The organism is Streptomyces sp. NPDC086519 (assembly GCF_040686075.1).
In the GTDB taxonomy this organism is placed as follows: Bacteria; Actinomycetota; Actinomycetes; order Streptomycetales; family Streptomycetaceae; genus Streptomyces; species Streptomyces shenzhenensis.
This window is the reverse complement of record NZ_JBFBJL010000032.1, coordinates 55860-107614: the sequence shown is the minus strand read 5'-3', so window position 1 is coordinate 107614 and position 51755 is coordinate 55860. Positions and strand designations below refer to the sequence as shown.

At 71.5% G+C, this 51755-nt stretch carries 42 protein-coding genes and 2 pseudogenes (1 of these 44 only partly in view); 12 read left to right on the top strand and 32 right to left on the bottom strand.

Going from position 1 to position 51755, the window contains the following annotated elements:
* Nucleotides 1-125: 125 nt before the first annotated feature.
* On the bottom strand, nucleotides 126-2858 hold the full coding sequence (ppc, locus tag AB0P24_RS28180) for a phosphoenolpyruvate carboxylase (RefSeq protein WP_365798714.1): 2733 nt from the start codon (nucleotides 2856-2858) through the stop codon (nucleotides 126-128).
* Nucleotides 2859-3165: 307 nt separating this feature from the next.
* Here ppc and AB0P24_RS28175 point away from each other — a divergent pair, with 307 nt between their 5' ends.
* Both AB0P24_RS28175 and AB0P24_RS28170 read left to right on the top strand, forming a co-directional pair.
* Nucleotides 3166-4176, top strand: a complete 1011-nt coding sequence (locus AB0P24_RS28175) for a fatty acid desaturase (RefSeq protein WP_365798712.1) — start codon at nucleotides 3166-3168, stop codon at nucleotides 4174-4176.
* Nucleotides 4173-4847, top strand: coding sequence for a TetR/AcrR family transcriptional regulator (locus AB0P24_RS28170; protein WP_365798710.1), 675 nt, complete (start codon nucleotides 4173-4175; stop codon nucleotides 4845-4847). Before AB0P24_RS28175 ends, AB0P24_RS28170 begins: the two co-directional genes overlap by 4 nt.
* 31 nt (nucleotides 4848-4878) lie before the next feature.
* On the opposite strand, the gene AB0P24_RS28165 is transcribed toward AB0P24_RS28170, so the two are convergent.
* The 3 genes from AB0P24_RS28165 to AB0P24_RS28155 all read right to left on the bottom strand — a co-directional run bounded on the left by AB0P24_RS28165 (nucleotide 4879) and on the right by AB0P24_RS28155 (nucleotide 6305).
* Nucleotides 4879-5052, bottom strand: coding sequence for a CsbD family protein (locus AB0P24_RS28165; RefSeq protein WP_365798708.1), 174 nt, complete (start codon nucleotides 5050-5052; stop codon nucleotides 4879-4881).
* 78 nt (nucleotides 5053-5130) lie between these two features.
* On the bottom strand, nucleotides 5131-5493 hold the full coding sequence (locus AB0P24_RS28160; protein WP_365798706.1) for a VOC family protein: 363 nt from the start codon (nucleotides 5491-5493) through the stop codon (nucleotides 5131-5133).
* Nucleotides 5493-6305, bottom strand: coding sequence for a trans-aconitate 2-methyltransferase (locus AB0P24_RS28155; RefSeq protein ID WP_365798704.1), 813 nt, complete (start codon nucleotides 6303-6305; stop codon nucleotides 5493-5495). The genes AB0P24_RS28160 and AB0P24_RS28155 overlap by 1 nt, the downstream gene beginning before the upstream one ends.
* Before the next feature lie 89 nt (nucleotides 6306-6394).
* Between AB0P24_RS28155 and AB0P24_RS28150 the strand changes: the two genes are divergently transcribed.
* A complete protein-coding gene (locus AB0P24_RS28150; protein ID WP_365798702.1) occupies nucleotides 6395-6892 on the top strand; it encodes a MarR family transcriptional regulator in 498 nt (165 codons plus the stop codon).
* On the opposite strand, the gene AB0P24_RS28145 is transcribed toward AB0P24_RS28150, so the two are convergent.
* On the bottom strand, nucleotides 6851-7618 hold the full coding sequence (locus AB0P24_RS28145) for a response regulator transcription factor (protein ID WP_365798700.1): 768 nt from the start codon (nucleotides 7616-7618) through the stop codon (nucleotides 6851-6853). The genes AB0P24_RS28150 and AB0P24_RS28145 overlap by 42 nt on opposite strands.
* 259 nt (nucleotides 7619-7877) lie before the next feature.
* Between AB0P24_RS28145 and AB0P24_RS28140 the strand changes: the two genes are divergently transcribed.
* A complete protein-coding gene (locus tag AB0P24_RS28140) occupies nucleotides 7878-8336 on the top strand; it encodes an N-acetyltransferase (RefSeq protein WP_365798698.1) in 459 nt (152 codons plus the stop codon).
* Between the two features lie 3 nt (nucleotides 8337-8339).
* On the opposite strand, the gene galK is transcribed toward AB0P24_RS28140, so the two are convergent.
* Genes galK through galT form a run of 3 tightly spaced genes read right to left on the bottom strand, consistent with a single transcriptional unit; the run spans nucleotide 8340 to nucleotide 11523 of the window.
* Entirely contained in the window at nucleotides 8340-9497 is a 1158-nt protein-coding gene (gene galK / locus AB0P24_RS28135; protein WP_365798696.1) for a galactokinase, read from the bottom strand.
* On the bottom strand, nucleotides 9497-10465 hold the full coding sequence (gene galE / locus AB0P24_RS28130; RefSeq protein ID WP_365798694.1) for a UDP-glucose 4-epimerase GalE: 969 nt from the start codon (nucleotides 10463-10465) through the stop codon (nucleotides 9497-9499). Before galE ends, galK begins: the two co-directional genes overlap by 1 nt.
* Nucleotides 10465-11523 carry a galactose-1-phosphate uridylyltransferase gene (galT, locus tag AB0P24_RS28125; protein WP_365798692.1) on the bottom strand — a complete coding sequence of 353 codons (1059 nt, stop codon included), beginning with the start codon at nucleotides 11521-11523 and terminating at the stop codon, nucleotides 10465-10467. The genes galE and galT overlap by 1 nt, the downstream gene beginning before the upstream one ends.
* A 200-nt stretch (nucleotides 11524-11723) precedes the next feature.
* Between galT and AB0P24_RS28120 the strand changes: the two genes are divergently transcribed.
* Both AB0P24_RS28120 and AB0P24_RS28115 read left to right on the top strand, forming a co-directional pair.
* Nucleotides 11724-13373: a sodium:solute symporter family protein gene (locus tag AB0P24_RS28120; protein WP_365798741.1), complete on the top strand. Its 1650-nt coding sequence runs from the start codon at nucleotides 11724-11726 to the stop codon at nucleotides 13371-13373.
* Between the two features lie 27 nt (nucleotides 13374-13400).
* Nucleotides 13401-13727: a hypothetical protein gene (locus AB0P24_RS28115; protein ID WP_365798690.1), complete on the top strand. Its 327-nt coding sequence runs from the start codon at nucleotides 13401-13403 to the stop codon at nucleotides 13725-13727.
* A 107-nt stretch (nucleotides 13728-13834) separates the two neighbouring features.
* Here the strand turns inward: AB0P24_RS28115 and AB0P24_RS28110 are convergent, their stop codons facing one another.
* The 10 genes from AB0P24_RS28110 to rsmI all read right to left on the bottom strand — a co-directional run bounded on the left by AB0P24_RS28110 (nucleotide 13835) and on the right by rsmI (nucleotide 26545).
* Nucleotides 13835-14527 carry a LuxR C-terminal-related transcriptional regulator gene (locus AB0P24_RS28110; protein ID WP_365798688.1) on the bottom strand — a complete coding sequence of 231 codons (693 nt, stop codon included), beginning with the start codon at nucleotides 14525-14527 and terminating at the stop codon, nucleotides 13835-13837.
* A 203-nt stretch (nucleotides 14528-14730) separates the two neighbouring features.
* A complete protein-coding gene (locus AB0P24_RS28105) occupies nucleotides 14731-16419 on the bottom strand; it encodes a PQQ-binding-like beta-propeller repeat protein (RefSeq protein ID WP_365798686.1) in 1689 nt (562 codons plus the stop codon).
* An 81-nt stretch (nucleotides 16420-16500) separates the two neighbouring features.
* Nucleotides 16501-18252 carry a PQQ-binding-like beta-propeller repeat protein gene (locus tag AB0P24_RS28100; protein WP_365798684.1) on the bottom strand — a complete coding sequence of 584 codons (1752 nt, stop codon included), beginning with the start codon at nucleotides 18250-18252 and terminating at the stop codon, nucleotides 16501-16503.
* Between the two features lie 255 nt (nucleotides 18253-18507).
* Complete coding sequence (locus tag AB0P24_RS28095; protein ID WP_365798682.1) at nucleotides 18508-20316, bottom strand: ABC-F family ATP-binding cassette domain-containing protein; 1809 nt, start codon at nucleotides 20314-20316, stop codon at nucleotides 18508-18510.
* Nucleotides 20317-20476: 160 nt separating this feature from the next.
* Nucleotides 20477-21406 (bottom strand): 4-(cytidine 5'-diphospho)-2-C-methyl-D-erythritol kinase, encoded by a 930-nt coding sequence (locus AB0P24_RS28090; protein WP_365798680.1) that lies wholly within the window; start codon nucleotides 21404-21406, stop codon nucleotides 20477-20479.
* Nucleotides 21403-22272 (bottom strand): 16S rRNA (adenine(1518)-N(6)/adenine(1519)-N(6))-dimethyltransferase RsmA, encoded by an 870-nt coding sequence (gene rsmA / locus AB0P24_RS28085; RefSeq protein WP_365798678.1) that lies wholly within the window; start codon nucleotides 22270-22272, stop codon nucleotides 21403-21405. Before rsmA ends, AB0P24_RS28090 begins: the two co-directional genes overlap by 4 nt.
* A 39-nt stretch (nucleotides 22273-22311) precedes the next feature.
* A complete protein-coding gene (locus tag AB0P24_RS28080; protein WP_365798676.1) occupies nucleotides 22312-23703 on the bottom strand; it encodes a ubiquitin-like domain-containing protein in 1392 nt (463 codons plus the stop codon).
* A 157-nt stretch (nucleotides 23704-23860) separates the two neighbouring features.
* Nucleotides 23861-24763, bottom strand: a complete 903-nt coding sequence (locus AB0P24_RS28075; protein ID WP_365798674.1) for a TatD family hydrolase — start codon at nucleotides 24761-24763, stop codon at nucleotides 23861-23863.
* 46 nt (nucleotides 24764-24809) lie between these two features.
* The gene (locus AB0P24_RS28070; protein WP_365798672.1) at nucleotides 24810-25238 is read right to left on the bottom strand and encodes a hypothetical protein; all 429 of its coding nucleotides are present in this window, start codon (nucleotides 25236-25238) and stop codon (nucleotides 24810-24812) included.
* A gap of 458 nt (nucleotides 25239-25696) precedes the next feature.
* Nucleotides 25697-26545, bottom strand: a complete 849-nt coding sequence (gene rsmI / locus AB0P24_RS28065) for a 16S rRNA (cytidine(1402)-2'-O)-methyltransferase (RefSeq protein ID WP_365798670.1) — start codon at nucleotides 26543-26545, stop codon at nucleotides 25697-25699.
* A gap of 120 nt (nucleotides 26546-26665) precedes the next feature.
* Here rsmI and AB0P24_RS28060 point away from each other — a divergent pair, with 120 nt between their 5' ends.
* From AB0P24_RS28060 to AB0P24_RS28050, 3 genes are all read left to right on the top strand, one after another.
* The gene (locus AB0P24_RS28060; protein ID WP_365798668.1) at nucleotides 26666-28456 is read left to right on the top strand and encodes a phospholipid carrier-dependent glycosyltransferase; all 1791 of its coding nucleotides are present in this window, start codon (nucleotides 26666-26668) and stop codon (nucleotides 28454-28456) included.
* Nucleotides 28457-28612: 156 nt separating this feature from the next.
* The gene (locus AB0P24_RS28055; protein WP_365798666.1) at nucleotides 28613-30223 is read left to right on the top strand and encodes a penicillin-binding transpeptidase domain-containing protein; all 1611 of its coding nucleotides are present in this window, start codon (nucleotides 28613-28615) and stop codon (nucleotides 30221-30223) included.
* Nucleotides 30224-30327: 104 nt separating this feature from the next.
* The gene (locus AB0P24_RS28050) at nucleotides 30328-31992 is read left to right on the top strand and encodes a penicillin-binding transpeptidase domain-containing protein (protein WP_365798664.1); all 1665 of its coding nucleotides are present in this window, start codon (nucleotides 30328-30330) and stop codon (nucleotides 31990-31992) included.
* A 28-nt stretch (nucleotides 31993-32020) separates the two neighbouring features.
* Here AB0P24_RS28050 and AB0P24_RS28045 read toward each other — a convergent pair whose 3' ends face one another.
* On the bottom strand, nucleotides 32021-32368 hold the full coding sequence (locus tag AB0P24_RS28045; RefSeq protein ID WP_365798662.1) for an SsgA family sporulation/cell division regulator: 348 nt from the start codon (nucleotides 32366-32368) through the stop codon (nucleotides 32021-32023).
* A 93-nt stretch (nucleotides 32369-32461) separates the two neighbouring features.
* Here AB0P24_RS28045 and AB0P24_RS28040 point away from each other — a divergent pair.
* Nucleotides 32462-32728, top strand: a pseudogene (locus tag AB0P24_RS28040) (CbiQ family ECF transporter T component); the annotation flags it as partial.
* A gap of 408 nt (nucleotides 32729-33136) precedes the next feature.
* The gene (locus tag AB0P24_RS28035) at nucleotides 33137-34306 is read left to right on the top strand and encodes a serine hydrolase domain-containing protein (RefSeq protein WP_365798739.1); all 1170 of its coding nucleotides are present in this window, start codon (nucleotides 33137-33139) and stop codon (nucleotides 34304-34306) included.
* Nucleotides 34307-34342: 36 nt separating this feature from the next.
* Here AB0P24_RS28035 and AB0P24_RS28030 read toward each other — a convergent pair whose 3' ends face one another.
* From AB0P24_RS28030 to AB0P24_RS27990, 9 genes and pseudogenes are all read right to left on the bottom strand, one after another.
* Nucleotides 34343-34618: a DUF1876 domain-containing protein gene (locus AB0P24_RS28030; RefSeq protein WP_365798660.1), complete on the bottom strand. Its 276-nt coding sequence runs from the start codon at nucleotides 34616-34618 to the stop codon at nucleotides 34343-34345.
* Between the two features lie 111 nt (nucleotides 34619-34729).
* Nucleotides 34730-35611, bottom strand: a complete 882-nt coding sequence (locus tag AB0P24_RS28025; RefSeq protein WP_365798658.1) for an NAD(P)-dependent oxidoreductase — start codon at nucleotides 35609-35611, stop codon at nucleotides 34730-34732.
* 233 nt (nucleotides 35612-35844) lie between these two features.
* Nucleotides 35845-38598, bottom strand: coding sequence for an alkaline phosphatase family protein (locus tag AB0P24_RS28020; RefSeq protein WP_365798656.1), 2754 nt, complete (start codon nucleotides 38596-38598; stop codon nucleotides 35845-35847).
* Nucleotides 38599-38612: 14 nt separating this feature from the next.
* On the bottom strand, nucleotides 38613-39977 hold the full coding sequence (locus tag AB0P24_RS28015; RefSeq protein ID WP_365798654.1) for an ABC transporter permease: 1365 nt from the start codon (nucleotides 39975-39977) through the stop codon (nucleotides 38613-38615).
* Nucleotides 39974-40921: an ABC transporter ATP-binding protein gene (locus AB0P24_RS28010; RefSeq protein WP_365798737.1), complete on the bottom strand. Its 948-nt coding sequence runs from the start codon at nucleotides 40919-40921 to the stop codon at nucleotides 39974-39976. The genes AB0P24_RS28015 and AB0P24_RS28010 overlap by 4 nt, the downstream gene beginning before the upstream one ends.
* A 194-nt stretch (nucleotides 40922-41115) precedes the next feature.
* A pseudogene (locus AB0P24_RS28005) lies at nucleotides 41116-41708 on the bottom strand (EamA family transporter).
* Nucleotides 41705-42226, bottom strand: a complete 522-nt coding sequence (locus AB0P24_RS28000; protein ID WP_365798652.1) for a YbaK/EbsC family protein — start codon at nucleotides 42224-42226, stop codon at nucleotides 41705-41707. Before AB0P24_RS28000 ends, AB0P24_RS28005 begins: the two are co-directional and overlap by 4 nt.
* Before the next feature lie 123 nt (nucleotides 42227-42349).
* A complete protein-coding gene (locus AB0P24_RS27995) occupies nucleotides 42350-44560 on the bottom strand; it encodes an MMPL family transporter (protein WP_365798650.1) in 2211 nt (736 codons plus the stop codon).
* A 123-nt stretch (nucleotides 44561-44683) separates the two neighbouring features.
* Complete coding sequence (locus AB0P24_RS27990; RefSeq protein ID WP_365798648.1) at nucleotides 44684-45283, bottom strand: TetR/AcrR family transcriptional regulator; 600 nt, start codon at nucleotides 45281-45283, stop codon at nucleotides 44684-44686.
* 193 nt (nucleotides 45284-45476) lie between these two features.
* On the opposite strand from AB0P24_RS27990, the gene AB0P24_RS27985 reads away from it, so the two are divergent.
* Nucleotides 45477-48905 carry a S41 family peptidase gene (locus AB0P24_RS27985; RefSeq protein ID WP_365798646.1) on the top strand — a complete coding sequence of 1143 codons (3429 nt, stop codon included), beginning with the start codon at nucleotides 45477-45479 and terminating at the stop codon, nucleotides 48903-48905.
* Between the two features lie 198 nt (nucleotides 48906-49103).
* Here the strand turns inward: AB0P24_RS27985 and AB0P24_RS27980 are convergent, their stop codons facing one another.
* The 4 genes from AB0P24_RS27980 to AB0P24_RS27965 form a co-directional block, all read right to left on the bottom strand.
* Nucleotides 49104-49319, bottom strand: coding sequence for a hypothetical protein (locus AB0P24_RS27980; protein WP_365798644.1), 216 nt, complete (start codon nucleotides 49317-49319; stop codon nucleotides 49104-49106).
* Between the two features lie 89 nt (nucleotides 49320-49408).
* Nucleotides 49409-50293 carry an SDR family oxidoreductase gene (locus tag AB0P24_RS27975; protein WP_365798642.1) on the bottom strand — a complete coding sequence of 295 codons (885 nt, stop codon included), beginning with the start codon at nucleotides 50291-50293 and terminating at the stop codon, nucleotides 49409-49411.
* Complete coding sequence (locus AB0P24_RS27970; RefSeq protein ID WP_365798640.1) at nucleotides 50290-51246, bottom strand: alpha/beta hydrolase; 957 nt, start codon at nucleotides 51244-51246, stop codon at nucleotides 50290-50292. The genes AB0P24_RS27975 and AB0P24_RS27970 overlap by 4 nt, the downstream gene beginning before the upstream one ends.
* Nucleotides 51243-51755 carry the 3' portion of an NAD(P)/FAD-dependent oxidoreductase gene (locus AB0P24_RS27965; protein WP_365798638.1) on the bottom strand. The gene runs 1029 nt beyond the window's last position, so the window shows 513 of its 1542 coding nt (coding positions 1030-1542); its start codon lies off the right edge, out of view; the stop codon is at nucleotides 51243-51245. Before AB0P24_RS27965 ends, AB0P24_RS27970 begins: the two co-directional genes overlap by 4 nt.

The window sequence follows — 51755 nt, the reverse complement described above, 5'->3', positions numbered from 1 at the left end:
TGTGTTGGGGGGCGCGGCGGGGTTCGGGGGGGGGGCGGGGGTGTTGTGTTTTTCTTTTGGGGCGTTGCTGGTGGGGGCCCCGGGGGGTTCTCCCCCCGGGCGCCCACCGCTGTGTCCGGTGGCGGTCAGCCGGTGTTGCGCAGGCCTGCCGCCACGCCGTTGACGGTGAGCAGCAGGGCGCGGGCGAGCAGCGGGTCGGCCTGCTCTCCGGCCGCCGCCGCGTCGCGCTGGCGCTTGAGCAGGGCGACCTGGAGGTAGGAGATCGGGTCCAGGTAGGCGTCGCGGATGGTGAAGGTCTGCTTGAGGACCGGGGTGGCGTCGAGGAGTTCGGCCTCTCCGGTGATCTTCAGGACTTCGGCGACGGTCAGTTCGTGTTCTTCACGGATGGTGTCGAACACGTGCTTGAGTTCGTCGGGGACGAGCGTGTCCACGTAGTGCTGGGCGATCCGCAGGTCGGTCTTGGCGAGGGTCATCTCGACGTTGGAGATGAAGTTGCGGAAGAAGTGCCACTGTTCGTGCATCTCGTCGAGGACGGTGTCCAGGCCCGCTTCGCGCAGCGCCTTCAGGCCGGAGCCGACGCCGAACCAGCCGGGGACGATCTGCCGGGACTGGGTCCAGCCGAACACCCACGGGATGGCGCGCAGGCCGTCGAGCGAGACGCCGGAGCCGGGGCGGCGGGAGGGCCGGGAGCCCAGGTGCAGGTCGGCGAGCTGGTCCACCGGCGTCGACGCGAGGAAGTACGTCGGCAGGTCCGGGTCTTCCACCAGGCGGCGGTAGGCGGCGTGGGCGGCGTCGGAGACGACGTCCATGGCGGCGTCCCAGCGGGCGAGCGCCTCCACGGACTGGCGGGGGGCGGTGTGCAGGGCGGAGGCCTGCAGGGTGGCCGCGACCGTGAGTTCCAGGTTCTCCCTGGCCAGGGACGGGATCAGGTACTTGTCGGAGATGACCTCGCCCTGTTCGGTGACCTTGATCTCGCCCTCCAGGGTGCCCCAGGGCTGGGCGAGGATGGCGTCGTGGGAGGGGCCGCCGCCGCGGCCGACGGTGCCGCCGCGGCCGTGGAAGAGGCGCAGGCGTACGCCGTAGCGGTGGGCGACGTCGCGCAGTCGGCGCTGGGCGCGGTGGATCTCCCACTGGGAGGTGGTGATGCCGCCGAACTTGGAGGAGTCGGAGTAGCCGAGCATGACTTCCTGGACGTCTCCGCGCAGTGCCACCAGCCGGCGGTACGAGGGGTCGGAGAGCATGTCCTCCAGGATGGTGTCGGCGGCCTTGAGCTCGTCGGTGGTCTCCAGGAGCGGCACGATGCCGATCTTCGCCCAGCCGGCGTGCAGGTCGACGAGGCCTGCCTCGCGGGCGAGGACGGCGGCGGCGAAGACGTCGTCGGCGCCCTGGCACATGGAGATGATGTAGGACTCGACGACCTCGGGGCCGAAGATCTCCAGGGCCTTCTTCACGGTCTCGAAGACGCCGAGGGTCTTGGCGCCGGCCGCGTCGACGGGCGCCGGGGTGGGGGCGAGCGGCCTTCTGGACCTGAGTTCCTTGGCGAGCAGCTTGGCGCGGTACTCGCGGGGCATGTCGGCGTAGCGCCAGGACTCCTCGCCGAGGCGGTCGAAGAGCTGGCCGAGGGCGTGGTGGTGGGCGTCGGCGTGTTCGCGGACGTCCATGGTGGCGAGCTGGAGGCCGAACGCGGCGAGGGTGCGGATCGTACGGGCCAGGCGGCCGTCGGCGAACAGGCCGCCGCGGTGTCCGCGCAGGGAGGCCTGGATCAGGCGCAGGTCGCTGAGGAGTTCGGCGGTGCCGAGGTAGTCGCGGCCGGGTTCGTGGGGGGTGCCGGTGGCCAGGCGCTGCTTGGTGTTGGTCAGCTTCTGCCGGATGCAGGTGGCCTTGAGGCGGTAGGGCTCCTCGGCGTTGAGGCGCTTGTAGCGGGGGCTGATTTCGGGCAGGCGTTCGAGATCGCTGCGGAGGGACTCCAGCAGTTCCTCTGTGGCGCCCGTGTAGCGGATGGAGTTGGAGAGGAAGCCGCGGAGCTCGTCGATCGTCTCCAGGGCGTCGTTGATGCCGTGCTCGTGCTGGAGGATGAGGACGTCCCAGGTGACCTGGGGGGTGACGTTGGGGTTGCCGTCGCGGTCGCCGCCGATCCAGGTGCCGAACGTGAGGGGCCGGGTGTCGTCGGGGAGCCTGACGCCGACCCGCTCCAGTTCCGCGGTCAGGTCCTCCAGGACGTCTCCGACGGCGTCGGCGTGCAGCTCGTCCAGGTAGTAGATGGCGTTGCGGGCCTCGTCGGCGGGCTCCGGGCGGACGACGCGCAGTTCGTCCGTCTGCCACACGAGGTCGATGTTCTCGGCGAGGCGGATGTCGGTGCGGCGGCGGTCGGACTCGATGACCGGTGTGTCCAGGAGCGCGGCGATGCGCCGGAGCTTGTTGAGGACGGAGCGGCGCGCGGCCTCGGTGGGGTGCGCCGTGAACACGGGACGGACGTTGAGGTTGTGCACGCTCTGGCGCAGGTGTTCGGGGTCGGCGTCCTTGAGCAGGTCGGCGGTGCGGGCGAGGGCGCCGCCCTCGGCGGCACGGCGGGCGCGCAGCTCGCGGCCGCGGTGCACCTGCTCGGTGACGTTGGCGAGGTGGAAGTAGGTGGAGAAGGCTCGGACCAGCTTGGCGGCGGTCTCCAGTTCGGTCCCGCGCAGCAGTTCGGCGGCGGCCTCGCCGTCCTCGCGGGTGAGGCGGCGGACTCTCTCGACGAGTTCCAGCAGCTCGGGGCCCTCCTGGCGGACGAGAGTCTCGCCGAGAAGGTCACCCAGCCGGCGGATGTCGGCGCGCAGCTCGCTGCCGGTCGTGGTGGTCTGGTCGTCGGCACTGCTCACAGGTGCGGCTCCTTGCAGTGTTGAAGCTCGTCTGGAGGGAACCCGTCAGGCGGCCGGGCGGCAGGCGGGACCTGTCCGCATACGGGCCGGACATCCGGGAAGGAAACACAGCGGACCGCGCTGTCCGACCGACTCCAAGGATAGGTGTCCATGAGGACGCGCAGGCTCTGGGGCTCTTGCTGCGAGACGCCTCGCTGCCATACTTACGTTGCCGTAGGTTACGGAACCGTAGGGAAGTACCTCTATCGTCCCGTTCGGTCGCCGCGGATCGGCACCTCTCAAACCCTCGACCCCACAGGGGACGCGCATGACCTCCTCTAGTTCCAATGTGATCGAAGACGCCCACAAGCCGGCTGGTTCGACTGGTCCGTCGGCCACTCTGGGCGGCGAGCAGAAGGGTTCGATCGAGCAGCTCACTCTGCTGCTGTTCATCGTCGTACCGTTCCTCGCGCTGCTGGCGGCGGTGCCGTTGGCGTGGGGCTGGGGCGTGAGCTGGCTCGACCTGGGCCTGCTGGTGTTCTTCTACTACCTGGGCTGTCACGGCGTGACCATCGGTTACCACCGTTATTTCACCCACGGCTCGTTCAAGGCGAAGCGGCCGCTCAGGATCGCGCTGGCGGTCGCGGGCTCGATGGCGGTGGAGGGCCCGCTGGTGCGCTGGGTGGCCGACCACCGCAAGCATCACAAGTTCTCCGACGCCGAGGGAGACCCGCACTCGCCGTGGCGGTACGGGGAGACCGTGCCGGCACTCATCAAGGGCCTGTGGTGGGCGCACATCGCCTGGATGTTCGACGAGGAGCAGACCTCGCAGGAGAAGTACGCGCCGGATCTGATCAAGGACCCGGCGATCCGGACGATCTCCCGGCAGTTCGTCTACTGGACCATCCTGTCGCTGGCGCTGCCGCCGCTGATCGGCGGTCTGGTGACGATGTCCTGGTGGGGTGCGTTCACCGCGTTCTTCTGGGGTTCACTCGTCCGGGTGGCGCTGCTTCACCATGTGACGTGGTCGATCAACTCGATCTGCCACGCGGTGGGCAAGCGGCCGTTCAAGTCGCGGGACCGCTCGGGCAACGTGTGGTGGCTGGCGGTGCTGTCCTGCGGCGAGTCCTGGCACAACCTGCACCACGCCGACCCGACCTCGGCGCGGCACGGTGTGGAGCGCGGTCAGCTGGACTCCTCGGCGCGGATCATCCGCTGGTGCGAGCAGCTGGGCTGGGCGTACGACGTGCGCTGGCCGTCACGCTCACGTATCGATTCGCGCCGTAACACCGGGGAAGGCGGCTCCCGGCAGGGGGCCGAGAGCGCGAAGGCGGCATGATTGACGCCGTGGCGACCGACTCCAGCACCCCCAGTCCCGACAAGCAGCGGCGGGCGCGTCGTACCCGCATGACCGGTGCGGAGCGCCGCCAGCAGTTGTTGGAGATCGGTCGCACCCTCTTCGCCGCGAAGGGTTTCGAGGGCACCTCGGTGGAGGAGATCGCGGCGAAGGCCGGGGTCTCCAAGCCGGTGGTGTACGAGCATTTCGGCGGCAAGGAGGGGCTGTACGCGGTGGTGGTGGACCGGGAGATGCGGCGCCTGCTGGACATGGTGACCGGCTCGCTGACCGCCGGTCACCCTCGCGAGCTGTGCGAGCAGGCCGCGTTCGCGCTGCTCGACTACATCGAGGAGTACACCGACGGCTTCCGGATCCTGGTCCGGGACTCCCCCATCCCGCAGTCCACGGGTACCTTCGCCTCGCTCATCTCGGACATCGCGACCCAGGTGGAGGACATCCTGGGCCGCGAGTTCAAGAGCCGTGGCTTCGACCCCAAGCTGGCCCCGCTGTACGCGCAGGCGCTGGTGGGCATGGTCGCGCTGACCGGCCAGTGGTGGCTGGACGTGCGCCGGCCGAAGAAGGCGGAGGTCGCCGCCCACCTGGTGAACCTGGCCTGGCACGGTCTGGACGGCCTGGAGCAGAGGCCGCGGCTGATAGGCCACCGCAAGGCCTGAGCCGTGCGCGCGCTCGGGGCGCTCGGGTCGCTCAGTGCTTGAAGATGTCCTTCATCTTCTCCTTGGCCTGGCGCGCGTCGCCCTTCGACTGCTCCAGGCGGCCTTCGGCCTCCAGCGGCACATCGTGCGTCGCGCGCCCGCCGATCTCCTTGGCCTTGCCCTTGATCTGTTCCTTCTTGCCTTTGGCCTTCTGATGTCCTGACACCGTCGGTCCCTCCTGACACGGATAGGTGCGTGGGGTCATTGCTCCGGGTAACCAGGAGCGCGCCGGGGCAAACGGTGCTCAGCGCACCGGCTCCAGGAACTCCAGCCGGTTGCCGACGGGGTCCTCGGAGTAGAAGCGGCGGTGGCCGGGGAGGTCGTCGTCCCAGGTGACGGGCGCGCCGTGGGCGGTCAGCCGGGCGGCGTAGGCGTCGATGCCCGTGACCCGCAGACCGGGGTGGGCCTTGCGAGCGGGTCGGAAGTCCTCCGTCACGCCCAGGTGGAGCCGGACGGTACCGGCCTCGAACCAGCAGCCGCCGCGCGCCGCGAGCACGGGCGGCTTGGGCACCTCCGTCATGCCGAGGGTGTCCCCGTAGTAGGCCCGCAGCGCGTCCTCCGAGCCGGGCGGGGCGGCGAGCTGGACGTGGTCGACGGCGGTGAGCATCAGCCCTCCCTGCGGGCGACGGCGAACAGGCGGCGAAAGGGCAGGAGCGTCCCGTAGGGGACGCTCGGGTAGGCCTGCCGCAGCAGGTCGCGGTAGTCGGCGACGAAGGCGTCCCGGGCCTGGGGGTCGTCGCCGAGGGCGGTGAGGGCGGGGCGCAGACCGGTGCCCTTGGCCCAGTCCAGGACGGGGTCCTCGCCGTTGAGGACGTGCAGGTAGGTGGTCTCCCAGACGTCGGTGGCGCAGCCGAGGCGGGCGAGCCGGTCGAGGTAGACGGCCGGCGGGTGGACGGAGTCCTCGTGGCGCAGCACGTCGGCGAGCCGGGCCTTCCAGCGGGGCGTGGCGGCGAGCTCGCGCATCAGGGCGTGCAGGGGTGCGTCGATGTTGTTCGGCACCTGGAAGGCGAAGCTGCCGCCGGGAGCGAGCGCGGCGAGCCAGTCGGCGAAGCGGTCGAGGTGGCCGGGGACCCACTGGAGCGCCGCGTTGGACACGATCAGGTCGTAGGGCCCTTCGGGCGTCCAGGTGCGCAGGTCGGCGTGGGTGAAGTCGAGGCGGCCGCCGCCGGGGGTGGGTCCGGCGTGGTCGGCCTCGGCCCTGTCGAGCATCGCGGCCGAGTTGTCGTAGCCGGTGATGTGCGCGGTGGGCCAGCGTTCGGCGAGGACGGCGGTGACGTTGCCGGGGCCGCAGCCGAGGTCGGCGATGGCCGGGGGGTCGCCGGGCAGGGCGGGGACGTGGGCGAGGAGGTCGGTGAAGGCGCGGGCGCGGTGGCCGGAGTGACGGAGGTACTGGGCGGGGTCCCAGGCAGGAGTCGTCATGTCCTCCACCTTCCCCGCCCGATTATCTCGATGTCAAGAGACTCGACATCAAGAGACTTCACGTCGACACAACCACTACACTGATCGCCATGGAGGACGAGGTCGATCGGCTGGTGGCTGCGTGGCGCCGGGAGCGCCCGGACCTCGACGTGGAACCGCTCGAGGTGCTCAGCCGGGTGAGCCGGCTGGCACGGCACCTGGACCGGGCACGTCGACTGGCCTTCGCCGAGCACAGCCTGGAGCCGTGGGAGTTCGACGTGCTCACCGCGCTCAGGCGCGCCGGCACGCCGTATCAGCTCTCCCCCGGGCAGCTGCTGACGCAGACCCTGGTCACTTCGGGGACGATGACCAACCGCATTGACCGGCTGACCAAGAAGGGCCTGGTGGAGCGGCTGCCGGACCCCAGCGACCGGCGGGGCGTGCTGGTCCGGCTGACCACCGAGGGCCAGGACCGCGCGGACCAGGCCCTGGCAGGTCTCCTCGCCCAGGAAAGGGCGATCCTCGGCGAACTCTCCCCCACCCAGCGAGCCGACCTCGCCGGACTGCTACGCCAGCTGACCGCCCCGTTCGACAACATCCCCGGTTAGGTCGACGGGCCCGACCCCGGCCCGGCGCGCCAGCGCGACCGCGGCCAGGGTGGAGTGGACGCCCAGCTTGCCCAGCACGTTCTGCATATGGGTGCGGACGGTGTGCGGGGACAGGAAGAGGCGCTCGGCGACGGCCTTGCGCCCCAGGCCCGCCACCATGCACCGAAGCACTTCCCGCTCCCTCGGGGTGAGGGACTCCACCAGGCGTTCGCTCTCGGTGCGGTGCTTGCGGGCCGCCGTCAGCTCCCGCAGCACGCCCGTGAGCAGGGCGGGCGGCAGATGCGTCTCGTCCCGCAGTACCCCCCGGATGACGTTCAGCAGCCGGGACAGCGAGCAGTCCTTGGCGACCCAGCCACAGGCGCCGGCCTGCAGGGCCAGGGCCGCACGCCGCGCGTCGTCCTTCTCGGCGAGGACGACCACCCGGACCGAGGGCTGGGCCGAGCGGACGCCGGCGACCAGCGATATGCCGTCGACCAGCCCCTCCTCGTTGGCCTCCCGCACCGGCACGGCCGCCCGGCCGCCGGGCAGTCGACCGCCCAGGTCGGCGTCGACGAGCAGCACGTCGTAGCGGCGGCCCTCGGCGGCCGCGCGCTCCAGGCAGCGCAGCGCGGCCGGACCGCTGCCGGCCGCGGAGACGTCGACGTCGGGCTCGGCCGCCAGCGCGGCGGCCAGCGACTCGGCGAAGATGCGATGGTCGTCGACGACCAGGACTCGGATACGAACCACGAAACCCCCTTCCCCGATGCTCTTCACGAGCAGGGGATACCCCAGGTCCGGAGAACGACGAACCATGCGGACACGACACCCGCGGGAGGACGGAACCGCACGGCCGCCGCCGTGCCTGAACTGCTACCCCGCCGCGGGCGTCGTATCCGACTTGTCTCGCCCCCTGATCAGCACCGGCCCCCACCGGTACTGCTCATCAGAGTACGGCCGGTCGTCGGGAGCGGAAGGCAATTTGCAGAACTGCCCGGCCGGCGCGTTTATGGTGTGCCGCATGTTTCGTATTGAGGCGGAAGTCGACAAGGAACGACGCGATCTGCTGCGCGCGCGGCTGCTGGCCACCAACACGGCGGCCTCTCCGGTCCTGGCCGCCCTGCGCGGCACCCCGGACGAACGCGAAGTGCCGCTGCACCTCTGGGCGATGGACGAGGGTTCGGGCGACCTGGCCGGCGGGCTGGTCGGGCACAGCTGGGCGTCCTGGCTGCACGTCACCTACCTCTGGGTGGACGCCCGCCACCGCGGCACCGGCCTCGGCGGCAGCCTGCTCGCCGAGGCCGAGCGGATCGCCCGCGAGGACCGCGCCTGCACCGCGGCCCGCCTGGAGACCTGGGACTTCCAGGCCCCGGGGTTCTACAAGAAGCAGGGCTACGACGTGGTGTGCGTGATCCCCGACTATCCGCCGGGGATCACGGAGTACACGCTGACGAAGCGGCTGGGCTGAGCCTCAGCTCTCCCGCCGGGCACCCGCGGACGGCACCGCCTCGAAGACCCGCGGGGCCTTGAAACCGGCCGCCGCGAACGCCTCCTCGACCGCCTTGGTGATCGTGTCGACGTCGGGTGCCTCGACAAGGACGATCGCCGAGCCGCCGAAGCCGCCGCCGGTCATCCGGGCCCCCAGCGCACCGGCCGCGTTCGCCGCCTCCACGACCAGGTCCAGCTCGGGGCAGGAGACCTGGAAGTCGTCGCGCAGCGAGGCGTGGCCCTCGGTGAGGACCGGGCCGATGGCGCGGGTGTCGCCCGCTTCGAGAAGGGCGACGACGCGCTCGACGCGGTGGTCCTCGGTGACGACGTGGCGGACCAGGCGCCGTACCTCCTCCTCGTCGCCGAGGCGGGCGAGCGAGGTGTCGAGGTCCTCGTAGGCGATGTCCCGCAGCGCGTCCACGCCCAGCAGGGCCGCGCCCTTCTCACAGCCCGCGCGGCGCTTGCCGTACTCGCCGCCGCTGTGGGCGTGCTTGACCCGGGTGTCGACGACCAGCAGGCGCATGCCCTCGGCCGCGAGGTCGAAGGGGATCTGCTTCTGCGAGAGGTCGCGGGTGTCCAGGAACAGGGCGTGGCCCCGCTCGCAGCACGCCGACGCCGTCTGGTCCATGATGCCGGTCGGCGCCCCGACGTAGACGTTCTCCGCGCGCTGGCACAGGCGGGCCAGCTGCCAGCGCTGAAGGCCCAGTCCGAAGAGGTCGTTGAGGGCGAGGGCGATCACCACCTCCAGGGCCGCGGAGGAGGACAGGCCGGCGCCGGTCGGGACGGTGGAGGCCAGGTGCACGTCGGCACCGGTGACCGGGTGGCCGGCCTCCCGCAGCGCCCAGACCACGCCCGCCGGGTACGCGGTCCACTCCTGGTCGGTGCCCGGTTCCAGGGCGTCGAGGGGGAGCTCGACGATCCCGCCCTCGACGTCGGAGGAGTGCAGCCGCAGGACGCCGTCGGTGCGGCGGGCGACGGCGGCCGTCGCCGCATGCGGCAGTGCGAACGGCATCACGAAGCCGTCGTTGTAGTCGGTGTGCTCGCCGATCAGGTTGACCCGGCCCGGCGCCGCCCAGACGCCGTCGGGAGCCGTGCCGTACAGCTCCTCGAAGGCGGCTTCGACCTGTGTTGCTGCCCCCACTACTGCTCCCTTGCCGTGCTGATGCGCTGCGCGAACTCCCAGGCGTCCGCGACGATCCCCGCGAGGTCCGCGCGGGTCGGGTTCCAGCCCAGCTTCTCGCGGGCGGTGGCCGCCGAGGCGACCAGGACGGCCGGGTCGCCGCCCCGGCGCGGGGCCACGACCTCGGGGATCGGGTGGCCCGTGACCTGCCGGACGGTCTCGATGACCTCGCGGACCGAGAAGCCCTCGCCGTTGCCGAGGTTGCAGATCAGGTGCTCGCCGGGCCGCGCGGCCGTCAGGGCCAGCAGGTGGGCGTCGGCCAGGTCGGCGACGTGGATGTAGTCGCGGATGCAGGTGCCGTCGGGCGTCGGGTAGTCGTCGCCGAAGACGGAGATGGCCTCGCGCCTGCCCTGGGCGACCTGGAGGACCAGCGGGATCAGGTGCGACTCGGGGTCGTGCCGCTCGCCCTGCGCGCCGTACGCCCCGGCCACGTTGAAGTAGCGCAGGGAGACCGCGCCCAGGCCGTGGGCGGCCGCCTCACCGGTGATCATGTGGTCGACGGCCAGCTTGGTGGCGCCGTAGGGGGAGGTGGGGGCGGTCGGGTCGGTCTCGGTGATCGGGGTGTGGACGGGCTCGCCGTAGGTGGCCGCCGTGGAGGAGAAGACGAGCTTGCGGACGCCGGCCTCGCGCATCGCGGCGAGCAGCGCCATGGTGCCGCCGACGTTGTTGTCCCAGTACTTCTCGGGCTTCACGACCGACTCGCCGACCTGGGAGAACGCGGCGAAGTGCAGCACCGCGTCGTAGGAGGGGTCCAGCCACTTGTCGGCGTCGCGGATGTCGCCCTCCACGAAGGCGGCGCCCGCGGGGACGCCCTCACGGAAGCCCGTGGACAGGTTGTCGAGGACGGTGACCTCGTGGCCCGCCTCCAGCAGATGCTGGGCGACCACGCTGCCGACGTAACCTGCCCCGCCCGTCACCAGGTACTTCATCAACTCGCTACCTCTCGCAGTCGCTCGGCCGCGCGCTCCGGCGGCACGTCGTTGATGAACACGCTCATGCCTGACTCGGAACCCGCGAGAAACTTCAGCTTGCCGGACGTTCGGCGGATGGTGAAAAGCTCCAGATGCAGCGCGAAGTCGTCGCGCGTGACACCGTCGAACTCCTCCAGCGTCCCGAACGGCGCCTGGTGCCAGGCGGCGATGTAGGGCGTGGGAGGCTCACCCTCACCGAAGATACGGTCGAAGCGCCTCAAGAGTTCCAGATAAACCTGGGGGAACTCTGAGCGTGCCGCCTCGTCGAGCCCGAGCAGGTCGGGGACGCGGCGCTTCGGGTACAGGTGGACCTCGTAGGGCCAGTGTGCCGCGTACGGCACGAACGCGACCCAGTGTTCACCCTCAAGGACGACCCGCTCGTCGGCGAGTTCACGCGCCAGGACGGCGTCGAAGAGGTTCTCCCCGCCGGTCGCTTCCTTGTGCGTCGCGAGCGAACGCAACATCAGGGCGGTGCGCGGGGTGGTGAAGGGGTAGGCGTAGATCTGGCCGTGCGGGTGACCGAGCGTCACGCCGATCTCCTCGCCGCGGTTCTCGAAGCAGAACACCTGCTCGACGGAGGGGAGATGCGAGAGCTCCGAGGTCCGGTCGGTCCACGCGTCGAGGACCAGGCGGGCCTGCTCCTCGGTGAGGCTCGCGAAGGACGCGTCGTGGTCCGAGGTGAAGCAGACCACCTCGCAGCGTCCGGAGTCGCCGGCCAGCGAGGGGAAACGATTCTCGAAGACCACGACGTCGTACGACGAGTCCGGGATCTCGCTCAGCCGGTCGCCCTCGGTCGGGCACAGCGGGCACTGGTCGGCCGGCGGGTGGTAGGTGCGGCCCTGCCGGTGCGAGGCGATCGCGACCTGGTCGCCGAGCAACGGATCACGGCGGATCTCGGAGGTGGTGTGCGTCCGCTCCAGCGGACGGCGGTCCACCGCGTCCCGCACGGTGTCGTCGCGCAGGTCGTAGTAGATGAGTTCGCGACCGTCGGCCAGCCGGGTCGAGGTCTTCTTCACTGCGGACTCCCATTGATCGAGCCGGCCAACCATCAAACAGAACCGAACACACCAAAACACAACTCACCACGCCAGTCAACATCGCAATCAATCAAGGTGAGACAACAAAAGTGTTGAATTACTGGGTGCAGAACCCCACGAATGCCCCCGAATCCCCCACATCCCTCGCGGCGAACCTCACCACGGACCTCGCCGCGGGGCTGCGGCTCCCGACCGACGGCCTGGACTACACGATCCTGGCGATCTACTTCGTCGTCGTGCTGGGCATCGGCTTCGCGGCCCGCCGGTCGGTGAAGACCAGCCTCGACTTCTTCCTCTCCGGGCGGTCGCTGCCCGCCTGGATCACCGGTCTCGCCTTCATCTCGGCGAACCTGGCCGCGACCGAGATCCTCGGCATGGCCGCCAACAGCGCGCAGTACGGCGCGTACACCGTGCACTGGTACTGGATCGGCGCCATCCCGGCCATGGTCTTCCTGGGCCTGGTGATGATGCCCTTCTACTACGGCAGCAAGGTCCGCTCGGTCCCCGAGATGCTGCTGCTCCGCTTCGACAGAGCCGCACACCTGCTCAGTTCGATCCTGTTCGCCTTCGCGGCCATTCTGATCGCCGGTGTGAACCTGTACGCCCTGGCGATCGTGGTGGAGGCGCTGCTGGGCTGGCCGCAGTGGGTGGCGATCGTCGTCGCCGGCGCGTTCGTGCTGGCGTACATCACCCTCGGCGGTCTCTCCTCGGCCATCTACAACGAGGTGCTGCAGTTCTTCGTGATCCTTGCCGCCCTGATCCCGCTCTCCGTGCTCGGCCTGAAGAAGGTCGGCGGCTGGGGCGGCCTGGTCGACAGGCTCACCGCCATCCACGGCCACAACTTCACCACCGCCTGGGGCGGCACCGGCATCGGCTCCGCCAACCCGCTCGGCGCGAACTGGCTGACCATCGTCCTCGGTCTCGGCTTCGTGCTCTCCTTCGGCTACTGGACGACCAACTTCGCCGAGGTGCAGCGCGCCCTGTCGGCGAAGAACCTCTCCGCCGCCCAGCGCACCCCGCTGATCGCCGCCTACCCGAAGGTCTTCATCGTCTTCCTGGTGATGATCCCGGGCCTGGTCGCCGCCGCGCTGGTGCCGGACATCGGCACGTCCGGCTCGGACCTCCAGTACAACGACGCGATCCCCTACCTGATGTCACAACTGCTGCCCAACGGTGTCCTCGGGATCGCCGTCACCGGGCTGCTGGCCGCGTTCATGGCCGGCATGGCCGCCAACGTGTCGTCCTTCAACACCGTGTTCACGAACGACATCTGGGCGAAGTACGTGGTCCGGGGCCGTGAGGACGGCTACTACGTGCGCTTCGGACGGCTCATCACCGCGATCGGCGTCTGCGCGTCCATCGGCACCGCGTTCCTGGCGTCGTCCTTCTCGAACATCATGAGCTACCTCCAGACGCTGTTCTCCTTCTTCAACGTGCCGATGTTCGTCGTCTTCGTCGTCGGCATGTTCTGGAAGCGCGCCTCGGCGAAATCCGGCTTCTGGGGGCTGCTCGCGGGCACCGTGACCGCGATGGTCAACTACTTCGTCCTCTACAAGCGGCACGTCATCTCCATCCCCTCCGACCAGGGCGCCAACTTCGTCTCCGCGATCGCCGGGTTCGTCGCCGGCGCGGTCGTGATGGTGATCGTGTCCCTGTTCACCGCGCCCAAGCCCGCGGAGGAGCTGGAGGGCCTGGTCTACGGCACCCGGTCCCCGGGGATGGCCGAGCCGCCCGCGCCCGGCGACGAGGCCTGGTACCGGCGGCCGGCGCTGCTGGGCTGGGGTGCGGTGGTCCTCGCGGCCCTCTGCTACATCCCCTTCTCGTTCTGATCGCCGTCGCTGGAGAATGGAGACACCATGACCGACGACTCCGGGCACTCCGGGTTCCACTACTCCGAGCGGGACGTCCAGCGGGAGGTCACCGACCTGGAGGGGCGCTCCGCGACCGCCGCGCGGATCTTCGACCTGCGGCGGATCATCGGCGGGCTGTTCATCCTGTACGGGATCATCGTCACGATCACCGGGATCACGGACACGCAGGCCGAGATCGACAAGGCACAGGGGATCAACATCAACCTGTGGACCGGGATCGGGATGCTGCTGCTGGGGGTGTTCTTTCTGGTGTGGCTGTGGCTGCGGCCCACTCCGCCACCGCTTCCTCCGGTGGAGGACGCCGATGACTGATGCCGGTTGTGCTCTGGCTGCGGGTGCGCGGGGGCTGTCGCGCCCGCGCGGCAAAGCCGCACATTGACACAGTCCCGCGCCCCCTGGGTGGGTGGGGCGGCCGTCGGCTAGAGGTCCGGCCCTGCTGAATTGCTCAGTGGGCCGGCCCTGTCCAGGAGCCCTGTCCTCGCCGCCAGCGCCGCCGCTTCCAGGCGCGACCCCACCCCCAGCTTCATCAGGACCCTCTGCACATGGGTGCGGGCCGTGCTCGGGGCGATGCCCATGCCGACGGCGATCAGGCGGGTGTCCTCCCCGTCGGCGACGCGGACCAGGACCTCCAGCTCCCTCGGGGTGAGCATCTGGAGCAGGCGCTGGCCCTCGTCGTCGGGCTGGGCGGCCGGGTTGAGGAGTTCGCCGAAGGCGCCCTGCAGCAGGGCGGGTGCCACGGCGGCCTCCCCGGCCCGTGCCTTCATGATCGCCCGCTCGACGCCCTCTATCCGCTCGTCGTGCCGTACGTACCCGGAGGCGCCCGCGGCGAAGGCCGCCGCGATGCCCCGCGGGGACGGCACCGGGCCCAGCACCAGCACGGCGACCTGCGGCCGCTCCTTCTTGATCCGTACCACCGGGTCGAAGATCCCCGGCTCGGCCGGGGCCGCCGTGCCGAGCAGGCACACCTCGGGTGCCCGTGCGATCACCAGCTCGGCCGCGCCCGCCGCCGGTGCCGCCGCGGCCAGCACCCGGTGGCCGCGCAGTTTCAGCGCCGAGGCCAGCGCCTCCGCGAGCAACCGGTGGTCGTCGACCACCATGAGCCGCACTCCCATAGAGCAACCCCCCAGTCCCCCCAATGGATGCCCCACTATGGATGCCCACTGGTCCGCATGGACAGAGGGCCCCCCGGCACCCCGTCCTTCATGCCCCCGGAAGCTACACGCTTGTTCGACGTTGCGCTGCCCCTACTGATGAGAAGTGCCCCGGATCGGAGGAATCTCTGGGTTTTCTCTTGTTCGAGGGTGAGCAGCGCGTATCAGCCACCGGCGCCGAAGGCGGTGACCAGGTACTCCTTCGCCGACGCGGACGAGCCGGGGGCATGGGCGTACACGGCGGACAGGTAGAGGCGCCCCTGGGAGTAGCGGACCTCCGCGTACTCCGGTGACATGCCGGTCTCGACCGCCTTGACCGCCGTGGTCGCCGGGTTCTCCAGCAGCTTGGTCTCCTTGAACGACCCGCCGTCGATACTGACGATCTGAGCGCCCTTGTCGTACGGCGCGTTCTTGTACGCGATCACATCGGGGCCGTCCATGCGCAGCGGCGTGATCGTGTAGTTGTTCCCGGCGTCGGCGCGCTGGCCGGTCTGCTCGCCGGTGGCCAGGTCGAAGGCGACGATCTCGTTGGTCCTCGTGCCGTCCCCGGCGCCGTCGTGCTCCTCGGTCGCCAGGTACATCCGGTCGCCTCCGACCACCACGCCCGTGCACTTCTCCAGTTCGTAGACGCCGTCGCAGCGGGCCGCGTAGGAGCTGCCCGGCGTGGAGATGCGGGTGCGCAGGGCGCCGGTCCTGTTGTCGATGGAGAAGACGTCCGAGAAGCCGCTGCCGTCGCCGGCGCTGTCATTGACGTCGGCGGCCACCACCAGCGGGTCGGTCGACACGACGCTCGCGTAGTCGATGCCCGAGGTCATCTTGTACTCGGAGAGCACCTTGCCGGAGACCGGGTCTAGGGTCTGGATGTGCAGCTGGCCGGTGTCGCCGCTGCCGCACCTGCGGACCGCGACCAGCTTGGCACCGCCGCCGTAGCCGGCGTCGTAGCAGCTGTCGTCCGGCTTCGGCTGCCAGCGGACGGTGCCGGAGGCGAGGTCGAAGGCGGCGCCACCACTGCTGCCGCCGACCGCGACCGTCTGCTGAGCGACCGTCACATTGTCGAAGTTGACCGGGACGTCACCGGACTTGATCGTCCTGGTCCACAGTTTCCTGCCGGCGTTCAGGTCGATCGCGGCGATCTGGGTGCAGCCGGCCGTGGTGCCCTTGGCGGGGGTCCTCGGCTGGAAGACGACCGCGGTCCGGCCGTCGGCGCTGACGTGCCCGGTGGCGCGGCAGACCGGGCCGGACAGCGGGATCGTCCACAGCTTGGCGCCCGAGTCGGGGGCGTAGCCGGTGATCTGGGCGATGCCGCTCTTCGCGTACACCTTGTCGGTGAGCCAGGAACCGGCGGTGACGGTGGTGTCCTTCGCCGTGGGCAGCGGGACCTGGAAGAGGACCTTGGAGGTGGTGTCCGCGGGCACCTTCTCGGTGCCCTTGCCGTTCTTGCCGCCGTTCGCCTCCTGACCGCCGGTGCTGCCGCCGCTGGAGTTCGCGGTGTCGTCCTTCTTGCCGCCGCCGCCATGGGACTTGGCGTACCAGATGCCGCCGCCGACGATCAGCGCGATGGCGACCACCGCGGCGACGACGATGAGCAGCGCGGCGTTGTTGCGGCCACCGGGGGCGGGGGCGGGGCCGCCTGGATAGCCGGGTTTGCCCGGCCGGCCAGGTTGGCCGCCCGGATAGCCGTAACCGGGCGGCTGGGCGTACGGGTTCGGGGCCGGGGGCTGCTGCGGGTAGCCGTAGCCGGACGGTTGGGCATACGGGTTCGGGGCCGGCGGCTGCTGCGGGTAGCCGTAGCCGGGCTGCTGGGCGTACGGGTTCGGGGGCTGGTCGGGCGGGGGCGGGGGCGGCTGGGTCATGGCGGGGACACCTCGAAGGACGGCGCGGGAGACGGCTGGGGACGGCGCGGGGCGGACGGCACGGGACGGGACGGGTCCCGCTCAGTTGCCGAAGGCCATCATCAGCTTCTCCTTCGCGTCGTCGCTGCCGGTCAGCCGCGTGGAGGAGAGGTAGAAGCGCCCGTCGGCCCAGTCGAGGGCGCCGTCGTAGAAGCCGTCCTCGATGCCGGCGGTGTGCTGCGGGTTCTGCAGCAGTCTGGTGGTGGGGTGGGTGGCGCCGGTGGTCGGGATCGACACGACCTGGCCGCCCGCGTCGTACGACGGCCGTACGTACGCGACGAGTCTGCCGCCCTCGACCTTGACCGGGTACATCGACTCGTCCGTCGGGGACTTCGTACGCCACTTCGCCGTGCCGTCGGTGAGACTGATCGCGACGATCTCGTTGCCGCCGCCGGTCACGTCGGTCGGCAGGTAGAGGGTGTCGGCGTCGACGGCCACGCCCTGGCAGCCCTGCAGGTCACGGTCGAGGCCCGCGAAGCCGCACTGGGGCGCGAACTTCTCGTTCACCTTCACCTCGGAGCGGAACGCGCCCTTGTCGTCCAGGACCGAGATGTTCCAGGCCTTCTTCTCCTCGTTGGTCATGTAGACCACGAGCGGGTCGACGGAATACGTCCGTTCGACCGTCCAGCCCTTCTTCACCGCCCTCGTCCACTGGACCCTGCCGGTGGCCGGGTCGAGCCGCGAGATCTCGTCGTGCTCGTTGCCGCCGCCGGCGCCGCAGGACGCCACCTCGACCAGTCGGCCGGTGCCGCCGGCGAACGCCGTCGGGAAGCAGGCCGCACCGTACTTCTTCTTGTCGTACAGCTTGGCGCCGCTGCCGAGGTCGTACGCCGTGCCCGACTCGGAACGGCCCACCATCAGCGTCTTTCCACTGATCGTCAGCTCGATGCTGAGCGCGCTGTCGAACAGGCCGCCGTCGGCGACGGTGGCGGTCCAGCCCTTCCTGCCGGTGTCCAGGTCTATCTCTTGCAGCTGGTTGCACTTGGCGCGGTCGCTGGTGCCGTTCATGTAGGCCACGACGACCTTGTCGTCCGCCGACTTCTGCGAGGTGACCGCGCAGATCTTCTGCGGGAACGTGATCGGGGCCCAGGCCGGGTCGCCGTTGCCCACCCGGTAGGCGAAGACCTGCTTGTACGCCGCCTTGACCGCCGTCTTCCCGGTGATCCACATGCCGGGTGCGTCGGCGCCGGAGGCGGGCGCGTCGGGTGCCGACTTGTACCAGAGCACCTTGGCCTCGCCGGACTTGCGGCCCGCGTTGAGGTTCTCCGGGTCCGCGCCGCCGTCGCCGCTGCCGTCGCCGGGGTTGACCGGCGTGCCCGAGGTCTTCGGGTCGGCGGACTGCCGGGCGACCGGCTTCTTGCCGCCGTCCCCGCCGCCGGTGACCGCGTACACCGTGCCGCCGACGACCAGCAGCCCCGCCACCGCCGCCGCGACGATCAGCGCGGGCTTCCCCTTGAACTGCCCGCCGCCGCCTCCGCCACCGGGGGGCGGGGTCATCCCCGGTCCGCCGGGGCCGCCGAAATACTGCGGCTGCTGCGGGGGGTGGCCGTAACCGGGCTGCGGGCCGTACGGGCCCGGTGTGCCGTAGGGGCCGGGGGCGGGCTGCTGCGGGTAGCCGTAACCGGCCTGCGGCGGGGGTGCGCCGAAACCTCCCTGCGCGGGCGGCTGTCGCGGGGCGCCGAAACCTCCCTGGGCGGGGGGCTGTTGCGGGGCGCCGAAGCCGCCGCTCGGTGGCGGCTGGTCCTGCGGTGCTCCGAAAGCGCCCTGCGGCGGCTGGCCGGGCGGCTGTGTCATCAGCGTTCTTCCCCCTCGTTCACTGATTTTGAGCCACGCCTGAGGCTGGTGACGGACCGTTGGTCGCGCTCAGGCAGTTCTCAGACTGACCTTTCTACCACCCGGCACCGACAGCCCACGGGCCCGCGTCTGCCGCTGTTCCCAAGGGAGAACCGGCCCGTGATGCCGCCGTTACGCGCCTTCACGCCCCTTTCACCGGGCCCCCGCAAGGGGGTTGTCACGGGGACCGGAGAGGGCTGATTCACGCCGGTGGGGTTACGCGTCCTCCGCCAACTCCAGCCAGCGCATCTCCAGCTCCTCCCGCTCGCCGGCCAAGTCGCGGAGCTGCGTGTCGAGTTCGGCGACCTTCGTGAAGTCCGTGGCGTTCGCGGCGATCTGGTCGTGCAGCTTGGTCTCCTTCTCGGAGACGCGGTCCAGCTGGCGCTCGATCTTCTGGAGTTCCTTCTTGGCGGCGCGCTGGTCGGCGGCGCTCCGCTCGGCCGTGGCGGCCTTGGGGGCCGCGGCGGTGGCGGTGGCGGCGGCCGCCTCCTCCATGCGCTGCCGCCGTTCCAGGTACTCGTCGATGCCGCGCGGCAGCATCCGCAGGGTGGCGTCGCCGAGGAGAGCGAAGACGCGGTCGGTGGTGCGCTCGACGAAGAACCGGTCGTGGGAGATGACGACCATCGAGCCGGGCCAGCCGTCGAGGACGTCCTCCAGCTGGGTGAGGGTCTCGATGTCGAGGTCGTTGGTGGGCTCGTCGAGGAAGAGCACGTTCGGCTCGTCCATGAGCAGGCGCAGCAGCTGGAGGCGGCGGCGCTCACCGCCGGACAGGTCGCCGACCGGTGTCCACTGCTTCTCCTTGTTGAAGCCGAACGTCTCGCACAGCTGTCCGGCGGTCATCTCGCGCCCCTTGCCGAGGTCGACGCGCTCGCGGACCTGCTGGACCGCCTCCAGGACCCGCGTGTTCGGGTTCAGCTCGGCGACCTCCTGGGAGAGGTAGGCGAGCTTGACGGTCCTGCCGACGGCGATCCGCCCGCCCGTCGGCTGCGTCTCGCCCTCGGTGCGCGCGGCCTCGGCCATGGCGCGCAGCAGGGAGGTCTTGCCGGCGCCGTTGACGCCGACCAGGCCGATGCGGTCGCCGGGCCCGAGCTGCCAGGTGACGTGCTTGAGCAGCACCTTGGGGCCGGCCTGGACGGTCACGTCCTCCAGGTCGAAGACGGTCTTGCCGAGCCGCGAGGACGCGAACTTCATCAGCTCGGAGGTGTCCCTTGGCGGCGGTACGTCCTTGATCAGCTCGTTGGCGGCCTCGACCCGGAAGCGCGGCTTGGAGGTGCGGGCGGGGGCGCCGCGGCGCAGCCAGGCGAGTTCCTTGCGGACCAGGTTCTGCCGCTTGGTCTCCTCGGTGGCCGCGATCCGCTCGCGCTCCGCGCGGGCGAAGACGTAGTCGGAGTAGCCGCCCTCGTACTCGTAGACGGCGCCGCGCTGCACGTCCCACATGCGGGTGCAGACCTGGTCGAGGAACCACCGGTCGTGGGTGACGCACACCAGCGCCGAGCGGCGCTCGCGCAGGTGCCTGGCCAGCCAGGCGATGCCCTCGACGTCGAGGTGGTTGGTGGGCTCGTCGAGGACCAGCAGGTCCTGCTCCTCGATGAGCAGCTTGGCGAGCGCGATGCGGCGGCGCTCACCGCCGGAGAGCGGTCCGATGACGGTGTCCAGGCCCTTGGGGAAGCCCGGCAGGTCGAGCCCGCCGAAGAGACCGGTCAGGACGTCCCTGACCTTGGCGTTGCCGGCCCACTCGTGGTCGGCCATGTCGCCGATGACCTCGTGCCGGACGGTGGCGGCCGGGTCGAGGGAGTCGTGCTGGGTGAGGACGCCGATGCGCAGTCCGCCGGAGTGCGTGACGCGGCCGGTGTCGGCCTCCTCCAGCTTGGCGAGCATCCGGATGAGGGTGGTCTTGCCGTCGCCGTTGCGGCCCACCACGCCGATGCGGTCGCCCTCCGACACGCCGAGCGAGACGCCGTCCAGCAGGGCACGGGTGCCGTAGACCTTGCTGACGTTCTCGACATTGACCAGGTTGACGGCCATTTCACTCCTGCGCACGGGGACGGTCAGCCTCCCAGCGTAATGCGCGCCGGGAGGCCGTCCGGCCGGGAGCCGCTTTCCGCCTGCCCGCTTCGTGCCCGGTACGGCTTCAGGGGCCCCTCACTCCGGCGCACACCGGCGCACACCTGCGTGAGCGCCGGGGTCACGCCCCGGCGGGTGCGCCGGCTTCGTGCGCCGGGGCGATCACCCGTGCGCCCGGCGCGGGAGCCGTCGCCGTGCGGACCGTGCGGCAGGTGCCGGAGGTGAGCAGGGCCTCGGAGACCTTCTGCGCCGACGCGGTGTCGCGGACCAGGAACGCCGTGGTGGGACCCGAACCGGAGACCAGCGCGGTGAGGGCGCCGGCCGCGCGTCCCGCGTCGAGGGTGTCCGCGAGGTCCGGGAAGAGGGAGAGCGCGGCGGGCTGGAGGTCGTTGGAGACGGCGGCGGCGAGCGCGTCGGCGTCGCCCTTGGCGAGGGCGTCGAGGAGGTCGCGGGAAGCGACCGGCTCCGGGATGTCGTGCCCCTCGGCGAGCCGGTCGAACTCGCGGAAGACGGCCGGGGTGGACAGCCCGCGCCCGGCCATCGCGAACACCCAGTGGAAGGTGGAGCCGACGTCGAGGGCGGTGAGGCGCTCGCCGCGCCCGGTGCCGAGGGCGGCGCCGCCGACCAGGCTGAAGGGCACGTCGCTGCCCAGGTCGGCGCAGATGGCGAGGAGTTCGGCGCGGGAGGCGCCGGCGCGCCAGAGCTCGTTGCACGCGAGCAGCGCGCCCGCCCCGTCGGCGCTGCCCCCGGCCATGCCGCCGGCGACCGGGATGTCCTTGGCGATGTGGATGTGCACGGCCGCCTCGATGCCCCGGCGCCCGGCGAGCGCGAGCGCGGCGCGCGCCGCGAGGTTGGTGCGGTCGAGGGGGACCTGGTCGGCGTCCGGGCCCTCGCAGGTGACGGTCAGCTCGTCGGCGGGCGTGACGGTGACCTCGTCGTAGAGGCCGACGGCGAGGAAGACGTTGGCGAGGTCGTGGAAGCCGTCGGGGCGCGCGGCACCCACGGCGAGCTGGACGTTGACCTTGGCGGGGACGCGTACCGTGACGCTCACTTACCGGACTCCTTGTGTTCGGCGATCCTCGCGAACTCCTCGACCGTCAGCGCCTCGCCGCGGGCCTGCGGGGAGACCCCGGCCGCGACCAGCGCCGCCTCGGCGGCCGCCGCCGACCCGGCCCAGCCCGCGAGCGCGGCCCGCAGGGTCTTGCGGCGCTGCGCGAACGCCGCGTCGACCACCGCGAAGACCTCCCGCTTCGAGGCCGTCGTCTTCAGCGGTTCCGCGCGCCGGACGAGGGAGACGAGTCCGCTGTCGACGTTCGGGGCGGGCCAGAAGACGTTGCGCCCGATGGCGCCGGCGCGCTTCACCTCGGCGTACCAGTTGGCCTTGACGGACGGCACGCCGTACACCTTGTTGCCGGGTGCGGCGGCGAGCCGGTCGGCGACCTCGGCCTGCACCATCACCAGCGTCCGCTCGATGCTCGGGAAGGTGTCGAGCATGTGGAGGAGGACGGGGACGGCGACGTTGTAGGGCAGGTTCGCGACGAGTGCGGTCGGCGGCGGGCCGGGCAGCTCGGTGACGTGCATCGCGTCGGAGTGGACCAGCGCGAACCGGTCCGCGCGCGCCGGCATGCGCGCCGTGATCGTCGCGGGCAGGGCACCGGCCAGGACGTCGTCGATCTCGACGGCGGTGACCCGGTCGGCGACCTCCAGGAGCGCGAGCGTGAGGGACCCGAGTCCCGGGCCGACCTCCACGACGACGTCGTCCGGGCGGACCTCGGCGGTGCGGACGATACGGCGGACCGTGTTGGCGTCGATCACGAAGTTCTGGCCGCGCTGCTTGGTGGGGCGTACACCGAGCGCTGCCGCGAGTTCACGGATGTCGGCCGGGCCGAGGAGGGCGTCGGGGGTGGGGCTGCTCACGGGACAAGGGTACGGGCCGCCGGGGACGCCTCCCGCCGGTCACCCGTGCAGCCGTGCCCCGCAGTGCGGCCAGGGCGTGGAGCCGCGGCTCACGTAGAGCTTCTTCGCGCGGAACGTCTGCTCCTCGGCCGAGGCGTCCTGCGGGCGCCCGCTGCCGCCGAGGCTGTGCCAGGTGTGGCTGTCGAACTGGTACAGCCCGCCGTACGTCCCGGAGGGGTCCACCGCGTGCGGGCGGCCGCCGGACTCGCAGGCGGCGAGAGCGTGCCAGTTCAGGTCGTCGGCGCCCTGTACGGAGTCCGGGTGCGGCCTGGTCCCGACCCGGACGAGCTGGGTGCGCGGCTGCCGGACCACCTCGGAGGTCTCGCGGCGCGGCTTCTGCCGGACTCCGTTGACGGTCCGCAGGTAATACGTCGCACGGCGCAGCCCCGGCCGCCCGGCCCGCTCGATCACCTCGGTGCCCGTGAACAGCGTCGGATCCGCGGTCCGCCGCACGTCGAACGGGATGATCTCCTCACGCACCTCCCTGCTGCCCGTGACGCGCAGCACGGTCACCGTCTGCCCGTCGCGCGGGAAGGCGGGCTGCGGCACGGAGGTGGTGTCCTGGCCGTGCAGGGTGATCCCGGCCTCCTCGACGGCCTCGCGGACGGTCGCCGCGTTGGTGCGGATGGTCCGGGTCCGGCCGTCCGCCAGGATCGTGACCGTACGCTCGGTGCGCACGTCGAGCGCGACCCCGGCGCGACCGATGTTCTGGGAGCGCGAGGCCGACAGGTACGCGCCCTCGGCACGCACTCCCAGCTGCCTGAGCGCCCCGTCCACCGTGCGCGCCGTCGTCCACACCTCGCGCCGTTCGCCGTCCAGCGTGAGCCGTACCGGGCGGCCGTAGCGCACCGCGACCTCGTCGCCGCTGGCCAGTGGCGTGCCCGGGGCGGGCGCCACCACGTCGTGCGCCCCGACCGGCACGCCCTCTTCGGTCAGCAGGCCGGTCACGTCGTCCGCGAACGTGTGCAGGGTGCGCGGCCTGCCGTCCACGGTCAGCTCGATCGCCTTGTCCTTGGCGAGGAACGCGGTGGTGCCGCCCGCGAGGAACGCGACGACGAGCGCCTGCGGCAGCAGACGGCGCACCGCGGAGTCCGGGCGCCCGGAGTACCGCGCCTTCCGCCGGCGCGCGGCGCGTCGCCCCGCCATGGCGTGGGCGCCCCCCGCACGCGGCTCCTTCTCCACACCGCGCGCGTCCTGCCGCGGCAGCACCGGCTCACTCCCGTACGCCCGCGCGGCGACCTCGTACGCCGGGCGGTACGTGTCACCTCCGTACGCCGGGCCGTAGCCCGGCGTACGGGCGTCGTGCGCGCCGTACCTTCCCTGCACGCCGTGCGCTCCGGGCGCACCGTAGGGGTCGTGCGCCCCAGACGTCTCGTACTGCGATGTGCTCACGCCGACACGCTCCAGAGGGCCAGACGGGTCCGGATCGGGCCCCCAGAACCTAGCGGAGCACCCATCACTCTCCAAAGCGGCACGACTACGCACGGTCGCGTGCGGACCAGAGGTGAACCCCCGTGAACGTTATGCGTCAGTTACGATCGATACACCCTCAGTAATCGAAGGCCCGGGCCGTGTTCGCGCCCAGGGCCGTCGCCAGCGCGTCCTCGTCGATGCCGCGTACGGCGGCCATCGCACGCACCGTGACCGGAATGAGATACGGGGCGTTGGGCCGTCCGCGGTACGGCGCCGGGGTCAGGAAGGGCGCGTCGGTCTCCACCAGGAGCAGCTCGAGCGGCGCCACCGCCACGGCGTCCCGCAGGTTCTGGGCGTTCTTGAAGGTGACGTTGCCGGCGAAGGACATGAAGTAGCCCTCGCGGGCGCACTCCTCGGCCATCGCGGCGTCCCCGGAGTAGCAGTGGAAGACCGTCCGCTCGGGGGCGCCCTCCTCCTTGAGGACGCGCAGCACGTCGGCGTGGGCGTCGCGGTCGTGGATGACGAGGGCCTTGCCGTGCCGCTTGGCGATCTCGATGTGGGCGCGGAAGGAGCGCTCCTGGGCGGCCTTGCCCTCGGGCCCGGTGCGGAAGTAGTCGAGACCGGTCTCACCGACGCCCTTGACGTGGGGCAGCCCGGCCAGCCGGTCGATCTCGGCGAGCGCCTCGTCCAGCGCGGCGTCGCCGCCCGGCACCCGCGCCCCCTGCCGCGACCAACCGTCGGGGTCACCGTGCACGATGCGCGGCGCCTCGTTCGGGTGCAGGGCGACGGTCGCGTGGACGTTCCCGTGCACGGCGGCGGTGTCGGCCGCCCACCGCGAGCCCTTGATGTCGCAGCCGACCTGGACGACGGTCGTCACGCCCACCGACGCGGCCTTCGCGAGGCCCTCCTCGACCGTGCCGGACTGCATGTCGAGATGGGTGTGCGAGTCGGCGACGGGCACCCGGAGGGGTTCCGGGAGCGGCGGTGCCGTGTTCTTGCCGGCCGTACGGGAGGCCGGACCGGAGGCGTTCGAAGGCATGCCCCGATCCTACGAAAGGGGCATGCCCGCCGGATCCGGGACCGGGTCAGCTCGCCTTGCGCTGGAAGGGATGCAGGAGATCCGACAGGTGCCAGTGGTGTGGCTCCCCGACCTGTGCGGAGGCCTCCGCGGCCGTCCCGGTCCCGACACCGGCCTGCCCGGCGGAACGGTCCTGCACCGACGGCCGGTGCGACCGCCGGGCCGCGTTCCGCACCGACGAGACCTGCCCCGCGCGCATGATCCGCAGCACCTGGCCGTCGCAGTTCTGGCACGAGGGCCGGCTCAGCGGCGAGGGGACGATCCGGCCGTTCGCCACGTACCTGACGAACTCGTGGTTGTCGGCGTCGGTGTGGTGCTCTATCTCGTACGACTGCTCCCAGCCGTGCCCGCATCGCATGCAGGCGAAGGAATACGACTCGTGGACGACTGCGGAGGCCGCACCGTAAAGGCCGGTCTGCCCTGCGATCTCACTCATGCCAGCTCCTCTTGTCCGCGTGGACAAGCACGCACCCCCGGCGCGGGGATTCCCCCCGGAATCCCATGGGGGTGAGGGACGGATGGGTCCCTGCTGACCAGTGGACGCCTTCACCGACGCGAATGCGACCGGCCTGCCGAGTGTTGGAGGCGATTTGGACTTCGCTTGCCGAATCGCCCTTTCGGCAGGGGGATTGGCTTTGCCTTTCCCGCCCCCGCTTTACCGTGCCGTGGGGCGCGCGCTCAGAGGAGACGCACCCCGCTCAGAGGACACATCACTGCAGGTCAGGGGCGCGCGCTCAAGAGAGACGCGACGCGCTCAAGGATCAAGGAGCGCCCCCATGAAACGCCGGGACCTGGGCGCCCCCTTAAGGGGCGCGGGGCTGCATTCGATATGCGGCTACCGCCGCGTGGGCGCGGCCGGCCCCCACCGAACCGCGGCCCGCACACGAGCAACCGTCACCCCTCCGCCCGCTTCGAGGCCACCACGGCGTCGAACACCACCCGCTTCGGAATCCCCGCCTCCACCGCCACCGCCGCGATCGCCTCCTTGCGGCGCTCCCCGGCCTCCTCCCGCACCCGCACCCGCCGCACGAGCTCCGCCGCGTCGAGTTCCTCGGCCCCGCGCTCCGGGGCGCCCTCGACGACCACGGTGATCTCGCCGCGCACCCCGTCGGCGGCCCACGCCGCGAGCTCGGCCAGCGGACCGCGCCGTACCTCCTCGTACGTCTTGGTCAGCTCCCGGCAGACGGCGGCCCGCCGCTCGGCGCCGAAGACCTGGGCCATGGCGGCGAGGGTGTCGTCGAGGCGGTGCGGGGCCTCGAAGTAGACGAGGGTGCGGCGCTCCTCGGCCACCTCCGCCAGCCGCGAGCGGCGCTCGCCCGCCTTGCGCGGCAGGAAGCCCTCGAAGCAGAACCGGTCGACGGGCAGCCCGGACAGCGCGAGCGCGGTGAGCACGGCGGACGGCCCCGGGACGGCCGTGACCCGGATCTCCTTCGCCACGGCGGCCGCCACCAGCCGGTAGCCGGGGTCCGAGACCGACGGCATCCCGGCGTCGGTCACCAGCAGCACGCGCGCGCCGCCGACGAGTTCCTCGACCAGCTCCGGGGTGCGGGCGGCCTCGTTGCCCTCGAAGTACGACACCACGCGCCCCTTGGGGGTCACGCCCAGCGCCTGGGTGAGCCAGCGCAGCCGCCGGGTGTCCTCCGCCGCGATCACGTCGGCGCCGGTCAGCTCCGCGGCGAGCCGGGGCGGGGCGTCCGCGACGTCGCCGATGGGGGTACCTGCGAGGACAAGGGTTCCAGTCACGGTTCCATCCTCGCAGCCCCCGCTGACAGGCAAGAGGGGCATCGGCGCGGAACGCAAAGGAACCGGCTGTGAAGCCGCATTGCACGGGACTCACACAGAACGGTTCCCTACGATGGCGCGGTGACCAGTACCGCGTCCTCCACGGACACCCGGCAGGGCCAGGCGGCGCTCGACGAGCGGCCGGCGTGGCAGCAGCGGCTGCGCCGGTTCGGCTACCCGGCCAGCCCGGCGCACACGGCGCACACCCCCGGCGAAAGAGGCGCCGTGGGCTCCGGCGCGCCCGCCGATGTCGTCGGCCGTCTGGTGCCGCCGTACACCGAGCCCAGCTCCCGGCTGTGGCTCGCCCTGGGGGTGTCTCCGGGGCTCGCCGAGCGGATCACGCGCTGGTCGGGCTGGGGCGGGCCGCTGCTGGTGACGCTGGTGGCGGGCCTGCTGCGGTTCTGGAACCTGGGCAGCCCCAAGGCGGTGATATTCGACGAGACGTACTACGCGAAGGACGCGTGGGCGCTCGTCCACCGCGGTTTCGAGGTCAACTGGGACAAGAACGCCAACGACCTGATCCTTCAGAAGGCGGGCCATGTCGGCATCCCGGTGGACGCGGCGTACGTCGTGCACCCGCCGGTCGGCAAGTACGTCATCGGCCTCGGGGAACTGGTCTTCGGCTTCAACCCGTTCGGCTGGCGGTTCATGACGGCGCTGCTGGGCACGCTGAGCGTGCTGCTGCTCTGCCGGATCGGGCGCCGGATCTTCCGCTCCACCTTCCTGGGCTGCCTGGCGGGCGCCCTGATGGCCGTGGACGGTCTGCACTTCGTGATGAGCCGCACCTCGCTGCTCGACGGGGTGCTGATGTTCTTCGTGCTGGCCGCGTTCGGCTGCCTGGTCATCGACCGGGACCGAGCCCGGGAGAAGCTCGCGGCCGCGCTGCCGCCGGACGCGTCCGGGCGGATCCGCCCGGACGCGCGCGTGGCCGACGGTTTCCGCTTCGGGTGGCGTCCCTGGCGCTGGGCCGCGGGGGTGCTGCTGGGCCTCGCGATCGGCACCAAGTGGAACGGCCTGTACATCCTGGCCGCGTTCTGCCTGATGGCGGTGTTGTGGGACGTCGGCGCCCGCAAGGTGGCCGGTGCCCGGCATCCGTACCAGGCGGTCCTGAAGTACGACACGGGGATCACGTTCCTGGCGACGGTCCCGGTGGCGATCGCCGTCTACCTGACCTCCTGGATCGGCTGGATCCTGTCCCCCACCGACGGCACCGGCGGCTACTTCCGCAACTGGGCGGCCACCGACGGCAAGGGCGGCCACTGGACGTTCCTGCCGGACTGGCTGCGCAGCCTGTGGCACTACGAGCACGAGGTGTACCTGTTCCACGTCGGCCTGTCGACGCCGCACACGTACATGTCGAACCCGTGGTCCTGGCTGGTGCTGGGCCGCCCGGTGTCGTACTACTACGAGTCGCCGTCCCCGGGTGTGGACGGCTGCCCGTCCGACGCCGGCGAGAAGTGCGCCCGTGAGGTGCTCGCCATCGGCACCCCGCTGCTGTGGTGGGCGGCCTGCTTCGCGGTCGTCTACGTCCTGTGGCGGTGGGCGTTCCGCCGCGACTGGCGGGCCGGCGCCATCGCCTGCGGCATCGCGGCCGGCTATCTGCCCTGGTTCATGTACCAGGAGCGCACGATCTTCCTCTTCTACGCCGTCGTCTTCGTGCCGTTCCTGTGTCTCGCGGTGGCGATGATGATCGGCGCGATCATCGGCCCGCCGGGCTCCAGCGACACCCGCCGGCTGGTCGGCGCGTCGAGCGCGGGGGTCCTGGTGCTGCTGATCGTCTGGAACTTCATCTACTTCTGGCCGCTGTACACGGGCACGGCGATTCCGATCGATTCCTGGCGTTCACGTATGTGGCTCGACACCTGGGTCTGAGTCACATCACTGATCTCCGTTCGGCCAACAGTTCGGCCAACAATGGGTCAACACCTGTCACAGGGGCCCCACAACGACCTACAGTGCGACTCACGACCAGCTTTTGAACGCGTTCACAAAATGCGGCAAAAGCTCACGGGGAGGGATTTTCGCACTATGCGCAAGGGGGTCAAGGGTGCCCTGATCGGCGGCGTCTGCGCGGCCGTGCTGGGCGGGGGCGGATACGGCGCCTACAACGTCCTGTCGGCGCTGCACGGCGACGGCACGCCGACCGTGCGGACCGGTCCGCCGACGAAGGACGAGATCAAGGACACCACGCAGAAGTTCTTCGCGGCCTGGGAGAAGGGCCAGTCGGTGACCGCGGCGTCGTACACGAACGACTCCGCCGACGCCGAACCGGTGCTGACGTCCTTCAGCGCCGTGGCGCACATCAAGGACGTGCGCATCACGCCCGGAAAGGCGACCGGCGCCACCGTGCCGTACAGCGTGAAGGCGACCGTGTCCTACGGCGGGAAGTCGAAACCGCTCGCCTACCGGAGCCGGCTCAGGATCGTGCGCGGCGAGACCACGCACCGCGCGCTCGTCGACTGGGATCCGTCCGTGGTCCACCCGGAGCTCCGGCGCGGCGACACCCTGTCCACCGGCGAGGCGGCGAGCCCGCCGATCGATGCCGTGGACCGCAACGGCAAGGTGCTCACGAAGGGCGAGTACCCGTCCCTGGGCCCGATCCTGGACGAGCTGCGCAGCCGGTACGGCGACAAGGCGGGCGGCACCCCCGGTGTGGAGCTGGTCATCCGGCACGCGTCCGCGGAGTCCGCCGACACCACGCTGCTGACCCTCGCCGAGGGCAGGGCGGGCAAGCTGCGCACGACGCTGGACGCGCGCGTGCAGGCCGCCGCCGAGACCGCGGTGACGAAGTACGCCGAGTCGTCGGTGGTGGCCGTCAAGCCCAGCACCGGCGAGGTGCTGGCGGTCGCCAACCACCGCGAGGACGGCTTCAACGCGGCCTTCCTGGGCGAGCTGGCGCCCGGCTCCACCATGAAGATCATCAGTGCGGCCACTCTCATCGACACCGGCCTGACGACGGCGAACGGCCCGGCGCCCTGCCCGCCGACCGCGACCTGGCAGAGCCAGACCTTCAGCAACCTCAAGGGGCTTCAGCCCGACGAGAAGGCCACTCTCTCGGACAGCTTCGCGCGCTCCTGCAACACGGCGTTCGTGAAGTACGCGGACTCGGTCCAGGTCGACTCGCTCACCAAGGAGGCCGAGGACGGCTTCGGGCTCGGGCGCAACGACTGGAAGGTGGGCGTCCCGAGTTTCGACGGGCGGGTCCCCGCCTCCGGTGGCCCGGACACCGCGGCCAACCTGATCGGCCAGGGCCAGGTGCAGATGTCCCCGCTGAACATGGCCTCCGTGGCGGCGACCGCGATGACCGGAACCTTCCGGCAGCCGGTGCTCGTCTCGCCGAAGCTGGACGGCCGGAAACTGGCCACCGCCAAGGGCCTGTCGGCCACCACGGTCGCCCAGCTGCGCGCCATGATGAACCGCACCGCCACCAGCGGCACCGCGGCCGGTGTGATGCGCGGGCTGAGCGGCAGCATCGGCGCCAAGACGGGTTCGGCGGAGGTCGACGGCCAGTCCAAGTCGAACAGCTGGTTCGCCGGCTACCGCAACGACGTCGCGGCCGCGGCCATGACCCAGGACGGCGGCCACGGCATCGACGCGGCCGGTCCGATTGTCGCGAGTGTGCTACGGATCGGTGGCTGACGTCACTCTCACAGACCGGGACTCTAGGCTGGTGCCGTCGTTGGGGAGCGTGAGGGCTGCGGGGCGACGGGGACCCCGGGGGAAGTGCGCGGAGGAAGTGAGCTGTGGGCAAGAGAAGGCGCGTCGCCGAGCGACGGAAGAACAGACCCGCCGTCATCGGCGGGATGATCGCCGTCGTCGTCGGGGGCGCGGGCTTCGGCCTCTACGCCCTCTACGGCGGCGGGGCGGCCGACGCGGCGTCGACGGCCGACCACAAGCCCGTCAAGACCGGCCCGCTCTCCGCCACCGAGGTGCAGACGACGGCGCGCACCTTCCTGTCGTCCTGGCAGCAGGGCGAGGTCACCCGGGCCGCCTCCGTCACCGACGACAGCAAGGCCTGCGTCAGACTCCTCACCGGCTATGCCAAGGACGCCCACGTCAAGGACGTCACCCTCACCGAAGGCACCCGCAGCGGTGACAAGGTCCCGTTCTCCGTGAAGGCGACGGTGTCGTACAAGGGCGTCAGCAAGCCGCTGTCGTACGACTCCGCGTTCACCGTGATCCGGCGGACCAGCGACGGCAGGCCGGTGGTCAACTGGCACGCCGCGGTCGTCCACCCGGACCTCTCGGACGGCGACACCCTGGTCACCGGCGAGTCCGGCACCCCGCCGATCAAGGCCCTGGACCGCGACGGCGGGGAGATCACCACCGCCAGGTACCCGTCGCTGGGCACGGTCCTGGACGGACTGCGGGAGAAGTTCGGCAAGAAGGCCGGCGGCAAGGCGGGCGTCGAACTGCGCGTGGTGCGCGGCACCGCGTCCGAGAAGGCGAAGCTGTCCGACAAGACGCTCCTGGAGCTCAGCAAGGGCACGCCGGGCACCGTGAAGACCACGCTCAGCCCGACCCTGCAGGCGGCCGCCGAGAAGCAGGTCACCACGCAGAAGAACGCCTCGGTCGTGGTGGTGCGCCCCTCGACCGGTGAGGTCCTCGCCGTCGCCAACTCCAGCCACGGCTTCAACGTGGCCTTCCAGGGCTCTCTCGCACCCGGCTCCACGATGAAGATCATCACGTCGACGATGCTGTTCGAGAAGAGGCTCATCACCCCGGACGCGTCGCACCCCTGCCCGAAGACGTACAAGCTCGCCGGGTGGACGTTCCACAACGACGACGACTCCGAGATCAAGCGGGGCTCGTTCAAGCTCAGCTTCGGCGCCTCCTGCAACAACGCCTTCATCGACTTCGCGCCGAAGCTGTCCGACAGCGACCTGACCACCGAGGCCCAGCAGGTCTACGGCCTCGGCATGAACAACTGGGCCATCGGCGTCCCGACCTTCGACGGCTCCGTCCCGGTGCAGAGCGGCGCGCAGATGGGCGCCTCGCTGATCGGGCAGGGCGGGGTGCGCATGAACCCGCTGAACATGGCGTCGGTGTCGGCCACCGTGGACACCGGCTCCTTCCACCAGCCGTACCTGGTCGCCCCGAGCGTCGACAACCGGACGATCGCGAAGGCCTCGCGCACGATGTCGTCGAAGACGCAGTCGCAGCTCAAGGAGGTCATGCAGTACACGGCGGCGTACGGCACGGCGGCCAAGGCGATGTCGGGCCTGAGTTCGAGCTGCGGCGCCAAGACGGGGTCGGCCGAGGTCGACGGCCAGAAGAAGCCCAACGGCTGGTTCACCGCGTACTGCGGCGACTTCGCGGCCGCGGGCGTGGTCCAGGCGGGCGGCCACGGCGGCGACACGGCCGGGCCGATCGTGGCGGCACTGCTGAAGCTCGGGTCGTCCCTCTAGAAGCCCCTGGGGCCGAAGGGCCGGCCGCTCAGCCGGCCACGGGGGTGGCCATGTAGGTGCGCCGGAGGAAGCGCAGCAGCGCCTTCGACTCGAACTGCACCACCGATGTGCCGTGGTCGGAGTGGAACTCCACCACGGCCTGGACCCGGCCCAGCGGCCACACCCGTACGTCACCGCTCTCCGCGGGCGCTCTGAGGCCCTGCTCCAGCAGTGAGCGCGAGAACGTCCACTTGTCCGTGCCGGGCAGACCGACCTGTACGGACCGCGGATCGGCGTCGGGGTCGTAACGCAGGACGACGGGCACCGCGGGCGGCTCGTCCCGTGCGTCCCCGTCCGTGAGGATGTGGGCTCGCGCATACTGCTCGACTACAGGCATCGGACTGCACCTTTACGCTCCGTGATCCGCGCGAAAGCTACGCATCCGCTTTATCTCCAATGTCGCACATTTTCCGGAATGCGCTTGCGGCCGGCCGAGGGGACGCCGGGCGTCGCCGCCTCGGTCCTCCTGGCGGCCACCACGGAGCTGCGCGGGCCGCTCCTCGGGCTGGAGCGGCTGAAGCTGCCGCCCCGGCTCGTCCAGATCGCCTCCTTCATGATCCGCTACGGCGACGTCATCGCCGACGAGATGCGCCGGATGCGGATCGCCCGTCAGTCGCGCGGCGTCGAGGCGCGGGGCGTGCGCCACCGGGGTGTGCTCGCGAGGTCCGCGGGCGCGCTGTTCATCCGCTCCCACGACCACCCTCGTACCGCACCTCAACGGCATCCTGGACGGCGGCGCGGGCACCGTGACGGTGACCGCGGCGGGCGCGGCGGAGGCGGCGGGCGACGCGGCGGCGGGCGACGCGGCGGCGGAGGACGGACTGCCCGTCGGCAAGCGGCACATGACGGAGATCCGGCACCGGGCCGGCATCCTCGCCCCGGCCTCCCGGCGCGAACTCGCCGGCATTCTGCGCTCCCTGGACGTGAACGGGCCCACCACCGAACTCCTCGCCGACGACGCCCTGATGCGCGCGAGCCCGGCCCAAGAGCGTGTGACGCGTTCGTGTGACGGCCGTCCCGGCGGCGTACCGAGGAATCCAAGGCCTCGCGGCCATGTTTCACTCACTGTCGCCAGGCGAGTGGGTGGAGGGATCAGGACGTGGACGTGGACGTGCACGGCACTGTGGCCGAGGGCTTCGAGCCGGTCAGGGACGCGTTCGCGAGCAACTTCGAGTTGCTCGGGGACCGGGGCGCGGCGGTGGCCGTGTACCGGGACGGGCACCGGGTCGTCGACCTGTGGGGCGGCGCCCGGGACTTCGACGGTGCCGTCGGCGACGCGCCGTGGGAGCACGGCACCGCCCAGATCGTGCGCTCGGCCACCAAGGGCGTCGCCGCCGCCGTACTGCTGCTCCTGCACCAGCGCGGGGAGCTGGACCTGGACGCGCCGGTGGGTGACCACTGGCCGGAGTACAAGGCAGCCGGCAAGGAGCGGACGCTGGTGCGGCAGCTGCTCGCGCACCGCGCGGGCGTGCCGGTACTGGACCGGCCGCTCACGCCCGCGGAGGCCGCCGACCCCGACCTCGGCGCGGCCGCCGTGGCGGCCCAGGCGCCGGTGTGGGAGCCGGGCACCGACCACGGCTACCACGCGCAGACCTACAGCTGGCTGACCGGTGAGCTGGTGCGGCAGGTGACCGGGCGGACCGTCGGCGAGTGGATCGCGGACGAGATCGCCGGGCCGGCCGGCGCCGAGCTGTGGCTCGGGCTGCCGGCGGCGGAGCAGGCGCGGGTGGGGCGGGTGGGGCCGGTCGAGACGCCCGCGACCGCGGGCGCGCTGCGCACCCGGCCCAAGCGCGCCGTCTCCGAGGCGTACGCCGACCCGGGGTCGCTGACCCGCCGGGCGTTCGGCGCGATCAGCCCGCTCCCGGACGAGAACGACCCCGCCTACCGCGCGGCAGCCCTCCCCGCCTCGAACGGCATCGCCACCGCCGACGGCCTGGCGCGCTTCTACGCCTCGCTGATCGGCGAGGTCGACGGCGGCAGGCGGCTGTTCACGCCGGAGACCGTGGAGCTGGCCCGCGCCGAGCAGTCGGCCGGTGCGGACCGGGTGCTGGTCGTCGCCACCCGCTTCGGGCTCGGCTACATGCTGCACGGCAGCGCGTCCCCGCTGCTCTCCCCCGGCTCCTTCGGCCACCCGGGCCGCGGCGGCTCGCTCGCCTTCGCGGACCCCGGGTCGGGCATCGCCTTCGGCTATGTCACCAACGGCTTCCGCAAGAGCGTGACGGCGGACCCGCGGGCGCAGGCGCTGGTGCGCGCGGTGCGCACGGCGCTGTCGTGACCGCCGTCCACGCCCCGCGCCACCACGCGCGCACCCTCAGATATTGATCGGGTGGGAGTGCCGGCCGGAATCGGTGTCGATCTCCTCGTGCGCCTTGGTCAGCAACTGCATGGCCAGTTCGTTCAGAGCGCGGGCGCCGGCGATCTCCTCGCCGACCCTGGGCTGGTTGTTGTCGGACACGTGACGGCTCGCGTGGCCGTGTGCCCGTACCTCGGTGCCGTCGCGCAGCCGGACCAGGGCCACCGCCCGCGTATGCGTCGCGTCCTCCTGGAACTCCAGCTCCACATGCCAGCCCACAACGGTCTGCATCATGGGGACCACCTCCAAAATCGCTGCTTCCAGGGTGCTCCTCGGGGCCCGGACCGTCACGTCGGCGCGGGCCGCCGCCCGCCGTCCGTCCGCCGCCTGTCCGCTACCTGTCCGCTACCTGTCCTCGAAGCTGGCGAAGTACGCGGCGGCCATGTCCTCGTCGGCGTGCCCCTGGGCGGCGGCGCGGGCGAAGCGTTCGGCGGCCGCCTCGGCGACGTCCAGGCGCACGCCGTGGCTCGCGCCGGCGGCGACGATCAGCCGGGCGTCCTTCCCGGCGGTGTCCACCGCGAACGAGGGCGGCGTCAGCCCGCCGTCGAGGATCAGGCCGGCCTTGGCCCGCAGGTAGCCCATGTCGAGGGGGCCGCCCGCGATCAGGTCGAAGAAGTGCTGCGGGTCCACCCCGAGGCCGTGCGCCAGCGCGACCACCTCGCCGGTCGCCGCGGTGGCCGCGAGGACCCAGCTGTTGGCGACCAGCTTGAGCCGGGTCGCTGCGGCCGAGGCCCCGTCGTCGCCGGTCCACACGGTGCGGGCGCCGACGGCGTCGAAGACCGGCGTGACCTTCTCCCGGTACTGCTCGGGCCCCGCGGCCAGGACGGTGAGCTGTCCGGCCTCGGCGGGCTGACGGGTGCCGAGGACCGGGGCGTCGTAGAAGACCAGGCCGTGCTCGCGGGCGAACGCGGCCAGTTCGGGGACCTGGTCGAGGCCCGCGGTGGTCGACTGGACCCAGACGGCCCCGGGACGCAGCGACCCGGCCGCCTCGCGCAGGGTCTCCAGGGCGGTGGCACCGTCGTACAGCATGGTCAGGACGACGTCGGCGCCCTCGACGGCCTCGGCCGGGCTGCCGGTGACCTGGGCGCCGTCGGCCGCGAGGGGTTCGGCCTTGGCGCGGGTGCGGTTCCAGGCGCGGACGGTGTGCCCGGCCTTCAGGAGGTTGCGGGCCATCGCGGCGCCCATGATGCCGGTGCCCAGCACGGCCACGGTCGGCTTGTCGGTCATGACGTCTCCCTGTCCTCGTCTGTCCTCAGTACTGTCCTCAGTACTGTCATCAGTACTGTCATCAGTACTGTCATCAGTACTGTCATCAGTACTGTCCTCGTACGTTCCGCAGCCAGCTTGGCGCACCGCGGGCCACCACCCGGCGCGCGGCGTCCAGGTATCCCGGCGGCGCGCCGGAAAACGCGGGGGACCCCGGTCCGCCGACCGGGGTCCCCTGGCGTGGGCGGGCCGGGTCAGCCGTCGTTCTCCGCGGACGGGAGGTAGGCGCCCGGCACGTCGTTCGGCGAGTAGATCTTCTTGTCGCCGGGGTAGGGCTTGGTCCAGTTGTGGGTCTGGTACCAGGTGTAGCGGTTCATCTGGGCGGGGTTCGCGTAGTCCGGCACCGCGTTCTTGCCGGTCAGCCGCTGGTGCGAGACCCAGCTCTGCCACCGCGCCGCGACCGCCCTCTCGGCCGCCGGCACGGAAACCGACGTCGGCGCGGCCGCCGCCCGGGCGTCCTGGGCCGCCGGGGTGTCCGAGCCGCAGGCCGGCTGCGGGTTCACCCCGAGGGTCAGCGAAGTCCGGTTGGGGACCGCCGTGAACGGCGTGTCGTCCGCCTTGCGCGTGAACGCCTTGTACATCGGGGTGGCCGCGCTGTCGAGCTGGTTCATCGGGTGGATCCCGAGGATCTGCTCGATGGTGCGGACCATGGTGATCTGCGAGTAGTAGTGGTCGTCGACCGTGCCGTGCTGCGCGTACGGGCTGATGACCTGGACCGGGGCGCGGTGGCCGTCGACGTGGTCGAGGCCGGCCTGCGAGTCGTCCTCGACGACGAAGATCGCCGAGTCCTTCCAGTACTTGCTGTGGGTGATCTCGTCGACCATCCGGCCGACCGCGAGGTCGTTGTCGGCGACCTCGGCGGCCGCGTTCGCGGGACCGCCGGTGTGGTCGTTGGAGAACCAGAACATGTTCAGGTTCGCCGGGCCGTTCTTCTCGAAGTCCTGCTTCCAGATCTGCTCTTTGTAGATGTCGGGAACACTCAGGTCGAACAGCGGGAAGCCCTGCACCGACACGTCGTTGAGGGAGGGGATCGCCGAGCCCGTCTTGATGGGGTAGGCGGTCTGCGCGCCGGTCGCGGCCATGTTCTTGCTGTCGCAGTACAGGTTCTGCCAGGTCGCGCCGGCCGGCTTGCTCTCGTACGACTGGAACTCGCCGAAGTCCTTGACGGTCTGGCCGGCCGCCTGCGCGCCGGTCCACAGGAACCCGGACTTCTGGTGGCCGAGGGCGTCGTCCTCGGTGTCGTAGCTGCGGGTGTACTCGCCGGCCGACGACTCGGTGTACTCCGGGTTGTCGGACTGCATCAGCCAGTTGTGGCCCTCGGCGGAGTTGGTGCCGATGTCGTAGAAGTTGTCGTACAGGCCGAACTGCTGGGCCAGCGCGTGCTGGTTGGGCGTGACGTTCTCGCCGAACTGGGTGAGCGCCGGGTCGCCGTTGCCCTGCGGCAGGTCGCCGAGGACCTGGTCGTAGGTGCGGTTCTCCTTGACGAGCAGGAAGACGTGCTTGATCGTCGACGGGTCGCCGATGCGCTTCGGGACCGGCACGGCCTTCGCGCGGCTCTTGCTGTCGGCCGTCGTGACCGAGCCGCCGGTCCAGCCGTTCTGCCGGAACACCTTGGCGGTCTGTTCCTTGACGACGAGGTCGCTCGGCAGCGTGAACTGGGTGAGGCTCGACGTGGTGTCGTGCGTGTTGTGGCCGGCGGCGTCGGGGCGCAGGGCGTCGATGCCACGGGTGTTGGCGACGACGATCTTCTTGCCGAGTGCGGTGATCCCCGACGGGAAGTAGTCGGTGGGGAGCAGGCCGACGTAGCGGGCGGGCTGCTGCGGGGAGCTGTAGCGGTAGACGGCGACCGCGTTGGCGCGGCCGAGGGTCACCAGGAGCCGGCCGTCGTCGGTGAGGGTGACCGCGTTGGGCTCGTAGCCGACGGACGCCTCGGGCCACGGCTGGGTGGCGATGGTCTGGACGACCTTGTCCTTGCGGCTGTCGATGACCGACACGCTGTTGTCGGCGGTGTTGGTGACGAACACCGCGCCCTTGCTCTCGTACACGGCGGTCGGGTGCAGGCCGACGTCGATGGTGCCGACGGCGGCGGACGGGTCCGCGGTGTCGATGACGCTGACCGTGCCGGTGGTGCTGGCGCCGGTCTTCGGGTCGGCGACCACGCCGGTGCCGTAGGAGTTGATGGTGGTGTCGCCGGCCTCGGCCGGGCGCCCGCCCTCGTTGCTGACGTAGAGCTTGCCGCCGGCCAGGGCGAGACCGCGCGGGGCGTTGCCGACCGCCCAGGTCTGCTTGACCGTTCCGGTCGCCGCGTCTATGGCGACCACCTTGTTCTGACCGTTGACCGCGGAGTACACGGTGGAACCGTCGGCGGCGAACACGGCCGCGCCCACCAGCGCCTTCTTGGAGCCGTCGGCCGCGATCGGTACGGCCGTGGGGTTCGCCAGGGTGCCGTCGGCGTTGACGGTGAACCTGGTGTAGCCGCCCGCCTGGCCCAGCCACAGCTGCGTGCCGTCGGGCGAGTAGGTCGGGCCTTCCTGGCCGACCGCGCCGCTGCTGATGCGCAGGTCGTCCGCGGTGCTGGTGCCGATCTTCTGCTTGACCTGCCCGGTCGCCAGGTCGACGACGACCAGGGAGGCGTCACCGTCGGCGATCGAGGCGGCGAGGTGGGTGCCGTCCGGGCTGACGGTCGACGACATGATCTTGCCGTCGTTGATGACGCTGCGGGTGCCGTAGGGGTTGATGTACTGGTCGGCGGCGACGACCTGGCCGTTGGCGGTGGTCTGGCCGACCTGCTGGGTGCCGAACTGGTAGGTCGAGGCGACCGCGGTGCCCGTGACCCCGAGGGCGACGGCGATACCCGACGTCACCAGCAGGGTGTGGCGGCCGACGTGTCTGCCGAAGAGGTGGAACTGCTTCTTCTCGTTGATCCGGCGCTGGCGTGTTACCTGCACGGAACTTTTTCCCTTCAGTGGTGATCGAGCAGGTCGACGTTGCCGTCGAACTGCCACAGCGGATTCGGGGCGTCGCCGGTCGACGTCCGTACGAGGAAGTAGCCGTTGACTTCCTTGGGACCGTCGCCGTCGGCCACGAACCGCCCGTCCGAGGTGATGTCGAGCTGGTAGATCGCCGTCCCCGTGACCGCCGTGACGCCGGGGAGGTGCCAGCTGACGACGCAGCGCCAGTCGTTGCCCGCGCCCTCCTGGGCGGCCTGGCCGTCGCTCTTGGTGCAGGCGGCCGTGGTCTTCAACTGCGCCTCGGTGACGGCGGGCCGGTGCAGCTGCTCGGTCTGTAGCCGGTAGAGGTGGGCGAACACGGTGGCGAGGGACTTCTGGACCTTGGCCTGCTCGATCCCGGAACCCGTCGACGGGGTGGCCGCGGCGACCGCCCCGACGGTGACGGCGGTCAGCGCGGCCAGCGGCAGCACGCCGAGGGTGAGCGCGCGGCGCCCGGAGCCGTCGTCGGCCGGGTTGGTGAAGTCCCGCCGCACGAACAGCACATACGCCGAGACGGTGGCGAGCACCGCCCACGCCAGACTCACCGCGACGCCGATCAGGAGCGGGGTGAGCTGCGCGGGGCTGGTGAACAGCCCGTTCCAGGAGAGGAAGGCGTAGCCGGGCAGGGCGAGGCGCACGGCGACGGGCAGCGGCAGCATCTGGGCGACCGACATCGCGAGCGCGACGACCGGGGGCAGCAGCAGGCCCATCGGGGAGCGGCCGAGGGCGACCGAGCCGAGCAGCCCGATCGCGGCGAGGGAGAGGGCCGGGGCGAGGGCCGCGAGCCAGGCGAGCAGCACCCGGCCGGCCGCGTCGCCGGACGGCAGCAGGTGGCCGTCGAGGCCGACCAGCGGCTGATCGCCGACCGACGCCAGGCCGCCGAGCGTGCTGGAGACGGCCAGTCCGGCCACCAGCAGCAGGATGACGGTGAGGCTGGCCAGTGACTTCGCCACGAAGATCCGCGCCGGCGAGCGGACCGCCACCAGCAGGTGGCGCCAGGTGCCGAGCCGGTCCTCGGCGGCGAACACGTCACCGGCGACCACCGACGTGAGCAGCGGCAGCGCCCAGGTGCCCGCGAAACCGAGCATCACCAGCGGCCCGGCCCAGCCGGTGGCGTGCATCCAGCGCCCGAAGAGCGTGTCGGAGGGAAGCGTGCTCTGCTGGCCGACCCCGGCGACGAAGAGGCCCGGCGCGATCCAGCAGGCGAGCACCAGCAGCCGGATCCGCCACTGCGAGACCAGCTTCACCAGCTCGAAGCGGTAGGCGCGCGAGACCGGGACACGGGGGACGACGGGCGTCGGCAGGGTAGGGGGCGTGGCGGCGGTGGTCGCGGTCATCGGCCGGCCTCCTGGTGCTCGGTAAGGGCGAGGAACGCGGCCTCCAGCGGGGACACGACGGGGGCGAGTTCGCGTACCGCGACGCCCGACCGCACGACCTGGGCGACGAGTTCGTCGAGGGCGGGCACCAGGGCGCGTACGACGAGCACGTCGGGGTCCTGCCGCAGGCCGAGGCCGGTGTCGTCGACGATCCGGACGCCCGACGTGGCGGCGACGAGCCGGCGCGCGGTCTCGGGGTCGGAGGTGCGCAGCCGGTAGTCGAGTTCGCGGTTCTCGGCGGCCAGCTTGCTCAGCGGGCCGGAGAACACCACGCGCCCGGTGGCGAGGATGGTGGCCTCGGAGCACAGCGCCTCCAGGTCGTCCATCCGGTGGCTGGAGAGCACCACGGCGGTGCCGCCGTCGGCGAGCCGGGTGAGGACGCGGTGCACATGTCTCTTGCCGGCCGGGTCGAGGCCGTTGGCGGGCTCGTCGAGCACGAGCAGCCGGGGCCGGGTGAGCAGGGCGGCGGCGAGGCCGAGCCGCTGGCGCATGCCGAGGGAGAAGCCGCGGGCCTTGTCGTCGGCGACGTCGGTGAGTCCGACCTCGGCGAGCGTCTCGTCGATCGCGGCGGTCCCGGTGCCGAGACCGCGCAGCGCGGCCAGCGCGGCGAGGTTCTGCCGCGCGGTGAGCGAGGGGTAGAGACCGGGCGCGTCCACGAAACCGGCGACACCGCCGGGCACGGCGAGGGCCCGCTCGACCGGCGTGCCCAGGATCTCCAGCCGGCCGCCGTCGGCGACGGCCAGCCCCAGCAGCAGGCCGAGCAGCGTCGTCTTGCCGGCGCCGTTCGGCCCGACCAGGCCGTGGATCTGACCTTGCGTCACATCCAGGTCCACGGCGTCCAACGCGACGACGTCGCCGAAGCACTTGGTGATCCCGTGGGCCCGGACTGCGTGGAGTGTGTCCATGAGTCCCATGCGTCCCTTCTTCCGCAATCCGCAGGGACTTTAGGGAGAACACACAACCCAGGCACAGCCTGTCGGCTGAACGTTCGAGGAACGGTTCGTCAAGGCAACGGCAAGTCCGCCCGATCTGCCCCCGACTTGCTCCCGCCCCGTCCGACAAGGGGACATTTCACCGATGTTCGCCACGCTTCGGCCCCTCAGCTACCCGGCACCCGGCACCCGGCGTGCAGCGTCAGCCCGATCCCGACGACCACCAGGCCGGCCGCCGCGATCCGGGGCGCCTCGAACCGCTCCTTGAAGAAGACCGCTCCGATGGCGGCGCCGACGATGACGGACGACTCGTACAGCGCGGCGACCGGCGCGAGTTCGGCGCGGGTCTGGGCCCACAGGACCAGTCCGTAGGCGAAGACGGACAGCGTCGCGCCGAAGAGCCCCAGGGCCGCGCACGGGCGGGCGCGGCGAGCAGTTCGCCGCGTCTGCGGTACAGGGCGTACGCCGGGATCGCGAGGCCCTACGCGATGGGACACGCCTGCCCGAAGTCCCCGAGCCGGAAGGAGAGCATCAGCAGCGCGAAGCAGGCGACATGGACCACCGCCGAGGCGATCAGGTACGGCCACGCGCCGGCCGCCGGCACGGCGGGGAACGGCATCAGCAGCAGCCCGGTCAGCACCCCTCCGCCGGCGATCAGCGAGGAGCCGACGGGGTCGTCGGTGATCCGGTGGGCGATGGCGTTCCAGCCGGCGTGCGTGACCGCGGCGAGCAGGACGGCCGCGGTGACGGCAGGGGTCACGCGGTGGGTTCACGTACGTCCACGACGGCGGCGCCGGCGTGTGCCACCAGGGCGGCGGGCGTGATCGGGAAGACCGCGTGGGGGTTGCCGGCGGCGGCCCACACCACGCCGTGCGCCAGCAGCGCCCGGTCGGCGAGGACGCGGGTGCGGGTGCGGTGCCCGAAGGGCGGCACGCCGCCGATGGCGTACCCGGTCGTCTCGCGTACGACGTCCGCCTTGGCCCTCGTCACCTTCTCGGCGCCGAGTTCCTTGCGGACCAGTTCCACGTCGACCCGGGAGGCGCCGTCCATCAGCACCAGTACCGGCACCCCGTCGGCCGCGAAGATCAGCGACTTGCAGATCTCGCTCAGCTCGCACCCGATCGCGGCGGCGGCCTCGGCCGCGGTACGGGTGGCGTCCGGGAAGCGCCGGATCCGCGAGGTCAGCTCCCCGAGGCCGAGTTCCTCCAGAGCGGCGGCGAAGCGGGGATGGGCACCGGAGTCCCCGGTGCCGGCGTCAGTGGCGGCTGTCGTCGTCATGGGAGGCACGCTAGCCAAGCGCGGGAAGTGACGGCGAGTGGTTCACCCGGCGCGGCACGACGAAGCCGGTGAGGGCGCCCCGTCCCCACGGACCCTCACCGGCGGTCTGTCACGAGCCGTACGTCAGACGCGTACCAGCTCCCGGTCCTCGTCGTTCTCGGTGTTCTCGGCGGCCAGGGCGCGCAGGCCCTCGCCCTCGACATCGACGTTGGGCAGCGCCCGGTCCAGCCACTTCGGCAGCCACCAGGCGCGCTTGCCGAGCAGGGCGAGCACCGCCGGGACGATCGCCATGCGGACGACGAACGCGTCGAAGAAGACGGCGACGGCGAGGCCGAAGCCGATCATCTTGATCATGGACTCGCTGGAGGTGATGAAGCCGCCGAAGACGGAGATCATGATGATCGCGGCGGCGGCCACGACCCGCGCGCTGTGCCGGAAGCCGGTCACCACGGCCTGGCCGGGCGTCTCGCCGTGGACGTACGCCTCCCGCATCCGGGTCACGAGGAACACCTCGTAGTCCATGGCGAGACCGAAGACCACGCCCACCATGAAGATCGGCATCATCGACATGACCGGACCGGTCTGCTCGACGCCGAGCAGACCGCCGAGCCAGCCCCACTGGAAGACCGCGACGACGGCGCCGAGCGCGGCGAGCACGCTGAGCAGGAAGCCGAGGGCCGCCTTCAGCGGGACCAGGACGGAGCGGAAGACCGCGATCAGCAGGAGGAAGGCCAGGCCGACCACCAGCGCCAGGTACGGGATCAGCGCGTCGTTGAGCTTCTGCGAGAAGTCGATGTTCATCGCGGTGGTGCCGGTGACCAGGACCCGCGCGCCGGTGTCGGCCTTGACGTCGGCGCTCTGGGCGCGGATGGCGTGCACCAGGTCCTCGGTCTGTGCCGAGGACGGCTTGGAGTCCGGGATCACCGTGATCGTCGCGGTGTCGCCGGCCTTGTTGAACGCCGCCGGGGTCACCGTCACGACGTCCTTCAGGCCCTTGATGTCGTCGGCCACCTCGGTGGCCGCGGCCTTGGGGGTGTCACTGTCCTTGGCGTCGACCACGATCATCAGGGGCCCGTTGAAACCGGGACCGAAGCCCTCCGACAGCAGGTCGTACGCCCGGCGCTGGGTCGTGGAGGTGGGCTGCGAGCCGTCGTCGGGCAGGCCCAGTTCGAGCTGGGAGGCCGGGAGGGCGATCGCGCCCAGTCCGACCACGCCGAGCAGCAGCACGGCTGCCGGGCGGCGGACCACGAAGCTCGCCCAGCGGGCGCCCAGGCCGGGCTTGTCCTGCCGGGCCGTACGGGCACGAGTCCGGCGCTTCTCGCCCACGGCCCTGACCCGCCGGCCCGCGTAGCCGAGCATCGCCGGGATCATGGTCAGCGCGATGAGGACGGAGACCACGACCGTGCCCGCCGCGGCGAGGCCCATCTTCGTCAGCATCGGCACGCCGACGACCGAGAGACCCGCGAGCGCGATCACGACCGTGAGGCCCGCGAAGACCACCGCCGAGCCGGCCGTACCGACGGCGCGGCCGACCGCCTCCTCGCGGTCGCGGCCCTCGGCCAGTTCGCCGCGGTAGCGGGAGACGATGAACAGCGCGTAGTCGATGCCGACCGCGAGACCGATCATCAGCGCCAGTGTGGACGTGGTGTCACCGAGGTCGAGCGCCTTGGCGAGGGCGGTGATGGCGGAGACGCCGATGCCGACGCCGATGACCGCCGTCAGCAGCGGCAGTCCGGCCGCGACCAGTGAGCCCAGGGTGATGAGGAGGACGACGGCGGCGATGGCGAGACCGATGGCCTCACCGGCGCCTCCCGCCTCGGCCCCGGCCTGGAGCGCGTCGCCGCCGACCTCGACGGTCAGCCCGGCCTGCTGGGCGGTGTGCGCGGCCGCCTCCAGCGCGTCGCGGGAGGAGTCCTTGAGCTCCGTGCCGGAGACGTCGTAGCGCACCGAGGCGTAGGCGACCGTGCCGTCCTTGCTGACGGCGTGCTGCTTGTAGGGGTCGGTGACGGAGGTGACCTCCGAGCCGCCGGCCAGTTCCTTCACGGTCTTCTTGACGGTCGCCTTGTTGAGCTTGTCCGTCATCTTCTCGCCGGCCGGCGCCTTGAACACCACGCGGGCGGTGGCACCGTCGGAGCTGGCGCCGGGGAAGCGCTGGTCCAGCAGGTCGAAGGCCTTCTGGGCCTCGGTGCCGGGGATCGAGAAGGAGCTGGAGCCGGCGGCGGGGGCGGAGGCGGCGGCGACGCCGGCCAGCGTCAGCAGCGCCACCCATATGAGGGCGACGAAGTGCCGTCGCCTGAAGGCGAGCCGGCCCAGTTTGTAGAGGAACGTGGCCACGAGGGCGTACTCCCGGTCAGGTCGTGGGGTTTTCAGGGCAGGGTGATCAACCCGGTGGGGAGCAGGGGTGATCGGCCCGACGACGTGAGCGGAGGCGTCAGGTGGGCTGGTTGCGGGGAAGGGTCAGCAGACGGGTGCGCCGAGGGCGGGGAGCACCACGGCGTCGATGTACGACAGCAGGAAGGCCTGGGTGGGCGGTTGCTCGTCGATCAGCGAGCGGGCGGCGAACCCACCGATCATCATGTGCATCACGAAATCGATCGCCGGGTTGTCCGCGCGGATCTCGCCCCGGTCGATCGCGCGCCGCAGCACCTGGTGGAACTGCGCCATCTCGGGCTCGATCAGATGCTCCTTGAACGCATTCAGGAGATCCGGGTTGCCGTGGATCGCCATGGCGAGGCCCCGCATCAGCGCGGAGCTCTGCTCCATGTCGCAGTCGTCCGAGCGCAGCGTGAGGGCGTGCAGATCGCCGCGGAGCGACCCGGTGTCGATCTCGCCGAGTGCTCCCGGCTTCTGGTAACGCACCGCCTTGGCCACCAGTTCGGCCTTGCCGCCCCACTGGCGGTAGAGCGTGGCCTTGCTGGACTTGGTGCGGGCGGCCACGGCGTCCATGGTGAGGGCGTCGTAGCCGACCTCTCGGAGCAGGTCGAGCACGGCCTCGTACAGCTCGGCCTCGCGCTCGGGCGTGATCCGACTGCGACGCGCCGTTGCGATCTCAGTCATGCCGCTCACCCTTCACTGCTCCGTCGGCATCCTCGTGTGTACATGTTGAAGATACCCCGCGATCTAGAGAAACGAAACCGTTTCGTACGTGTGGTCTCTCACGTAGCCGACACGCAACCGGGCAACACGTGAGCCTCCACGAGTTGCTGGCCCTCCGCCCCGGGAAAAGCATGGGGAGGTGAGCTATCTGCGCATGCCGCATCTCAGTGGTGACCTGTTGTGCTTCGTGGCCGAGGACGACCTCTGGCTGACCTCGCTCGACGCCCCGGGCCGCGCCTGGCGGCTCACCGTCGACCGCACCAAGGTCGGCCACCCGCGTTTCTCGCCGGACGGCCGCCGGATCGCGTACACGAGCTGGCGCAGTCTCGTGCCCGAGATCCACCTGGCCGACGTCGACGGCGGCCCCGGGCGGCAGCTGACGTACTGGGGCAGCGCCGACACCCAGGTGTGCGGCTGGACACCCGACGGGGACATCCTGGCGGTCGCCTCGCACGGGCAGCCGTTCTCCTATTTCACCTGGGCCTACAAGGTGTCCCCGGACAGCGACCCGGGGCGCAAGCTGCCCTGGGGGCCGGTCGCCGACATCCAGGTCGCCGACATCGAGGGCGAACGCAGGAGCCTGCTGCTCACCGGCACCCCGCCGCACGAACCGGCCGGCTGGAAGCGCTACCGGGGCGGCGCCATGGGGCGGCTGTGGCTGCACGGGCAGCGGCTGCTCGCCGGCATCGGCGGCCACCTGTGCTCCCCGATGTTCGTCGGCGGCCGGATCGCCTTCCTCTCCGACCACGAGGGCGTCGGCAACCTGTACTCCTGCGCCTACGACGGCTCCGACCTGCGCCGGCACACCGACCACGACGCCTTCTACGCCCGGCACGCCGCCTGCGACGGCACCCGGGTGGTGTACCAGTGCGCGGGCGACCTGTGGCTCGTCGACGACCTCGGCCCGAACGCGACACCGCGCCGACTGGACGTACGCCTCTCCGGGCCCCGGGCGGGGCGCCGCCCCTACCAGGTGCCGGCCGCCCAGCACGTCGACGGCGTCTCGGTCGACGAGACGGGCCGGGCCAGTGCCGTCGTCGTACGCGGCGGCCTGTACTGGCTCACCCACCGCGACGGCCCCGCCCGCACCATCGCGGACACGCCGGGGGTACGGGTGCGGCTCCCGGAGATGCTCGGCTCGACCGGGCAGATCGCGTACGTCACCGACGCCGGGGGCGAGGACGCGGTGGAGATCGCCCACCTGCCGCGGGCGACCGGCGCCCGCCCACCGCGGCGGCTGGCCTGCGGGAAGCTGGGCCGGGTGCTGGAACTGGTCTCGGATCCCCTGGGCGAACGCCTGGCCGTGGCGGCCCACGACGGCCGGCTGCTGCTCATCGACGCGACCGAGGAGGTCGAGGCCGTCGTCGGGAGTTCTGTCGATTCCGCTGACAGCATTGACGGCACTGACGGCACTGACGGCACTGATGGCGTTGACGGTGTTGACGGTGTTGACGGTGTTGGCCGCGTTGACCAGGTTGAGGCCGCCGAGCCTGCCGGCATTGACTCTGTCGACGACGTTGACCGTGTTGACCGTGTTGACGGCGTTGACGGCACCGACTCCGGGGACGTGGTCACCGAGTTGATCCAGTCGATCAACGGACCGGTCCGTGATCTGGCTTTCTCACCGGACGGGTCATGGTTGACCTGGTCGCATCCGGGCATCGGGCGTTCGCTGCGGCAGATCAAGATGGCCCGCATCAGCGACCGGCTCGTCATCGACGTCACCAACGGCCGCTTCGAGGACGAGAACCCGGTCTTCACCCGTGACGGCCGCTACCTCGCGTTCCTCTCCTGGCGCGGCTTCGACCCGGTGTACGACGTCCACACCGGCGACCTGTCGTTCCCGCTCGGCTGCCGCCCCTACCTGGTCCCGCTCTCCTCGGCGACCCCCTCCCCCTTCGCCCTCAACCCCGACGGACGCCCGGCCGCCGGCGGTCTGGACCCCGTCGAGGACGAGGAGCCCGGCGAGGGCGGCGCGGTGACGGTCGAGGTCGAGGGCCTGGAGAGCCGCGTGACCCCGTTCCCGGTCACCGCCTCCAAGTACTCGGCGCTGTACCCGGTCGCGGGCGGCGGTCTGGTCTGGCTGCGCTGGCCGATCTCCGGCGCGCTGGGCGAGACCTTCGTCAACCCGGCCGACACCAGCGGCCGGCCGACCCTGGAGTACTTCAGCATCAGCAAGGCGAAGAAGTCCGAACTCGTGGACCACCTCGACTGGTTCACGGTCAGCGGCGACGGCAGCCGGCTGGTCGTGGTGGACGAGGGCGAGCTGCGGGCCGTGCCGTCGACCGAGACCGGCGACGGCGACACGACCGTCTGGATCGACCTGCGCCGCATCCTGCACGAGGTCGACCCGCCCGCCGAGTGGCGCCAGGCGTACGCCGAGGCCGGCCGTCTGATCCGCGACTACTTCTGGGACCCCGGGATGTGCGGCATCGACTGGAACGGGGTGCTCGACCAGTACCGCCCGCTCGTCGAACGGGTCGCCTCCCCCGACGAGTTCGCGGACCTCCTGCGCGAGGTCCTCGGCGAACTCGGCACCTCGCACGCCTACGTCACCCCGGCCCGCCGCAACGAGGGCCCGCCGCACTACCAGCGCTTCCAGGGTCTGCTCGGCGCCAACTTCGTACACCGGGAGGCCGGCTGGACGGTCCAGCGGATCCTGCCCGGCGACTCCTCCGACTCCAGGGCGCGTTCCCCGCTCGCGGGCACCGGCATCCGGGAGGGCGCGGTCCTCACCCACGTGGACGGCAGGCCGGTGGACCCGGTGACCGGGCCCTTCCCGCTGCTCGCGGGGGCGGGGGCCACGACGGTGGAGCTGACCTTCGCCCCGGGCGAGGGCGAGTCGGGGCCGCCGCGCCGCGTCGCCGTCCTCCCGTTGATCGACGAGCGGCCGCTGCGCTACCAGGACTGGGTGGCCAAACGCCGTGAGGTGGTACGGGAGGTGAGCGGCGGCAAGTGCGGCTACCTGCACATCCCGGACATGGGCGGCTCGGGCTGGGCCCAGTTCAACCGCGATCTGCGCGGCGAGGTCTCCCGGCCCGCGCTCATCGTCGACGTGCGCGGCAACGCGGGCGGCCACATCAGCGAACTCGTCGTGGAGAAGCTCACCCGGACCATCCTCGGCTGGGACCTGACGAGGAACGCCCAGCCGGTGTCGTACGCCTCCAACGCCCCGCGCGGTCCGATCGTCGCGCTCACCGACGAGGCGACCTCCTCCGACGGCGACATGATCGCGGCCGCGATCAAGCTGCTGAAGCTCGGCCCGGTCGTCGGCCAGCGCACCTGGGGCGGAGTGGTCGGCATGACCGGCCGGCACCGCCTCGGCGACGGCACGGTGATCACGGTGCCGATGAACGCGGCCTGGTTCGAGGACTACGGCTGGTCCGTCGAGAACCACGGCGTCGCCCCCGACGTGGAGGTCCTGCGCACCCCCCTGGACTGGGCGGAGGGCCGCCACGTCGAGATGGACGACGCCATCCAACTGGCCCTGGACCTCCTGACCGACCACCCGGCAGCGGTACCCCCGGACTACAGCGAAGCCCCGAACCGCTCCCGCCCGAAGCTTCCCCCCAGGTCTTCTTGAGCCACCGGGGAGCGTCCCTGCCCAAAGGGCGCGGGGCTGTATCGCCTTGCGGCTCCGCCGCGTGGGCGCGAGCAACCCACGCACACCCGCACCCGCACCCGCACCCGCACCCCCTCCTGCCCCTTGGGCGCACAAAACGCAGGGCGCCCTCCGAAACGAAGGGCGCCCCACGCCTGTCGGTCGAGCCAGGTGCAACGACTAGGCGTCGTAGTCCTGGTCGAACCGGTCCTGCATCTCCTGCTCGGTGTCGTCCAGGGTCTGGCGACCGCGCTCAGGTGCCTGCCGGCCACGCTGCTGCGCCTGCTGCTGGCCACGCTGCGGGGCCTGCTGGGCCTGCTGGGCCTGCTGCTGGCCTTCGTGCATCTTCTGCTTGGTCTGACCCTGCGTCTTGCCGGCCTTGTCCTTCATACCCATGTGGGTTCACTCCCGTGGAGGGTGAGGGGAATCGGCCCTCAGTGGGGCCTCGACCAGACTCACACGGGCCGACTGCGCGCGCATTTCGATCAATCACGGTGCGTAGCGCGCGCCTCCTCGTCGGCCGCCCCACCTGCACCGACGAGCCCGGTGCGCATGCCCTGCAAGCGAGGTGCGAACCGCTTCATCTCGCGCTGCCCGACCGTGCCGATGAGCGCCGGCAGATATCCGCGCACCCCCTGCATCCCGCGCAGCCACCACTGCCCGTACACATGCGCCGAGCGCCGCTCGATGCCGGCCACGATCCGGTCCACGGCCGGCCCCAGCGGGTACGTCTTGTTCGCCGGCCACGGCAGCCGCTGCCGCAACTCCCGCATCACCTCGTCCTGGTCGGCGCCGCGCACCATGTCGGTGTCCGTCCAGGACAGGTAGCCGACCCCGACCCGCACCCCCTGGTGACCGACCTCGGCGCGCAGGCTGTGCGCGTACGCCTCCACGCCCGCCTTGGACGCGCAGTACGCCGTCATCATCGGCGCCGGCGTGATCGCGGCCAGCGACGCGATCTGGAGCAGGTAGCCGCGGCTCTCGGTGAGAACGGGGAGGAACGCGCGCGCCGTCACCGCCGAACCGATCAGATTGACCTCGATCACCCGCCGCCAGGCCGCGGGGTCGGAGCCGGCGAACGGACCGCCGTTCGCCACCCCGGCGTTGGCCACCACGATGTCGGCCTTGCCGAACCGCTCCTTCACCTCCCGCGCGACCCGGCTCATCGCCTCGTGGTCGGTGACGTCGGCGTACCAGTACGCGCTGTCGGTGTGCAGCCTGCCGGAGACCTCCTTGAGGGCCTCCTCCTCCAGCCCGACCAGCGCGACCTTCGCCCCGCGCGCGGAGAGCTTGCGGGCGAGCAACTCGCCGACGCCGCGCGCCGCTCCGGTGACGACGACGACCTGTCCTTCGAGTCCGACCCTGCTCATGAGCCCTCCTTGATCCGCTCCGGCCCGTCGGCGCCGGCTGCTTCGGGGGTGCCGGTCAGGTACGCGGCGACCAGTTCCCGGATCTTTCCGTTGACCAGCTCCGGCGCCTCCACCGGAGTCATGTGGCCCATGCCCGGCAACTCGGCGAGGCCGAGAAAGTTCGGCAGCGCGGCGGCCAGCGCGCGGGCGTGCACGGGGGGCGTCAGCCGGTCGGCCGTGCCGGTGACGATCGCGGTGGGTGCGCGCAACTCCCGTACGCCGTGGTCGAGATCGAGCTGCGCGAGGACACGCGCCCAGCTGTGCCGGACGGCGCGCGGGCAGGCGTGCACGATCCGGGCGCACGCCTCCACCATGTGCGGGGCCGAACCCGGGCCCATGGTGGCGTACTTGAGGATGCGCCGCGCGAGGGGCGTGACCGGTCCCAGCGGGGCGCGCGAGGCCAGGACACGCGCCGTCAGCCAGGTGCGCAGGCCACCGGCGCGCAACGGCAGGACCAGCGACTCCGCGACCAGCCGCGAACTGCCGGTGCTGCACAGCAGGACGGCGGCGGCGTGCTCGCGGAAGCGGGGGCGCGTCGCGGCCGCCATCACGGTCATGCCGCCCATCGAGTGGCCGACGATCACGGCGCGCTCCCCGCGTGCGAGGGTCTGCGCGAGCACCGCTTCGAGGTCGTCCGCCAGCGCCTGGGTGGTGCACGCGGGGCTCGCGGGACTGCGCCCGTGCCCCCGCTGGTCGTAGGCGATGACGCGGTGGTCGACGGCCAGTTCCCGTATCTGCGCCGCCCAGAAGGCGGTGGAGCAGGTCCAGCCGTGGGCGAGGACGACGCAGGGCGCGCCCTCGGGGCCGTGCACCTCGGCGTGCAGACGGGCGCCGTCGGCGGAGACGACGGTGAGTTCGCGCGCGGCGGCGGGCGGGGCGTAGGGCCCGGTGGTCACGTGGGTGAGCCGGCTCACGCGCCCACCTCCGCGTCCACGGCCTTGTCGCTGCCGCCGCCGCTGCCGCCGCCGTCGCCGCCCGGCACGGGCGCGCGGATCACGTCGTACTCCGTGAGGTCCACCCGCCGGGTCGCACGCCGGAACTCCGTGGTCGTACCGGGCCAGATGGTGGTGTTGCGGCCGCTCGCGTCCAGGTACCAGCTGGTGCAGCCGCCGGTGTTCCAGACGGTGCGCTTCATGCGCTCCTGGACCTTGCGGTTCCAGGCGGCCACGGCACCGGGGCGCGCGTCGAGGGCCGCCCGGCCGCCGAGGACGTGGAGCTGGCGCAGATAGTCGGCCATGTAGTTCAGCTGGGACTCGATCATGAGGATCATGGAGGAGTTCCCCAGGCCGGTGTTGGGACCGATGATCGTCATCCAGTTGGGGAACCCGGCGGCCGAGGCGCCGCGCAGCGCCTCCATGCCGCCCTTCCAGGCCTCCGCGAGGGTCCGTCCGTCGGCGTCGACGACCCGTTCGGCGATGGGCAT

Bases quoted from the DNA above. Each gene is read 5' to 3' on its own strand.
- AB0P24_RS28070 (WP_365798672.1), bottom strand. From the start codon at position 25,238: ATGAGTGAGATCGCAGGGCAGACCGGCCTTTACGGTGCGGCCTCCGCA.
- AB0P24_RS28105 (WP_365798686.1), bottom strand. From the start codon at position 16,419: ATGACCCAGCCGCCCCCGCCCCCGCCCGACCAGCCCCCGAACCCGTAC.
- AB0P24_RS28025 (WP_365798658.1), bottom strand. From the start codon at position 35,611: ATGACCGACAAGCCGACCGTGGCCGTGCTGGGCACCGGCATCATGGGC.
- AB0P24_RS28000 (WP_365798652.1), bottom strand. From the start codon at position 42,226: ATGACGACGACAGCCGCCACTGACGCCGGCACCGGGGACTCCGGTGCC.
- AB0P24_RS28110 (WP_365798688.1), bottom strand. From the start codon at position 14,527: ATGGGAGTGCGGCTCATGGTGGTCGACGACCACCGGTTGCTCGCGGAG.
- AB0P24_RS27980 (WP_365798644.1), bottom strand. From the start codon at position 49,319: ATGGGTATGAAGGACAAGGCCGGCAAGACGCAGGGTCAGACCAAGCAG.
- AB0P24_RS28170 (WP_365798710.1), top strand. From the start codon at position 4,173: ATGATTGACGCCGTGGCGACCGACTCCAGCACCCCCAGTCCCGACAAG.
- AB0P24_RS28095 (WP_365798682.1), bottom strand. From the start codon at position 20,316: ATGGCCGTCAACCTGGTCAATGTCGAGAACGTCAGCAAGGTCTACGGC.
- AB0P24_RS27975 (WP_365798642.1), bottom strand. From the start codon at position 50,293: ATGAGCAGGGTCGGACTCGAAGGACAGGTCGTCGTCGTCACCGGAGCG.
- AB0P24_RS28140 (WP_365798698.1), top strand. From the start codon at position 7,878: ATGGTGTGCCGCATGTTTCGTATTGAGGCGGAAGTCGACAAGGAACGA.
- AB0P24_RS28045 (WP_365798662.1), bottom strand. From the start codon at position 32,368: ATGCCTGTAGTCGAGCAGTATGCGCGAGCCCACATCCTCACGGACGGG.
- AB0P24_RS28175 (WP_365798712.1), top strand. From the start codon at position 3,166: ATGACCTCCTCTAGTTCCAATGTGATCGAAGACGCCCACAAGCCGGCT.
- AB0P24_RS28115 (WP_365798690.1), top strand. From the start codon at position 13,401: ATGACCGACGACTCCGGGCACTCCGGGTTCCACTACTCCGAGCGGGAC.
- AB0P24_RS28100 (WP_365798684.1), bottom strand. From the start codon at position 18,252: ATGACACAGCCGCCCGGCCAGCCGCCGCAGGGCGCTTTCGGAGCACCG.
- AB0P24_RS28015 (WP_365798654.1), bottom strand. From the start codon at position 39,977: ATGACCGCGACCACCGCCGCCACGCCCCCTACCCTGCCGACGCCCGTC.
- AB0P24_RS28160 (WP_365798706.1), bottom strand. From the start codon at position 5,493: ATGCTCACCGCCGTCGACCACGTCCAGCTCGCCGCCCCGCCCGGCTCG.
- AB0P24_RS27990 (WP_365798648.1), bottom strand. From the start codon at position 45,283: ATGACTGAGATCGCAACGGCGCGTCGCAGTCGGATCACGCCCGAGCGC.
- AB0P24_RS28030 (WP_365798660.1), bottom strand. From the start codon at position 34,618: ATGATGCAGACCGTTGTGGGCTGGCATGTGGAGCTGGAGTTCCAGGAG.
- AB0P24_RS28150 (WP_365798702.1), top strand. From the start codon at position 6,395: ATGGAGGACGAGGTCGATCGGCTGGTGGCTGCGTGGCGCCGGGAGCGC.
- AB0P24_RS28075 (WP_365798674.1), bottom strand. From the start codon at position 24,763: ATGCCTTCGAACGCCTCCGGTCCGGCCTCCCGTACGGCCGGCAAGAAC.
- AB0P24_RS28055 (WP_365798666.1), top strand. From the start codon at position 28,613: ATGCGCAAGGGGGTCAAGGGTGCCCTGATCGGCGGCGTCTGCGCGGCC.
- AB0P24_RS27985 (WP_365798646.1), top strand. From the start codon at position 45,477: ATGCCGCATCTCAGTGGTGACCTGTTGTGCTTCGTGGCCGAGGACGAC.
- AB0P24_RS28010 (WP_365798737.1), bottom strand. From the start codon at position 40,921: ATGGACACACTCCACGCAGTCCGGGCCCACGGGATCACCAAGTGCTTC.
- AB0P24_RS28155 (WP_365798704.1), bottom strand. From the start codon at position 6,305: ATGACGACTCCTGCCTGGGACCCCGCCCAGTACCTCCGTCACTCCGGC.
- galE (WP_365798694.1), bottom strand. From the start codon at position 10,465: ATGAAGTACCTGGTGACGGGCGGGGCAGGTTACGTCGGCAGCGTGGTC.